This is a genomic window from Amycolatopsis sp. NPDC114505 (genome assembly GCF_055633615.1).
Genome location: NZ_JBVKDV010000006.1, coordinates 57,011 through 111,583, shown reverse-complemented (window position 1 = coordinate 111,583; position 54,573 = coordinate 57,011). Strand labels below are relative to the sequence as shown.

Below are 54,573 nucleotides of genomic sequence, written 5' to 3'. Positions count from 1 at the left end.
GCGGGGTGAAGAACTCCGGCCTAGGACGGGAAAACGGCGTCCACGCGATGGACGAGTACCTGGTCGAGAAGGCCGTCTGGGTCGAGCTGACCGGCGGCACGCGGGATCCGTTCACCTTGGGATGATTCCCTCTCCCCATTCAAAGATATAGCCGACCCCGGGGCTTGTGGCAAGACCCCGGTGCGGGTCCACAATTCGGGCTCACCTTTTCCGGCGAGGGGATTCCTTCATGCGTGTGCTGCTGTCCACGATCGGTTCGCGGGGCGAAGTGCAGCCGGTGCTGGCGCTGGCTTCGGAGCTGAGAGCGCTCGGGCAGGACGTCCGGCTGTGCGTGCCGCCCGACTTCCGGGACCGGCTCGAAGAACTGGGCTTCGACGTCGTGCCGATCGGGCCGGTGCTGCGCGGGACCGCGACGGCGCACCAGGGCAAGCCGACGCCCGAACAGATCCGGAAGTCCACGGAGGACACCGTCACGACGCAGTTCGAGACGATCGCCGTGGCCGCCGAGGGGTGTGACGTCCTGGTCGCCGGCGGTGCCCTGCAGTTCGCCACCCGCTCGATCGCCGAACGTTCGGGCGCCGCCTACGTCTACGCGAGTTTCTGTCCCATCACGTTGCCGTCCGATCTGCACGCGCCGCCGCCGATGCCGTGGCGGACGCCCGGAAAGGCGGAAAACCGCGCCCTTTGGGACGAAGACGCGCAACGCTGGAACGCCTTTTTCGGCGGCAAGGTCAACGAATACCGGGCGGCGGCCGGGCAGGCCCCCGTCGACGACCTGCCGAGCCACGTCTTCAGTGACCGGCCGTGGCTCGCGGCCGACGCCGCGCTGGCGCCGTGGCCCGAGCCGGGCGACCCGCGGATCGTCCAGACGGGGGCCTGGATCTGGCCGGACGAGCGGCCGCTGCCGGCCGACGTGCTCGAATTCCTCGACGCGGGCGAGCCGCCGGTGTACTTCGGGTTCGGCAGCATGCGCGCGCCGGGAGAGGTCGCCGGGGCCGCGCTCGCGGCGGCGCGGGCCCACGGCCGCCGGGCGGTCGTCGCCCGCGGGTGGGCGGACCTCGTCGCCGACACCGCGCCGGACTGCCTCGGCATCGGCGAGGTCAACCAGCAGGCCCTGTTCAGGCGCGTCGCGGCGGTCGTCCACCACGGTGGCGCGGGCACGACGACGACGGCGGCCCGTGCGGGCGCTCCGCAGGTGGTCGTGCCGCAGATGTACGACCAGCACTACTTCGCCGGCCGGGTCCGCGATCTGGGCCTGGGCGCGGCGACCGAGCCGGGCGTGCCGACGGCCGAAGCGCTGACCTCGGCGCTCGAAGCGGCTCTGCGCCCCGAAGTCGCGACACGGGCGCGGGAGTTCTCGGGCAAGGTCCGCGGGGACGGTGCGAGTGTCGCGGCGCACCACCTGCTGGCGACGGTGCCACTCGCCTCCGCCCGGAACTGAGCTACGGCAGGTAAGGCCGGAGCGTCGCCGCGGTCACCCGGTCGAGGAGCCGGTCGGGCAGGACGCGCGTGAGGCGGGTCAGCAGGGCCGCGTCTCGCCCGATCGTGTAGCGCGTACGCGGCCGCGGCGCGGTGGCGGCCGCGGCGATGACGGCTCCGGCCTTGGCCGCGGGCAGCCCCGCCCGGGTGAACCGCTGCGAATGCGCGACGACGGCCTGGACGAGTCCGCCGTACCGCCGCTGGTGGTCGGGGGTCATCTTCTCGGCGAGGCCGGTGGCGGTGGCGGCGCCGCGGTCTCCCATCTCGGTCCGCACGGCGCCGGGCTCGACGACCACGACCTGCACGCCGTGCGGGGCGAGTTCGCGCCGGAGCGAGTCGCTGACCGCTTCGAGCGCGAACTTCGTCCCCGCGTACGGCCCGTACGTGGCCATCGCGACCTTCCCGCCGACCGAGCTGATGTTCACGATCCGGCCGCGGCTGCGGTGCAGGAAGGGCAGCAAAGCCTGCGTGACGGCGATGTGCCCGAACAGGTTGACGTCGAACAGCCGCCGCCACTCGTCGAGGGGAAGCGCTTCCACGGGGGCGTTGACCGAAATGCCCGCGTTGTTGACGAGGGCGCGCAACGGGCGCCGGTCCGGGTCCGCGGCGATGCGGTCGGCGAGGGCCTGGACGTGCTCGGGTCGCGTGATGTCGAGGATCACCGGCTCGACGCCGTCGGCGCGGATCGCGTCGCCGTCGGTTTCGCGCCGGACGCCGGCGAGGACGTGGTAGCCGCGGGCGGCGAGCTCGCGGGCGGTGGCGGCGCCCATGCCGGTCGACGCGCCGGTGACGACCATGATCTCGTTCTGATGTGACACTGTCATATGAACCACTATGCGCAACTCGTGTGACACTGTCAACTATGATCGGCGCCATGGTGACGCGAGCCGAAACCGCCGCCGCGACCCGGGCCGCCCTCGTCCGGGCCGCGTCCGAACTGCTCGACGAGGGCGGGCCCGACGCAGTGACGCTGCGCGCGGTCGGGGCCCGGGCCGGCGTCTCGCGCGGCGCGCCCTACGGGCACTTCGAACACAAGCAGCACCTGCTGACCGCGCTCGCCGTCGACGCCTGGAACTCGGTGGCGGACGGGGTGGAGCGGCTGCGCGCCCTGGACGTCACCCCGAGCGCGCGGCTCGAGCGCGGACTGCTGACGCTCATCGGGGTCGGCCGCCGGCAGCCGCACCTGTACGCGCTGATGTTCAGCACCCCGGTGGGCGACGACCCGGTGGCCGCCGCGGCCGCGACCCGGGTGGAGAACGAGTTCCTGACGCTGGTCGCCGGCGTCGTCGGCGAACCGGACGCCCGGCGGTACGGCGCGCTGCTGATGTCGAGCGCGCACGGGATCGCGGGGCTGGAGCTGAGCGGCCACCTGGCGAAGGAGAAGTGGACGGTCGACGGCGACCAGGTCGTGCGCATGCTGGTCGACGCGATCCGCTCCCGCTGATCATCCGGCCAGCGCGTAGAACTCTTCGAGCACGGCGCGGGCCTCGTCGGTTCCGGGAACCGCCGCGTCCCAGCGGACTTGACCGGCCTCGACGGCGATGTCGAAGCCGAAGAACGGACAGCACGCCTTCTCGCGGGCGGCGAGGTCACGGACCCAGTCCTCGACGCCGGGCTCGGCCCGGAAGCGGAACCGGATGCCGATGTCGGTCCGTTCCCGCTCGACGAGTGCCTGCGCGAACAGCCGGCGGTACTCGGCCAGCCGCTCGCCGGGGGTGTCGCGAGCGGTCGACATGTCGCAGGCGATCGGGGTCGAGGCCGGCGGGATCTCCATTTTCGGGCTCCTTGTCCCTCGGGAAATCCGAGCCTAGAGTCTGGACCTGACTCCAGAGTCAAGGGAGAAGCGGCATGAAGATCGGCGAGGTGGCCCGCGCGGCGGAGGTCAGCGTGGACACGGTCCGCTTCTACGAGCGGCGCGGCGTCCTCCCGGCGGCGGAGCGCCGTCCGTCGGGCTACCGGGTGTTCCCGCCGTCGGCGGCCGACCGGATCCGCTCGGCGAAGGCGTTGCAGGACTTGGGTTTCACCTTGGACGAGGTGGTCGACGCCCTCCACGCCCACGACACGGGCGACGCGACCTGCGCCTCGGAGCGCTGGCGCCTGGAGGCGGTGGTGGCCCGGCTGGACGACCGGATCGCGCGGCTGCAGCGGGTTCGGCAGAACGCAGCGGACTGCCTCGCGGACTGCCGGGCCGGCTGCTGCCGCCTGGTCGGCGAGAACGGGCTCACCTGACCGGCTTGACCCCGGGCCGGCCGCCTTTCCGTGCCTCGATCTGGATTTCCGTCACGACGTGGCCATCGGGGACGGGCTCCCAGCGGGCGCCTGTGTGGTACTCGTCGCGGGCCGCGATGCGGAACGCGATGTGGACGGCCCACCGACGGTCGTCGCTGTGCAGGCTCCAGTTGCCCCAGCCCCGGAAACCGGCTTCGGCGACCTTGGCGCGGAGTACCGCCCGCACCTCCTCTTCGGTTCCCGGCCACAGCGTCGCGACGGACAAGCCGGGGTCGAAGGCGATGACGTTGTACCGTCGGCGCGTTTCCCTGATCACTTCACCGTCGCGGGCGCCGATCCGGTCGGCGAGTTCCGAGAACTCGCGGAACCGGCGGCGAGCCGTCCACTCGCGGCCGTAGCCGGACGTCACCACCAGCCCGGTGGGGACGAGCGCGATCAGGAAGGCCCACAGGAGCCACCACCGGTTCCTGGTCGCGACGCAGAGCCCGGCCGCGAGCGGAGCGTAGAACAGCAGCAACCACCAGCGACCGCGCATGGTTCCCTCCCAAGCCGATGCTAAGGCGGGCGGTCATCGCAAGTCCAGCCACAAAATCCGGAGGCCGACGTCGCCGTGGTCGGGGTGGCGGAACGCGCCCGGCGCCGTGCCGAGCGTGACGAATCCCAGGCTCTCGTACAGCCGGATCGCCGCCGTGTTCACCTCGACGACCGCGTTGAACTGGACCGCCGCGAACCCGCCGCGCCGGGCCCAGTCCACCAGGTCCGTGGCGAGGGCGCGGCCGACCCCCGAGCCGCGGGCCTCCCTCGCGACCATCAGGCTGCCGGAGGCGACGTGGCTGCCGGGCCCGGGCCGGTTGGCGTACATGTTCGCGGTTCCGGTCACCCGCTCCCCGTCGACGGCGACCACCACCCGGGCCGGCGGGGGCAGCAGCCAGCTCCGCCGGGCCTCGGGTTCGGTCATCGCGGGGTCGTACGGGAACGTCCGCCGCTCGGTGACGACGTCGTGGACGATCGGCCAGATCCGCGGCCAGTCGTCGTCGCGGGCCTCCCGGATCACGCGCGCACCGCGGCGCAGAGTTCCGGGACCACCTTCTCGATGTCTTCGCGCAGCACGAAATCGGCTTCCTCGTCGTACGGCGTCGGGTCGCGGTTGACGATCACCAGCGTCGCACGGGCCTGCGCGGCGATCGTGCACAGCGACGCCGCCGGCTCTACCTGCAGCGAGCTGCCGACGGCCAGGAAGACCTCGCTCGACGCGGCGACGTTGCGTGCGCGGGCGAGGACTTCGCCGTCCAGCGTCTGTCCGAAGAGGACGACGTCGAGCTGGAGGATCCCGCCGCACTCCGGGCACCGCGGGTCTTCCTCGCCGCGCTCCAGCACTTCGGTGGTCGGGAGCCGGACCGGGCAGGACGTGCACCGCGTGGTGTGCATGGTGCCGTGCAGTTCGAGGACCTTGCGCGCGGCGAGGCCGGCTTTCTGGTGCAGGCCGTCGACGTTCTGGGTGAGCACGCGGACGGCGGCCCCCGAGCCGTCCAGCTCGGCGAGCGCCCGGTGGGCGGCGTTCGGCTCGGCGCGCCAAGCCGCGTGGCCGGTGTAGCTGCGCCAGAACTCCCGGCGCACCCCGGCGTCGGCCATGAAGTTCTTCAGCGTGAAGGCGTTCACGGCACTCGGCGTGCGCGTCCAGACGCCGTCGGGCCCGCGGTAGTCGGGGATGCCGGAGGCGGTCGAGATGCCCGCGCCGGTCAGCACGCCGATCAGCCGGGCACCGCGGATCCGGTCGTTGAGCTTCATACCCCGGAGGTTAACGACCCGCCCGCGGCGGGACGACCGGATTTCAGTCCTTCCGCAGCCGCAACGCCAACGCCGGGCACGCGGCCGCCGCGCGACGCGCCTCCGGCAGCAGCCCCGGCGGTACCGGACCCGGCTCCACCACGGGATAACCCCACTCGTCCAGCCGCACCCGCTCCGGCAGCAGGTCCGCGCACAACCCGTGCCCCCGGCACCCGATCGGGTCCACCGTCACCTTCACGCCACACTCTCCAGAACCCGGCACCGGCCACCGGCCGAGTGCGCTGCCACGTCGGCACCGAACACCTGCAACGCGCTGGCCGCGAGCCGCGCCGCGCCGTCCGGGTGCGCGCACGCCCCGCGGCCGGTGAGCAGCGGAAGGCGGCGGGCCAGCCGTGCCGTCGACGGGCCACCGCGGAGCAGCTCCGCGAAGTCCGCCGCGATCGCCGGCAGCCCGAACATGCACGGCCCGCACTGCCGGGCCGACTCGGCCGCCAGGAACGCCAGCACCTTCGCGGTGTACTCGAGCCCGCACGCCCGGGCCGGCAACGCGTACACCGCCGGAATCCCGGACACGCCGGCCGCGAGATCCGCGGTCCAGGTCCCGCCGTAGCCGCCGGTCAGCACCGCTTGCACCGGCTCGGTTTCGCCACCCGCCGCGGCCAGCACCGCGGCCAGGGACACGCCCGGCGCCGTCTCCACGACCCCGGGCCGCCGGACCGCACCGGTCACCGTGACCAGCTCGGCGCGCGCCGAGCGGTAGTGCAGCGGGCCGAGGAGGATCACCAAAGCCAGCTGTGCCAGCGTTTCGACGTTGTCCACGAGCGTCGGCCGGCCGCGCACCCCGCGCTCGTCGGGCCGCGGCGACTTGCCGAGCGGCCGCGCGTCCCCCGACGTCAGGTGGTGGACGAGCGCCGTCTCCTCGCTGGCGACGTACCTGCGCGGGATCTCCTCGACGCGCACCGGCACGCGGTCGTCGCGTTCGGCGAGCGCCGCGAAGACGCTCGGCAGCACCGGGCTGCCCGCGTGCACGCAGAGCACGGCTTCGCCGGCGCCGATGGCGTGCGCGGCGAGCTGCAGGCCGTCCAGCACCAGGTGCGGGGACAACGTCAGCAGCGCGGCGTCCTTGTGGCTGAGCGGGTCGCCTTCGCAGCCGTTCGCGACGACGATCGAGCGTGGCGCGCGGGCCGAGCGCAGCTTGACCGCGGTCGGGAAGCCCGCGCCGCCGCGGCCGCGCAGGTCCGCGACGGCGACCGCTTCGATCAGCCGGTCGCCGCCGTCGTCGCCGTGGTAGGCGACCCAGGGCACGACGCCGGTGCGGCGCCGGTGACCGGCCAGGTCGAGGCGGTGGGTCGGCAGGATGGTCATCGGGTGCCTCCGAGCGCCGAGAGCTTGCGGGTCGCGGTGTCGGCGTCCCGGCGGGTCGCCCGGAAGGCGACGCCGCCGAGCACGGCCAGCACGCACAGCACGTCGAGGGCGACGATCCAGCCGTACGCGGCGTCGTCCTCGGCCATGCCGAAGCCGTGCACCAGCGCGACCGGCCAGCAGAGGTAGGCCAGCCAGTGGACGGCGCGCCAGGCGCGCGGCGGGATGCGCGTGCGCAGCAGGCTGGTGACGACGATCGCGAGCAGCAGGTCGATCGCGACGGCGCCGAAGCCGACCCAGAGCGGCTGGTACTCGGAGCCGAACGGGACGACGACGTCGAGCCAGCTCAGCGAGACGTACCCGTCGAGGATCGCCGACGCGATGTGCGCGGCGAGGAACGCGAGGCTGGTCAGCGCGAGGTTCCGGTGCAGGGCGGCGACGGTGAACCGCGGCCACGCCGGAGTCGCGAACCGGCCGGCGCCGAGCGCGCCGAGGACGACGACGCCGGTGAAGAGCACGAGTGAGACGAGGCCGGTCGCGCGGCTGAAGTACCAGACGGCGGAGCTCATGCGGCTCTCCTTTCGGCGGGCCAGCCCGGCGTCGTGACGACGTCGCCGGCGTCGGAGGTGAGCCGCGCGGGCAGGCGTCGTTCCTCGAGCCAGCGCGGTGCTTCGGCGCCGAGGACGATCGCCGCGGTGCTCGCGGTGTTGGCGTCCACAGTGGACTTGGCGGCGACGGTCACGGTGCGCCAGCGCGGGTGTGCGACGTCGCCGGTGCGAGGGTCGACGATGTGGTGCACGGTCCGCCCGGCGTGGTGCCAGCGCCGGCGGGTGGTGCCGGAAGTGGCGAGACCGCCGCTGTTCACGGAGACGCTCGCGTCCGGCCGGGCGACGGCGTCGGCGTGGTCGTCGCCGAGCGCGACCTGCCAGCCGCCGGCGGGTTCCGGACCGGCGACGCGGAGGTCACCGCCGAGGTTGACGAGGACACCGCACCCGAGCGCGCGGTGGATCCGCCGCGCGGCGCGGTCGGCGGCGAGGGCCTTCGCGGTGGCGCCGAGGTCGAGCTGGACCCCGCGAGGGAGGACGACCAGGCGAAGGGCGGGGTCGAAGAGCACCCGGTGCCAGCCGGGCGCGGGAGCCGGGCCCGCCGCAGCCGGTCGTGAGTGAGAAACAGGGTTAGAACACTGTTTCTCACTCACGACCCCCGCACCGCTCGCGGCGGCGACCAGTGCGAAGTCGCGGTCGTACCCGAGCGCCCGTACCGCGGCCCCGACCGTCGGGTCGACCAGCCCGCCGGTCAGCCGGGCCGCCCGCAGCGCGGCGCCCAGCGCCTCGGCCAGCAGCGACCCGACCCGGACCTGCCGGCCGGCCCGCTCGTGCAGCCGCGAGATCTCCGAGTCCGCCCGGAAGCGGCTGCACGCGACGTCGATCGCGTCGACCTCCGCCCGCAGGAGCGAAGCCGCCTCCGAGAGCCGTACGGGGTCGGTGACCAGCACCGACGCCGTCGTGCCCAGGGCGCGGAACGCCCTCGCCGCCGTGGTCACGACGCGCCCGAGCCCGTGTGCGCGCTGCCCGAGCCGGAGCTCACGCCGCTGTCGGAGGACTGGAGCTGGTCCTGGGAGCCGGAGCTGCCGGAGTCGGTCGAGGTCGTGGTCGAGGTGCTGGTGTCGTCGGCCGAAGCCGTCGAAAGGCCGAAGCCGATCGCGCCGGCGGTGGCCGCGCCCAGCACCGCCACCGTCGCGGTGACCAGGGCGGCCTTGCGCCTGCCGTGCTCTCGGCGGGCCGGGCCGCCGGTCGGGGTGGGTTCCATGGGACCGAGTCTCGGCGCCGTTCCTTTGAACGACCTGGGAGCGACCTGTCAAGTCCCTGGCCGTCCACAAAGGACACCTACCTTAGGAGGTTGACACCGGAAAGGCATTAACCCACTCTTTCCGTTGTCCGCCGGAGGTTTCCTGGTGTTCACGAACCGGACCGCGACACGCGCACGTTCCGGCCGCGTGGAGTGGGCATCATGAGGCGCCCTCACCCGCCACCGTTGGAGGACCCATGATCCGCAAGCGGATCTTCGCCGCGTTCGCCGCCGCCACCCTGGTCACAGCCGGTGTCGTCGCGGCGGTCGCCGTCACCGGAACGGACGAGCCGGCGGTGCAGCCCACGGCCTCGACCGTGCCGGCGTTCGACCACATCGTCCTCGTGATGTTCGAGAACAAGAAGTACTCCTCGATCAACGGCAGCTCCAGCGCCCCGTACTTCAACACCCTCGCGTCGCAGAGCGCGAAGTTCACGAACTCCTTCGCGATCACCCACCCGAGCCAGCCCAACTACGTCGCCCTCTTCTCGGGCGCGACGCAGGGCGTGACCAGCGACAGCTGCCCGGCCAACCTCGGCGCCAAGGACAACCTCGGCGCGCAGCTGATCGGCGCCGGCAAGACGTTCAAGGGCTACTCCGAGTCGATGCCCTCCGACGGCTACACCGGTTGCTCCAGCGGCACCTACATGCGCAAGCACAACAGCTGGGTGGACTTCTCGAACGTCCCGGCCGCGAGCAACCTCCGCTACACGAGCTTCCCCACCGACTTCACCCAGCTGCCGACGGTCTCCTTCGTGACGCCGAACATGTGCTCCGACATGCACGACTGCTCGGTCGGCACCGGCGACACCTGGCTCAAGAACCACCTCGACGCCTACGCGCAGTGGGCCAAGACGCACAACAGCCTGCTGATCACCACCTTCGACGAGGACAGCGGCACGTCGGTCAACCAGATCTTCACCAGCTTCACCGGCGCGCACGTCAAGGTCGGCAGCTACAGCGAGTCGATCAACCACTACACCGTGCTGCGCACGATCGAGGCGTCCTACGGCCTGCCGGGCATCGGCGGCGCCGCGAGCAAGTCGCCGATCCTCGACGTCTGGCAGTAGCCCGCGTGTACCTCTCCACCATCGGCCGCCGAGAGCACGCCGCGAAGGGCAAGCTCTCGGCGGTCGGCGCGAACGTCTTCGCGCTCGGCGCCGTCAGCCTGGTCACCGACGTCTCCTCGGAGATGGTCACCGCGGTCCTGCCGGTGTACCTCGTGCTCGGGCTGCACCTCAGCCCGGCCGCGTACGGCCTGGTCGACGGCCTCTACACCGGCGCGACGGCGTTGCTGCGGGTCGTCGGCGGGTACGTCGCGGACCGGGTCCGCCGCCGCAAGGTCGTGGCCGGCGCGGGCTACGCGCTGTCCGCGGTGATGAAGCTCGGCCTGCTCGCCGCCGGGTCGTCGGCGGCCGCGATCGGCGCGGTGATCACCCTCGACCGCACCGGCAAGGGCCTGCGGACGGCGCCGCGGGACGCGCTGATCACCCTGTCGGCGCCGGAACCGCTGCTCGGCCGCGCCTTCGGCGTGCACCGGGCGATGGACAGCATGGGTGCGTTCGCCGGGCCGCTGGTCGCGCTCGCCGTGCTGGCCGCGGTCGGCACGGCGGACCCCGAGGCGTTCGACGCGGTGTTCGTCGTCAGCTTCTGCGTCGCCGCGATCGGGGTGCTCCTGCTGGTCCTGTTCGTCCGCGACCACCGGACGCCGAAAGCGGCCGCCGGGACGGTCTCGCCCCGCGCCGCGGCGGCCCTGCTGCGCGGCAGCGGCGTGCGGCGCCTGCTGGTGGCGGCGTGCGTGCTCGGCCTGGCCACGGTCGGCGACGGCTTCGTCTACCTGCTGCTGCAGCACAAGGAGGACATCGCGACCGGCTGGTTCCCGCTGCTCGCGGTCGGCACCAACCTCAGCTACCTGCTGCTGGCCGCGCCGCTGGGCGTGCTGGCCGACCGGGTCGGGCGGCTGCCGGTGGTGCTCGGCGGCTACGGCGCGCTCGCGGTCGTCTACCTGCTGCTGGCCGGGCCGGTGTCCGGCTGGCCGCTGTTCGCGCTGGCACTGGCGCTCTACGGCGCGTTCTACGCGGCGACCGACGGCGTCCTGATGGCCCTGGCCGGTCCGCTGCTGCCGGAGTCGTTGCGCACCACGGGGATTTCGCTGGTGCAGACGGCGCAGGCGCTGGCGTACTTCGCCTCGTCCGTCCTCTTCGGACTCGCCTGGCAGTTCTGGGGCGCGGAGCTCGCGATCGGCGTCGCGGCGGGTGCGGCGGTGGTCGCGATCGGCGTGACGTTCGTGGTGCTCTCGCCCCGGAAGGCGGTCTCGTGAAGACGCGGATCCTGATCGCGGTCGCCGGCATCCTTGTGCTGGCCGGGGCCGCCGTCGCGTACGTCGGGTTCGCGAGCGCGCGCGGCCACGACGTCACCGCGACCGGCGCGGTGAGCCTGTCCCCCGGCCCGCGGCTGCTGTTCCGCAGCACGGCCGACGCCGACCGCGGGCACGTCGCCACGGTGTCCGCCGCCGACCCCGGCGGAGCGCGGACGGTGTCCCCGCTCTCGTGCGCGCGGGTGTACGCCGCCGGCGGCACCGGGCTCTGCCTGCGCCAGGACGGCGACCTGACCACCTACCAGCTGGCGGTGCTCGACGCGGGCCTCGCGGTGACCCGGGAGATCCCGCTGGTCGGGCTGCCGAACCGGGCCCGGGTGTCGGCGAGCGGCCGGATGCTCGCGTGGACGGTGTTCGTCACCGGCGACTCCTACAACGGCGGCATGTTCTCCACCCGGGCCGGCATCCTCGACACGGCGACCGGCGACCTGGCCGGCACCCTCGAGGACTACGCGGTGACGCTCGACGGGAAGTCGTACCAGGCCGCGGACCTCAACTTCTGGGGCGTCACGTTCACCCGCGACGACCGCCGCTTCTACGCGACGATGGCGACGGCCGGGCACCGCTACCTCGTCGCGGGCGACTTCGCCGCGCACACGGTCCGGACGCTGCGGGAGAACGTCGAGTGCCCGTCCCTTTCCCCGGACGGGACGCGCGTGGCGTTCAAGTCCGCTGTGGACGACGACCCGGCGAAGGGCTGGCGGCTGTCCGTCGTGGACCTGACGACGTCGGAGGTGACGCCGCTGGCCGAGACCCGCAGCGTCGACGACCAGCCGGCGTGGCTCGACGACCACACGATCGGCTACGGCGTGCCCCGCGGGCCGGGCCACGCGGACGTCTGGTCGGTCCCGGCCGACGGCTCGGGCGCGGCCCGGCTGCTGATCCCGGAGGCGGAGTCGCCGGCGGCCCTCAGCGACGCTCGTACCGGGCGATGATCACGCCCTTGGTCGTCGGGACGCTGCTGGTGAGCGTGAACTCGGTGAGCGGCGCCGGCCCCTCGAACAGGCGGAGGCCGCCGCCGAGCGTCAGCGGGTGGATCAGCAGCGTGTAGCGGTCGACCAGGCCCGCGGCGTGCAGGGAGTGCACGAGCGAGGCGCTGCCGATGACGGACAGGTCGTTCCCGGGCCGCGCCTTCAGCTCGGCGACCGTCTTCTCGGCGTCGCCGGCGAGCAGCACGGAGTTCTGCCAGGCCGCGGCGTCGTCGAGGGTGGTCGAGGCGACGTACTTGGTGGCGGCGTCCATGTGGGCGGTGAAGGGGTTGCCGTCCTCGCGCCCGGCCCAGGCGCCGATGAAGTCTTCCCAGGTCCGCCGCCCGAAGAGCATGTCACCGGCGCGGCTCATGCCCTGGCCCATCTCCCGGGCCAGGACGTCGTCCTGGTACCGGTTGCCCCAGCCGCCGTGCGCGAAGCCGCCGCGGGTGTCCTCGTCGGGCCGGCCGAGGCCCTGCACGACGCCGTCGAGGGTGACGCTCATGGTGACGCTGATCGAACGCATCGGGTGATCCTTTTCGTCCAGGTGGCTTTCACCTCCTGTACGAACGGCGGCACCGCGGATCGACAGCGGGTCAGTCCATCTTGCGCAAGCCGTCGAGGATGCGCCGCATCAGCTCGTTGTCCGGGGCCGCGAACGCCAGCCGCGGCAGCAGGAAGCGGCCCGCGGACGAGCGGACCGGCGGGCTCGTGCGCGGCACCCGCCGCGGCAGCTGGTCCGGCGACGCGTCACGGCCGACCTGCTCCGGGATCGGCAGGGTCGGCAGCGCGATCGTGCCCGCTTCGGCCAGCCGTCGCGCCGCCTGCTCGAAGCGGAGGCGGGCCTGGATGCCGGCCACCGTCCAGTCCGGCTCGGGGTCGGGCTCCGCCGCGGCGGTCGCCCCGCGTGGACGGCGTTCGAGCGAGATGGCCCACGCCGCGGCGGCGAGCGCCGGGAGCAGCAGGCCGGCGATGATGGCGAAACCGGACAGGTCCGCGGCCATCAGGAGGCCCCGGCGACGGGTAGCAGCATGGCGTTCACTTCCGGACTTGCGGTTCTTCCGAAGCATGGCCGACACCTGGATATTCGACGTGAACGAATGGTTCGCGGACCCCGGAGCCCCATCATGAACGACGGGCATCGCTCCCGCAAGCGGCCGAACGGGGTGGCCCATCCGGGTGGTGAAACCGCAGGTCGAGACCGGTTTTCGGGTAGCCGCGACGAGCCCCTCATCCAGTAGTACGGCCGCTGGCGGCGTCCGGTTCAGTTTTCTTCTTGTACGCCTCGTGTACGCCGTCGCGGCAAACTCGCCGAATGCGTATTCCGACCCTCCTCGTGGCCGCGGCGCTGGCGCTCACCGGGCTCGCGTCCCCGGCGCTGGCGGCCGACGGCAACCCGCTCGAGAAGACGAACGGCTTCTACGTCGACCCGGACTCGAACCCGGCGGTGTGGGTCCGGGACCACCCCGGCGACAGCCTCGCCGGCCCGATCAGGACGTCCATCGCGACCAAGCCGGGCGCGCGCTGGTTCGGCAGCTGGAGCGGTGACGTCCGCGCGGCGGTCGACGGGTTCACCTACGCCGCCGACGTCGCCGACAAGCTGCCGGTGCTGGTCGCCTACAACATCCCGGGCCGCGACTGCGGCGGCGAGTCGACCGGCGGCGCGGGCAGCCCGCAGGCCTACCGCGACTGGATCACCGCGTTCGCCGACGGCATCGGCGGCAAGCCGGCGGTGGTGATCATCGAGCCGGACGCGCTCGCCCAGCTCGACTGCCTCCCCGGCGACGCCCGCCAGACCCGGCTCGACCTGCTGAACTACGCCGCGACCCAGTTCGCGCAGAAGGCGCCCAACACCTGGGCGTACCTGGACGGCGGCAACGCGACCTGGATCCCGGCGGCGACGATGGCGACGCGCCTGCGGTCGGCGGGCGTGTGGTCGATCCACGGGTTCGTGCTGAACGTGTCGAACTTCTACACCACGGCGGACTCGACGACGTACGGCAAGGCGGTCGACGCGGCCCTGGGCTACGCGGCACCGTTCGTCGTGGACACCAGCCGCAACGGCACCGGCCACGGCACGGACTCCGAGTGGTGCAACCCGCCGAAGCGCAAGCTGGGCTCGCCGTCCCAGCTCGGCGGCGGCCCGGAGATGCAGCTGTGGATCAAGGTCCCGGGCGATTCGGACGGCAGCTGCGGCTACGGCACGGGAATTCCGGCGGGCACGTTCAGCCCGGCACTGGCCACCCACCTCATCAAGGGCGACTGACCGGCGCCGGGCTGTGCACGGCTCAGCCCAGCGAGCAGCTGCGGGCCAGGTCCGCCGGAGTCGCGCCGGCCGGGCGTTCGATGGTCTCCGAAGCCGGCGGGCGCACTCCGCGCAGCCAGCCGCCCAGCGCGTCGAACGCCGTCCGGAAGCACGGGCCCAGCGGCCGCAGCCGGTCCGGGAACTGGTCGACCAGCCCGTCGACGTGGTTGCCGCCCTCGACCCGGTAGTACCGGTGCAGCGACCCGCGTCCCGCCGACGTGATCATCCGGTCGTAGACGTCGGAGTCCTTCGTGATCGGCAGCAGCGTGTCGAGGGTTCCGTGCAGCGTGAGCAGCGGCTTGCCGATCCGCCCGGTCAGCGAGATCCGCTCCACCGCCCGCGTCACCGACGCCGGCCGCGACGAGTACGCGTAGTCCGCGTCACACGACGGCGTTCCCGAGGCACAGAACGGAGTTCCGGCCGACAGCGCGCCGTCGAACGACGGATCCACCTCTTCCCGGTAGATCCGCTGGGTCAGGTCCCAGTAGACGCGGTAGTGGTAGTCCCACAAGAACTCCGACCCCGGCGCGAACCCGGCGTCCAAAATGGACTGATGCGCCGACGCCGACCCCGCCGCGTAGGCGGGATACGCACGCAGCGCCGGCGGCAGGAACGTCAGCAGGTTCGGTCCATCGGCACGCCACAGCGTCCCCTCCCAGTCGACGCCCCCGTCGTAGAGCCACGGCCGGTTCTCCAGCTGCCACCGCACGAGGTACCCGCCGTTGGACAGCCCGGCGGCCAGCGTCCGCGTCACCGGACGGTGGTAGTACCGCGTCGCCGCGGCGCGAGCGGCCAGCGTCAGCTGCGTGACGCGCGTGTTCCACTCGGCCAGCGCGTCGCCGGGCCGGACGCCGTCGTCGTAGAACGCGGCGCCGGTGTTGCCCTTGTCGGTCGCGGCGAACGCGTAGCCCTCGGCCAGTGCCTGGTCGCCGACCGCGCGGTCGTTCGCGTACTGCCGCCGCACGCCCGGCGAACCGGCGACGACCAGGCCGCCGTTCCAGTGCGACGGCAGGCGCAGCACGAACTGCGCGTCGTGGTTCCAGCCGTTGTTGGTGTTGGCCGTCGACGTGTCCGGGAAGTACCCGTCGACCTGGACGCCGGGGACGCGGCCGTAGGTCGGCAGCCCGGCCGACGTCAGCCCGGCCCAGTCGGCCTCGACGGTGTGCCCGGACGCGAGCGTGCCGGCCGTCGTCAGGTCGTCCAGGCACACCGTCACGGACTTCTCGGCGCCGGGCACCTCCACCCGGCAGCCCCCGGCCGACGCCGACGCCGGAGCGGGCAGCGCCGCCGCGAGCGTCCCCGCCAGAACCACAACCAGCCATCTCCGCACGGTCCACCTCCGGTCTCGATGGACAGAACCCAAGCGCGTGCACCGGGCGAGAGCCACCCCGCCGGTCACCATGAATCGCCGCGGGGATGTGGTGGACGGCCACATGGTCCGAACCAGCGGGCCGATTTAGCGTCGCTGGAAACCCTCTCAACGACGAGAAGGACTCCCCATGCGCAAGCTCGCCTTCGCCGGACTCGCCGCGATCACCGCCGCCGTGCTCACCACCGTCGGGGTGGCGAGCGCCGATCCGCCGGCCTCGTCCCTCGTGCAGGTCACCGACTTCGGCGCCAACCCCGGCGCACTGGCCATGTACACCTACACCCCCGCCGGGCTCGAGGCCGGCCGCCCGGTGGTCGTCGCCCTGCACGGCTGCACGCAGAGCGCCGCCGACTACTACGCCCACTCCGGCTGGCCCCAGCTGGCCGACAAGTGGCGCTTCGAGGTGGTGTTCCCGCAGACGTCCACCGCGAACAACTCCCTGAAGTGCTTCACGTGGTTCGACCCCGCCGACGACACGCGCGGCAAGGGCGAGGCCGCGTCGATCAAGGCCATGGTGGACAAGGCGGTCGGCGACCACGGCTCGGACCGCGCCCGGGTGTTCGTCACCGGGCTCTCGGCCGGCGGCGGGATGACCGCGGACCTGCTCGCCGCGTACCCGGACGTCTTCGCCGGCGGTGGCATCGACGCCGGACTGCCCGCGCAGTGCGCCACCAGCATCACGCAGGCGTCGGGCTGCCAGCAGAACAACCAGAACCTGACGCCGGCGCAATGGGCGTCGAAGGTCAAGGCGCAGTACCCCGGCTACGGCGGGCCGTGGCCGCGCGTCGCGATCTGGCAGGGCACCGGCGACTACACGGTCTACCCGGTCAACGGCACCGAGCTGCGTGACCAGTGGACCGCGGTGCACGGGATCTCGCAGACGCCGACGAGCACACAGTCTCTGCCCGGCGGCACGACGTTGACGACGTACGGCGACAAGGTCCAGCTGTACTCGATCGCCGGGATGGGTCACGGCACCGCGGTCGACCCGGGCACCGGCGCGACCCAGTGCGGCAGCACCGGCGCGTACTTCCTCGCCGGCATCTGCTCCAGCTACTACACGGGCGTGTTCTGGGGGCTGGACAAGGGATCCACCGGCGGCACGACGACCACCACCCCACCGCCGCCGACCACGACGACGACGTCCACCCCACCGGCGGGCGCGTGCGTGAACGCCAGCAACTACGCCCACACGCAGGCCGGCCGCGCGCACCAGAGCGCCGGCCAGACGTACGCGAACGGCTCCAACCAGGCGATGGGCCTGTGGAACACGTTCACGAGCCACGCGCTGCGCGAGACGTCCACGGGCTACTGGATCCTCGCCGACGGGCAGTGCTAGCGCCGGTCTGCCGCGGCTGGTCGTGGACTCAGCGCAGCAGGCCGGTGAGCAGCACGGCGGTCAGCCGGCGGGCTTCCGGGCCCGTCCGCGCCGACGTCGTCGCCGTCAGGGCGAGCCGGACGTCGTCGAGGGACACCCGGGGCCGCAGGACGCCGTCGGCGCGGGCCCGCTCGACCAGCCGCGCGAACGCCTCGGCGTGCGACCGGCGCCGGTCGGCGAACTCCGGTCCTTCGAGGACGCCCGTCAGCCCGGGTTCCTCGACGCGCCATTCGCCGAAGCGGTGGAACGTGCGGGTCAGCGCGCGGCGGCTGTCCGGGTCGGCGAGCGCGGCCCGCAGCTGCTCCTCGCACCGGTCGACCTGGCCGGCGAGGACGGCCGCGAGGAGGTCGTCGCGGGACGGGAAGTGCCGGTGGACGGTCGCGGGCGCCAGGCCCGCGCGCCGCGCGATCTCCCGCACCGGCAGGTCCGGGCCGTGCCGCGCGAAGGCCGTGTGCGCGACCGCGACGAGCCGCCGGCGGTTGTCCTCGGCGTCCGCCCTGCGTTTCCGAGTCAGTTCGTCCCGCACGGCTCTCACTTCCCCGCTCGTCGCCGGTGATCACTCCTAGCGTAGGCGCGGTCAGGGAGTCCGCCCGTGGAGGAGTGATCGTGTTCGCAACCCGGTTCGAACGGTTCGGCCCGCCCGAGGTCCTGTCCACGGGAGAGCTCCCGGAGCCGCACGCCGGGCCGGGCGAGGTGCGGATCCGCGTGCGGGCGGCCGGCGTGTCGCCGGTGGACCTGGCGATCCGCGCGGGGAAGTCGCGCTCGCCGATCACCCTGCCGCACATCCCCGGCGTCGACGCCGCGGGCATCGTGGACGAGGCCGGTCCCGGAGCCGCCATCGGCGACGAGGTGTTCGGCGCGGTCGACATCACCCGGCTCGGCGGGGCGACGGCCGAGTTCGCGGTGTTGGCGTTCTGGGCACCCAAGCCGGCGTCGATGCCGTGGGAGCAGGCGGGCGCGGCGGCGTCCGGGATCGAGACGGCCACCCGCGCGCTCGACCTCCTGGGCGTCCGGGAGGGCATGACCCTGCTGGTCGACGGCGCGTCCGGAGGAGTCGGCAGCCTCGCGGTGGGCCTGGCCCTCGCCCGCGGCGCCCGGGTGATCGGAACGGCGGGCGACCCGGAGTTCGTCGAAAGCCTGGGCGCGACGGCGGTTCGGCACGGCCCGGGTCTGGCGACGCGGGTCACCGGCCCGATCGACGCGGCCCTCGACGTCGCGGGCAAGGGCTCGCTGCCGGAGCTGATCGCGCTGACCGGAACGCCCTCGTCGGTGGTGACGCTGGCCGACTTCAGCGGGCCGTCCCACGGGGTCCGCGTGTCGGTCGGCGCGTTCGCGGGCGAGCCGGACGGGCGGCACGGTCTGGCGGCGGCCGCGGCGCTGTTCGAGGAGGGCCGGTTCCGGGTGCCGGTCGAGGAGGTGTTTACGGACGCGGCGGCCGCGCACACCGCCGCCGAGCGCGGGCCGCGACGGGGAAAGCTGGTGATCGCGGTCAGCCAGTAGCCCTCGCCGCCCAGCCGATGCGCCCGCCAGGCCGCTTCCGCGCGACAGTCGAAGAGGTCTTCGCCAACGCCGCCGCCGCGGGCACCGCCGCCGAACGCGGGCCCCGACGAGGAAAGCTGGTGGTCGCGCCCAGCCGCTGCACCGCGGGGCCGCTTCCGACGCGGCCGCCGCACACACCGCCGCCCGACACTGGCCGCGGCGGGGAAAGCCGGCGGCCGCGTCAGCCGGTAACCCTCACCCGCCCAGCCGGTGCACCCGCAGGGCCAGCTGGATCTCCAGCGCCCGGTCCGGCGCCTGCCACTCCTCCCCCAGCAGCGACGCCACCCGCTCCAGCCGCTGCACCACCGTGTTCACGTGGACGTGCAGCACATCCTTCGTCCGCGCCAGCTGCGAACCGCTCGCGAAGTACGCCCGCAGCGTCGCGACCAGCTCCGTCCCCCGGCGCGCGTCGTAGTCCAAGACCGGTCCCAGCGTCTGCCGGACGAACCCGTCCAGGTCCGCGTGATCTCCCAGCAGCTGCCCCAGAAACCCCAGCCCCGCCATCGCCGCGCCCTCGCCGGTGCGGCCCAGTGCCAGCAGCGCGCGGACGCACCGTGCCGCTTCGCCGTGGGCCGCGGCGATCGACGACGGGCCGCTCGCCGGGCCCGCCGCGCCCACCGTCACCGGGCGGCCCGTCGCCGCGCCGAGGTCGGCCGCCACGCGCCTTGCGAGTTCGTCCGGATCGCCCGCGCCGAGCAGCACGACCTCCTCCGCGTGCACCCCGACCAGCGTCGCGTGGCGGGCGGCCGCGCTCGCCACGCGCCGCCGGGAGCCGCCGTCCGCGTGCGCGACCAGCACCGCGTGCGGTGCCGACAGGTCGATCCCCAGCCGGCGGCCGCGGGCCAGCAGCGCCCGCGGGTTGCGGTCGGGCGCGCTCAGCAGGTCGGTCAGCAGCTCGCCGCGGACCTCGTCCTCGGCCCGCACCACCGACCGCCGCAGCATCAGCAGCAACGCCGTCACGACGCCCGCGCGCTCGAACAGCCGCCGGTCCGGGTCGGAGAGCCCCGCGCGGCCGGTCAGCACCAGGCTGCCGAGTGCCTCCGGGCCGGCCTGCACCGCGCACACCCAGGCGTCCTTTGTGGACACCGCCCGGCCGGCGGCGCGGGCCGCGAACAGCGCGTCCGGGTCCAGCGGGGCCGGGGAAGCCGAGCTGGCCAGCACCGTGCGGTCGGCGTCGTAGACCGTGAGGTCGCCGTGCAGGACCCCGGCGACGGCCGCCGCGACGTCCGGCAGGTCGCCGCCGCGCAGCACCAGGTCGGTCAGCCGGTCGTGCGCGTCCTGGGCGCGTTCCATCGCTTCGGTGTGCGCGCGGATCGTCGCGTTGGCCTCGTTGAGCTCGGCGACGGCGCGCCGGGTCTGGTCGAGCAGGTTCGCGCTGTCGAGCGCGATCGCCGCGTGGTCGGCGAGCGACGACAGCAGCGCCACCTCGTCCGCGGAGAACTCCCGCGTGCCGCGATCGGACGCGAAGAGGACGCCGAGCACCTTCGGGCCGATGGCCAGGGGGACGCCGAGGATCGCGGTCAGTCCCTCGTCGTGGACTCCGGAGTCGATGTGGCGGGTGTGCTTGAACCGGTCGTCGTGGAAGTAGTCCGCGGTCGAGTACGGCCGCGCGGTCTGCGCCACCAGCCCGCCGAGGCCCTCCCCCATGCCGAGCACGATCTGCTGGAACTCCGCCGACACCGACCCGTCGCTGACCCGGACGTACGTCTTGTTTTCGGCCTCGTCGTTCAGCGACAGGTAGGAGACGTCGACGTTGAGCAGGGCCCGCGCCCGCCGGACGATCGAGCGCAGCACGGTGTCCGGATCGGACAGTGCGGCGAGCTCGCTCGCGGTGTCGAACAGGGCGCCGAGCTGGGCCTCGCGCCGCCGGTGCTCCGCGAGGGTCTCGCGGATGCGCAGGGCCAGCTCGCCCGCGCTGGCCAGTGCGGTCAGGTCGGCCGGGCCGAGGGCACCTTCGGCGCGGGCGGCCACGACGACGTGCGCCAGCTGCTCGCTGCTCGCCCCGGAGGCGAGCAGGTCGAGCAGCCGGCGCAACGCGTCCGTGGGTGCGGTCACGGCCGTCATGCTAGGGCGAAACGGCCGCCGGTTCCGCCTCGACGCCCTCGTCATGCAGGGACTCGCCGCGTGTCTCGCGGGCCGCGAGCAGGGCGATCACGGTGATCAGGCACATCGCCGCGACGTACAGCGACACCGGCACGGTGCTGCCCCAGGTGGAGAACAGCGCGACGGCGATCAGCGGGGCGACGGCGCCCGCGGCGATCGACGACAGCTGGCCGCCGACGGAAAGCCCGGTGTAGCGCACCCGCGTCGGGAACTGCTCGGCGAAGAACGCGGCCTGCGGGCCGTACATCGCGCCGTGCAGCACCAGCCCGACGGTCGCGGCCAGCACGATCACCGCCGACGACTTCGTGTCCAGCAGCGCGAAGAACGCGAAGCTCCACAGCGCCATCCCGATCGCCCCGAACAGGTACACCGGACGGCGGCCGACGCGGTCGGACAACGCGCCCCACAGCGGGATCGTCACGAAGTGCACGGCCGAGCCGATGAGCACGGCGCTCAGGCCGACGCCCTTGGGCAGGTGCAGCCCGGTCGTGACGTACACGAGGATGAACGCGGTGATCACGTAGTACGAGACGTTCTCGGCCATCCGGGCGCCGATCGTGATCAGCACCTGGCGCCAGCTGTTGCGGAAGACCTCGACGACCGGCACGTGCTTGTCGGTGTGCGCCTCGGCCTGCTTCTGGGCGGCCAGGAACACCGGCGACTCGGCGACGGCCAGCCGGATCCACAGGCCGATGAGCAGCAGCACGCCGGAGAGCAGGAACGGGACGCGCCAGCCCCACGCCATGAACGTCGCGTCGGACTGCGTCGCCGAGAGGATCGCCAGGACGGCGGTCGCCAGGAGGTTGCCGCCGGGCGCGCCGCACTGCGGCCAGCTCGCCCAGAACCCGCGGCGGCGGTCGTCGCCGTGTTCGGAGACGATCAGGACGGCCCCGCCCCACTCACCGCCCAGCGCGAAGCCCTGCACGAGGCGAAGCAGCGTCAGCAGGATCGGCGCCGCGACACCCGCGCTCGCGTACGTCGGCAGCACGCCCATCAGGCAGGTCGAGCCGCCCATCAGCACCAGGCTGACGATCAGGAGCTTCTTGCGGCCGAGCCGGTCGCCGTAGTGGCCGAAGACCAGGCCGCCGATCGGGCGGGCGAGGAACCCGACCGCGTAGGTCAGGAACGCCAGCAGCGTGCCGGTCAAGGGGTTCGCCGTCGGGAAGAACAGCTTGTTGAACACCAGCGCGGCGGCCGAGGTGTAGAGGAAGAAGTCGTACCACTCGATGGTGGTGCCGATCAGGCTCGCGCCGACGATCTTGGCGATCGCCGACCGGTTCGGTTGACTCACTGCGGGCTCCACTTCCTTGTGGTGACGGGGTTTCAGGCGGCGTTACGCGGCTGTCCAGCCACCGTCGAGCGGGATGGACGCCCCGGTGACGTGGCCGGCGTGCGGTGAGCACAGCCACGTCACCAGGGAAGCGACGTCGTCGGCTTCGATGAGCTTCTTGATGGCGGCGCGCCGGAGCAGGACCTCGGCGACGACGTCCTCGCGCGGGATGCCGTGCTCGGCGGCCTGGGCGTCGATCTGCCCGTCGACCAGCGGCGTGCGGACGTAGCCGGGGTTGACGCAGTTGCTCGTGACGCCGTGTTCGGCGCCTTCGAGCGCGGCGACCTTCGAGAGTCCTTCGAGCCCGTGCTTGGCGGCGACGTAGGCGGACTTGAAGGCGGAGGCGCGCAGCCCGTGGACGCTCGACATGTTGACGATCCGCCCCCACCCCCGGGCGTACATGGCCGGGAGCGTGTGGCGGATGAGCAGGAAGGGAGCGGTGACCATCAGCGCCTGGATGCGGGTGAACACGTCCGGTGGGAAGTCTTCGAGGGGCGCGACGTGCTGGATCCCGGCGTTGTTGACCAGGACGTCGACCTCGGCGGGGAGGGCGGTGATCGTGCCGGGATCGGTCAGGTCGGCGACGTGCGCCCAGCCCCCGACCTCGGCGGCGACGGCCTCGGTGCGCCCGGCGTCGATGTCGACGACGTGCACCTTGGCCCCGGCCGCCGCGAGAGCGCGGACGCAGGCCAGGCCGATACCGCCGGCCCCGCCGGTGACGAGGGCGGTGCGCCCGTCCAGATCGCTGGTCATGGACGGGAACGGTAAGCGTGACCCCCCGGCGCGGGCCATGTGCGCGGGAGCCACAACCCGTCAAGATCCTGTGGTCACGACCGACACTCGCCGACCACCGCCAGGTAGTGCGCGTTCGTCATGACGCCGAGGACGTTGCCGAACGGGTCGACGACCGAGGCCGTCACGAACCCCGGCCCGCGCTCGGTGATCGGCTCGTGCTCCTTCGCGCCCAGCTCGTGCAGGCGCGCGACGGTGGCCTCGAGGTCGTCGACGTGCCAGTAGACGATCTCGCCGCTCGCCCCGCCCCTGCTCGCCGGGACGTACTTGCGGTCGATCAGGCCGAGCTCGTGCTGGAAGTCGCCGATCCGGAACTCGGCGTACCCGGGCCGGTGGAAGTACGGCTCGACCCCCAGGAACTCGGTGTACCAGGCCTGCGCGGCCGCGTGGTCGTCGGCGAAGTAGGAGACGGTGGCCATTCCTCGCAGCATGTCTTGCTCCCTTCCGAACGGTGTGGAGCCATCATGCGGAGTGAAAGTGCGCACCGAATGAGCACTTTGTTTGCGAGACTCCTCCCATGCGCGCCGACCGCCTCGTGGCCACCCTCCTGCTGATGCAGACGCGCGGCCGCGTCACGGCCGCCGAACTCGCGGCCGAGCTCGAAATCTCCGTCGCGACGGCTCGCCGTGACCTCGAAGCGCTCTCGACGGCGGGGGTGCCCGTCTACCCGCAGCCGGGCCGCGGCGGTGGCTGGCGGCTCGTCGGGGGTGCGCGCACGGACCTGTCCGGCCTGACCGCGCGCGAGGCGCAGGCCCTGTTCCTCCTGGCCGGCCCGGCCGCGGCGGCCGCCCCCGAGGTCAAGTCGGCCCTGCGGAAGCTGATGGGCGCGCTGCCGGGCACGTTCCGCGCGGAGGCGTCGGCGGCCGCCGACGCCGTCCTCGTCGACCAGGCGGGCTGGGGCGAGCGCGTGAAGGAACGACCGCCGATGGTCTCGCTGCTGCGGGACGCCGTCATCGCCCGCCGCCGCGTGCGGCTCACCTACGCCGGACGGGAGAAGACGGAACGCCTCGTGGATCCCTGGGGCCTCGTCGACAAGGACGACGTCTGGTACCTGGTCGCGGGGACGGACAAGGGCCGCCGGACGTTCCGGGTCGACCGGATCGTCGAGGCGGGCGCCACCGAAGAGACCGCGGACCGCCCGGCCGACCTCGAGCTGGCGAAGGTCTGGGAAGAGGTCGTCGAGGAGATCGAGAAGCGGCGGTCGCTCCTCACCGCGGACGTGGTGCTCGGCCGCCGCCACTTCGGCGTGCTGCGCGACCGGTTCGGCCGGCACTGCGAACTGGTCGCGGAGCTGCCGGACGACCGGGTGCGGGCGCGGGTCGCGGCACCCGCGCCGATCATGATCGCGCAGGAGCTGGCGGGCTGGGGCGCGCTCGTCGAGGTCGAAGGCCCGGAGTCCGTGCGGGCCGAGCTGGCGCGCCTGGGATCCGAGCTGGTTGCCCGCTATGAAGTCGAATGTCTCGAATGACTCATTCCGGCTTTCTCCGGTCTCGACTGAGTCGGTCAAGACACCCTCGGAGGGCCGCGGACACGCCCCGTGGCCGGTATCCTCGGTGAACGGCGTTAATCACTCCACAGTGGACATTAGGAGGACCCACTGCGAGTGTCCGTTACCCTCCGGTATCTGGCCGTTCGGAGTATCCGGGATCACCCGTTTGCTGTTACTGTGACGCCTCCGTGACCTGAACGTGTGTTCGGTGACACTGCTTTAACAACCGGAGCTTCGCTCCGGGCCGGGGGCTCTGCCACCGGTCCCCCGAAAGCCTGCGGTGAGGGCAGAGATGCGTGACGATGTGGTCGAGGCGAGTGCAGTGGTCGGGCACACGCCGGACGTGGTGTGGCAGATCGTCGGATCGCCGGAATGGTATTCGCGGTTCGTGCCCGAGATCGCCGGGTGCGAGGTGCAGGAGCACGCCGCGCGCGGCCGGGGACCCAAGGCCGTGATCCGGATCGTGCCCGAGCGCGGGCGGATGATGGAGGCACAGGTCCAGGCCGTCGTGTACCGGCCGGGCGAGCACGTGGTGTGGTGCGGCGTCCCGGACGAGGGCACGTGGGTCTCCCTCGAGCTGAGACCGCTGGCCGGCGGCAAGACGGAACTGTTCGTCCGGATGATGCTGCCGCCGTCGCACCTGGATCTGGTGTCGTCGGTGAAGAAGGACGTCCGCACCCTCGCCCGGCGCCTCGACCTGCACCTGGCCGGGCAGTCCGACCCCGAGGGCGACCGCGACGGCAACAAGGCCACCAAGCTGCGCACCACGAGCATCCTGCTGCGCGCCGGGGTCCTCAGCGCGGGCCGGCCGGACAAGATCGCCCGCCAGCTCAGCTCCCTCGCGCAGTGGGGCGCCACCATCGCCGGCGGCTACCAGGCCGCCGCGGCCCGCGTCCCCGACGAGCCCGCGCTGCACGACGAGCGCAGCCTCCGCACCTTCAAGCAGGTCCAGGAGCGCAGCGACCGGCTCGCGAACGGGCTGAGCGAGCTCGGCGTCGGCGAACGCGACCGGATCGCGCTGATGTGCCGCAACCACTCCGCGATGGTCGAGTCGTTCGTCGCCGCCAGCAAGCTCGGCGCCGACCTGATCCTGCTCAACACCGGCCTCTCCGCGGCCTCGGTCAAGGACGTCCTCGCCGAGCACCAGCCGGCCGCCGTGCTGGCCGACGACGAGTTCGCGCAGACCATCGCGAACGTGCCGGGCGAGTTCGCCCGGATCAGCACGTGGCCGGACGCCGAAACCGGCTACCCGACCGTCGACGAGCTCATCCACGCCGCGCCCGCCGACCCGCCGAAGCCGGTCGACCGGCCGGGCCGCGTGGTCGTGCTGACGTCCGGGACCTCCGGGACGCCGAAGGGCGCGCGGCGTCCCACGCCCAAGGGCATGGGGACGGCCGCGGCGATCCTCGACCGGATCCCGCTGCGCGCCGGCGACCGGATCCTCGTCGCCGCACCGCTGTTCCACAGCTGGGGCCTGGCCGCGATGCAGCTCGGCATGGCGCTGCGCGCGTCGCTCGCGCTGATCCGCAAGTTCGACGCCGAGGAGACGCTGCGGGCGATCGCGGAGCAGAAGTGCGACGCGGTGTTCGCCGTGCCGATCATGCTGCAGCGGATCATGGACCTGCCCGAGCGGGTGCGGGCGCGCTACGACCTGTCGTCGCTGCGGATCGTCGCGAGCAGCGGGTCGGCCATGTCCGGCACGTTCGTCACGCAGTTCATGGACACGTTCGGCGACGTCCTCTACAACTTCTACGGCTCGACCGAGGTGTCCTGGGCGAGCATCGCCGACCCGGGCGACCTGCGCGCGGCGCCGGGCACGGCCGGGCGCTGCCCGCTCGGCACGCGCGTCGCGATCCTCGACGAGGAGCGCAAGCCCGTCCCGCCGGGCGGCGAAGGCCAGATCTTCGTCGGCAACGACATGCTGTTCGACGGCTACACGAACGGCAAGGACCCGGCGCGGGCGGCGGACCTGATGGCCACCGGCGACGTCGGCTACCTCGACGCGGCGGGCCGCCTGTTCGTCACCGGCCGCGCCGACGAGATGATCGTGTCCGGCGGCGAGAACGTGTTCCCCCGCCCGGTCGAAGAAGCGCTGGTGGCGCTGCCCGGCGTGCACGACGCGGCGGTGGTCGGCGTGGCGGACGCGGAGTACGGTCAGCGGCTCGCGGCGTACGTCGTGCCGCGGCGCGGCGCCTCGCTGCACGCCGAGGACATCCGGGCCTACATCCACCAGCGGCTGGCCCGGTTCGCCGTCCCGCGCGACGTGTACTTCGTGCCGGACCTGCCCCGCAACGCGACGGGCAAGATCCTCAAGCGCCTGCTGCACGACGACACCTGGCCGGTCAGCAGCGACTACTGATGCCCGAGCACACGCCCGACGGCCGCCACATCGTCGTGAACGGCCGTCGTTGGCGGGCCACCGATCCGGAGATCCCGGACGACGTCCGCGACCGCCTGCAGAAACACCTGATGGCGGCGCGGCGGGTCCAGGATCGCGCGCGCACGCAGCTGGCGAAGGTGGCTTTGGGCGAACGCGGCGAGCCGTGGTGGGAGCAGACGTCCGCGCAACGGCGTGAGCGCTGGGAAAGCGGCCTCGCCGAGCTCGATCAGCCCACCGGCTGACGCAGCACGGTCCTGAGTCTCGCGGGCTCGGTCTTCCGCGGGTCGCCGAGGTAGACCTCGTGGTGCAGACCGGTTTCCTTGAGCCCTTCCCGCGCGAGGAACTCGCCGTGCAATCGGGCGAGCAGCGGGCCTTCGTCGTCGTAGGAGCCGACGTGGAGCACCTGCGCGCACCGGCCCTCGCGCAGCTTCTCGAGCCGGACCGGCGGGTCGATCTTCTTCTTGCGCCGCACGGATTCCCGGGCCGTCTCGACGGCGTCCTCGCCGATCGTTCCCGGCAGCGAGATCAGCATGGTCCACTGCCAGGAGTCCTTGGCGCGCACGGTGAACGCGGCGTAGTCCTCGGCCCACCACAGGCCTTCCAGCGGGCCGACGACGAAGTCCTCGCCGGTGCGTTTGGCCGTCATCTTGATCGTGTAGGCGAAGGCGTAGAGGGCTTCGACGGCCTTCTTGTAGCTGTCCGCGGTGTTCGGGTTGCCGCGGCCGTCGATCGCGAGGAACTGCTGCTCGGGGACGTCGAGCAGGGCCCAGTCGGTGTTCTTGGGCGCGTAGAGCTGCTTCAGGTCTTTCTTGACGTCGTAGGGCATCAGGTAAGTCCTTCCAGCCACTCGGCTTCCGCTTCGAGCTGCTTGATCGAGTAGTCGAAAATCGCCCGGACGAACGGCGGTGCGTCGACCTCCGCCGCGCGGCGGACCTCGGCCAGCCGCTCCTGCACCGCCTCGGCGCGGCCGGCCAACGCCGCTTTGAGCCGTTCGGGCGGGATCGCCGGGCTGTTCGCCAGCCCGGCCAGCACCGGCGGGTGCACGGGACGCAGCTCGGCGATGGCCGCCTCCGCCGCCGTCGCGCAGGCCCGGCGGCCGGCTTCGGTGGCCGTGAACGTCCGGCGGGCCTTCGCGTGCGCCCGCTCCCCCGCAACCTCGGCGACCAGGCCCCGGTCGCGGAGTTTGCCGAGCACGTAATAGATCGAACTGAAGCCGAGGGCGGTCCAGTCGCGCATGCCGCGCTCCGCGATCACCTCGTCCAGTTCGTAGCCGTGCCTCGGCCGCTCCACCACCAGGCCGAGCACGGTCAGCTCCGCGTCGGTCAGCACGGGACTATTCTAGCACTGGAATAGTCGAGGTTCCGGAAATTGTCGGTGGGTGCTGGCATGCTTCACCGGGTAAGCCTCCCCGGGCCACTAGCCTGGGGAATCCGACCGGACGGCAAGGGAAACCAGTGGGGGGACAGGTGGTGACGGCGGTGCCGTGGACCGCGGAACGCGTGGCCGGGCTCGCGCCGGATCCCGCTTCGGAGAAGGCGGGCCGGGCGCTGGCCGCGCCGGCGAAGTGGTCGGGCGCGGGTGCGTCCGAAGACGCCGTGTGGGGCTTCTGCCAGGGCAGCGGCAAGAAGCCGTACCAGACGTGCGTCGAGCTCGCCGAGCCCGCGTTCCGGTGTTCCTGTCCCAGCCGGAAGTTCCCGTGCAAGCACGCGCTCGGCTTGCTGATGTTGTGGGCCGCGAAGCAGCTCGACACGGCCGAGCCACCCGAGTGGGTGCACACGTGGCTCGCCGAACGCGCCGATCGCGCCCAGCGGGCGGAGAAACGCGCGGAGGCGGCCGGGCCGAAGGACGAGGAGGCGGCCGCCCGCCGGGCCGGTGAACGCGCCGCGCGGGTCGAAGGCGGCGTCGCGGAGCTGAAAGTCTGGCTGACCGACCGGATCGGCGCGGGCTTCGCCGGTTTCGAGCGCAGCGGCGGTGAAGAGCTGCGCACCGTGGCCGCGCGGATGGTCGACGCCCAGGCGGGCGGCCTGGCGGGCGGCCTCCGGCGGGCGGCGGGGATCGTCGGCCGTCGCGACTGGCCGGAGGCGCTGCTCGGCGAGCTGTCGCTGCTGTTCCTGCTGGCGGACGCGGCGACCCGGCTGGATTCGCTGCCGGCCCCGCTGGCGGAGACCGTCCGCACGCGGCTCGGTTTTTCGGTGGAGACGGCCCGGGTCCTGGAGCAGGGCGAGCGCGTGTCGGACGAGTGGCTGATCACGGGCGCGGCCGACGAGGAGAACGACCGGCTGCTCACGCGGCGCACGTGGCTGCGCGGGAGGCTCACCGGCCGGGACGCGCTGGTGCTGTCGTTCGCGCCACCGGGCCGTCCGCTGGACGCGTCGTTGCCACCCGGGCACATCCTGACCGCGGAGCTTGCGTTCTACCCCGGCGCGGCGCCGGTGCGGGCCCTGGTGGTCGAGCGCGGCATCCCGCTGCCGGCCCCGGCCGCCGAGGGCGGCTCGATCTCGGACGCGCTGGCGGCGTACGCGCGGGCGATGGCGGCCGACCCGTGGCTGGAACGGTGGCCGGTCCTGCTTTCCGGCGTGACCCCGGCCGAACACGCCGGCGGGTGGTGTCTGTCCGAAAAGGACGGGACGGCGCTGCCGCTGGTGCCGTACGCGTTCCCGTGGTCGTTGCTGGCGATGTCCGCGGGCAAGCCGCTGACGGTCGCGGGCGAGTGGAGCCGGTCGGGGCTGCGGCCGTTGCTGTGCTGGCAGGAGGACCGGGCGGTGCGGCTGTGAGCTTTTCCGTGAACCTGGACCACGAACCGGAGGTGCGACCGTGAAAGCCTGGGAAGACCTCGTCGGCACCGCGCTCCTCGGCACCCGCCGGCGCACCCTCGACCCCGCCACCCAGCCGCCCGCGGTCCGGGACCTCGTCGCGGACCGCGCCGACCCCGCCGAGCAACTCCTGTCCGCGGCGGCCGTCCTCACCACCTACCGGCGCGCCGGGCGGCAACCGCTGCACGACGTCCGGCCCCTGCCCGTCGCCGCGCCCGACGAGCGGCCCTTCGTCCCACCCCTCGCGCGGGAACGGCTGGCCCGGCTGCTCGCCGCCAGCCATCCCGACCTCCTCCTGGAGTGGCTCGGCGTCGTCGCCGGCACGGACTACCGCGTCCCGCCCGAAACCCTCCCCCTGCTCGCCGAAGCCGCGCGCAGCAAGGCCGCCCTGCGCGGGCCGCTCGTCGCGGTCGCCGGGCCGGTCGGGGCGTGGCTGGGGCAGCGGAACCCCGACTGGGCGTTCCTCGCCGCGCCACCCGAGGAGTCCGGCGACGTCTGGCAGTACGGCAGCCTCGCCCAGCGCCGCCGCTGGCTCGCGGCCAAGCTGGCCGACGATCCCGGCGCCGCCCGCGAAGCCCTCGCGGGATCCTGGAAGAGCGAGCCCGCCGACATCCGGTCGGACTTCCTCGGCGTGCTCGCCGGCCACGTGAGCGCCGAGGACGAAGGCTTCCTCGAAGCCGCCCTCACCGATCGCGCGGCCGCCGTCCGCGAACGGGCCGCCGAACTGCTCGGCCGGCTGCCGGGCACGCGGTACGGCGAGACCATGGCCGACCGGCTGCGGCCGCTCGTCCGCCGGACCGGCCGGGTGCTCGAAGTCTCCGTGCCGCAAGGCGAACGGGGCGAAGGCACCGTCCGGCTGCGCACCCTCGCCGCCGCCGCTCCGCTGGCCTTCTGGACCGAGTTCGGCCCACCCGCCGAGGTCGTCCGGATGACCGTCGAGGGCTGTCCGGCCGGCGTGCTGCGCGACTCCTGGGCCACCGCGGCCCTGCGCCAGCGCGACGAGACCTGGGCGCAGGCGCTGATCGGCGCCGACCCCGGCGGCCGCACCACACCGCCGCTGCTCGGCGTGCTGAGCCCGGCGAGCCAGGCCGCCACCGTGGGGCACCTGGTGAGCAGGCTGCCCGTCGAGTCGTTCGCGCGGCTGGTGCACGAGCTGCCCCGGCCGTGGACCAAGGAGCTCGGCATCGCCCTGCTCGACTGGATCGCCCGCCAGGACGACCACCGCCTGGTCTCGCACGCCGCCGTCGTGATCGCCCGCGCGGTCCCCGCGGCGTGCCTGCGGCACCCGCTGGCCACCACCCGCCTGACCATGGACGCCGGGCCGTGGCGCCGGGCGCTCACCGAAACGCTGAACTTCCGCCGCGAAATGTACGAGGAGCTCGCATGACCGCCCCCACCGTCCTCCGGCCGCACGCCGAACAGGACCACGCCGCCGAGCTGGCCGCGCTGGCCGCCGCCGACGAGCGGGCCAAGCCGCCCAACTGGAACCTGTCCCCGTGGGCCGTCGTCGAGTACCTGCTCGGCGGCACCCTGCCCGACGGCACCGTGATCACGCCGAAGTACGTCGGCCCGCGGCGGCTGATCGAGGTCGCCGTCGCGACGCTGGCCACCGACCGCGCGCTGTTGCTGCTCGGCGTGCCCGGCACGGCGAAGACGTGGGTGTCGGAGCACCTCTCCGCCGCGATCAGCGGGGACTCGACCCTGCTGGTGCAGGGCACCGCGGGCACGTCGGAGGAGTCCATCCGCTACGGCTGGAACTACGCCCGGCTGATCGCCGAGGGCCCGAGCCCCGCCGCACTGGTCGAAAGCCCGCTGCTGCACGCGATGCGGGACGGCAAGCTGGCCCGGCTCGAGGAGCTGACGCGCATCCCGGCCGACGTCCAGGACTCGCTGATCACGATCCTGTCCGAGAAGACCCTGCCCATCCCGGAGCTGGGCACCGAGATCCAGGCGCGGCCGGGCTTCAACCTGATCGCGACGGCGAACAACCGCGACAAGGGCGTCAACGAGCTGTCGAGCGCGCTGCGGCGGCGGTTCAACACCGTCGTGCTGCCGCTGCCGGACAGCGCCGACGCGGAGGTCGAGATCGTCAGCAGGCGGGTCGCCGAGCTGGGCACTTCGCTGCAGCTGCCCACGGAAGCCGCCGAGCTGTCGGAGATCCGCCGGGTGGTCACGGTGTTCCGCGAGCTGCGCTCGGGCCGCACCGAAGACGGCCGCACGGCGGTGAAGTCGCCGTCCGGCACGCTTTCGACAGCCGAGGCGATCAGTGTGCTGACCGGCGGGCTCGCGCTGGCCACGCACTTCGGCGACGGCGTGCTGCGCCCGCACGACGTCGCGGCCGGCATCCACGGCGCGGTGGTCAAGGACCCGGTGGCCGACCGCGCGATCTGGATCGAGTACCTCGAGACGGTCGTCCGCGAGCGCGACGGCTGGGCCGACTTCTACCGGGCGGGCCAGGAACTTTCGTGACGACGCACCTGCTCGGCATCCGCCACCACGGCCCGGGGTCGGCCCGGGCCGTGGCGACACGGCTCGCGCAGCTCGGACCCGACGTCGTGCTCATCGAAGGCCCGCCCGAGGCCGACGTCCTGGTCGAGCTGACCGAAGAACCGGCGATGGCGCCGCCGGTCGCGCTGCTGGCGTACGCGACCGACGACGTCTCGCGCGCCGCGTTCTGGCCGTTCGCCGTCTTCAGCCCGGAGTGGCAGGCGCTCGCCTACGCGCGCGAAGCCGGGATCCCGGTGCGGTTCTGCGACCTCCCGGCCGCGAACACGTTCGCCGCAGGGCCGGACGAGCACGCCGGCCCGCCGGTCGACCCGCTGGCGCTGCTGGCCTCGGCCGGCGGCTACGACGACCCGGAACGCTGGTGGGACGACGTCGTCGAGTCGCGGCGGGACAACGAGAACCCGTTCGACGTGATCGCGGACGCGATGACCGCGGTGCGCGAGGACGAAGAACCGCCGCAAGGCAACGAAGCCCGGCGCGAGGCGTACATGCGCTCGGTGCTGCGTCGCACCCGCAAGGACGGCTTCGAGAACATCGCCGTCGTCTGCGGGGCCTGGCACGTGCCCGCGCTGGCCGACCCGCTGCCGCCGGCGTCGCACGACCAGACCGTCCTCAAAGGACTGCCGAAGCGGAAGGTCGCGTGCACCTGGGTGCCGTGGACGCACGGCAGGCTCGCGACGGCCAGTGGCTACGGCGCGGGCGTGCGGTCGCCGGGCTGGTACCACCACCTGTTCACCACGGCCGAGGACGTCACGGCGCGCTGGCTGACCGGCGTCGCGGCGGTGCTGCGGGAGGAGGACCTGCCCGTCTCGACCGCGCACGTCATCGAAGCGGTCCGGCTGTCGGAAACCCTCGCCACGCTGCGCGGGCGGTCGTCGGCCGGGCTGGCCGAGGTCACCGAAGCCACGCGGTCGGTGCTCTGCGGTGGCGACGAGGTGCAGGTCGAGCTCGTCACGCGGCGGCTGGTGGTCGGCGAACGGCTCGGCGAGGTCCCCGACCGGGTGCCGCAGCCGCCGCTGGCCGCGGACCTGACCGCGACGGCGAAACGCCTGCGGCTCAAGAAGGACCCGATCGTCAAGGAGCTCGACCTCGACCTGCGCACCCCCGGCGGGCTCGACCGCTCGAAGCTGCTGCACCGGCTGCGGATCCTCGGCATCGAGTGGGGCAGCCGGGAGGCGTCGGCGCGGCGGAACAAGGGCACGTTCCGGGAGACCTGGGCGCTGTGCTGGGAACCGGCGTTCGAGGTCGACCTGGTCGCGGCCGCGGTGCACGGCACCACCGTGCCGTCGGCGGCGACGGCCGCGGTCCGCGACACGGTCGAGGGCACGCCCCCGCTGGACGAGGTGACCACGGCCGTCGAGAACTGCCTGCTCGCCGACCTGCCGGAGGCGTTGCCCGACGCGCTGGCGGCGCTGGACGCGCGGGCGGCGGCGGACGCGGACGTCGCCCGGCTCATGTCGGCGCTGCCCGCGCTGGCCCGGGCGACCCGGTACGGGAACGTGCGCGGCACCGACACCGGTGCGCTGCGCGCGGTCGCCGACCGCATGCTCGACCGGATCTGCGCCGGGCTGCCACCGGCGACGCACGGGATCGACGACGACGCCGCGGCCCGGATGGCCCAGCTCGTCGACGGGGTGCACGACGCGACGTCGCTGCTCGGCGACGACTCGAAGGAGCGGTGGCTCGCGGCGCTGGCGCGGCTGGCCGAACGGCCGTCGCTGCCGCCGCTGCTGGCCGGGCGGCTCACCCGGATCCTGCACGACGCCGGGCTGCTCGACGCCCTCGACATCGAACTGCGGCTGGGCCGGGCGCTCACGCCGGGTATCGCGCCGTCGGCTGGCGCGGCGTACGTCGAGGGCTTCTTCGATGGCGGCGCGCTCCTGCTGGTGCACGACGAAGGCCTGCTGCGGGTGATCGACGCGTGGCTCGCGGCGATCCACGACGACGTCTTCACCGAGGTGCTTCCGTTGCTGCGCCGCACTTTCGGCGCGTTCAGCGGGCCCGAGAAGCGGGCGATCGGGCAGCGTGCGGCCGGGCTCGCCGGCACCGCGGCGGCCGTGGCGCTGACGGCCGAGGAACTGGACGAGGACCGGGCGGAGGGCGTGCTGCCCGTCCTGGCGACTTTGCTGGGGGTGGGGGTGTGAGCGTGGACGTCGAGCGGGCGCGGCGCTGGCGGCTGGTGCTGGGTGCCGAGGGCGCGGGTCCCGGGTCGGGGCTGGCCGACGCCGAACTGTCCGATGAGGACAGTGGGGTCGACGCGGTGCTGGCCGCCCTCTACGACAAGCCGGACGAAGAGGCGGCGGGCGGTCCGCGCAGCGCGAACCTGGGCGCGTCGGCGCCGCGGGTCGCGCGCTGGCTGGGCGACATCCGCCGCTACTTCCCCAGCACCGTCGTGCAGGTCATGCAGCGCGACGCCGTCGACCGCCTGGGCCTGACCCGGATGCTGCTGGAGAAGGAGCTGCTCTCGGCCGTCGAGCCGGACGTGCACCTGGTCGGGACGCTGCTGTCGCTGAACGGCGTGCTGCCGGAGGAGACCAAGGAGACCGCGCGCGAGGTCGTCCGCAAGGTGGTCGAGGAGCTGGAGGAGCGGCTGGCCGAGCGCACGCGCGCGGCGATCAAGGGGGCGCTGGACAAGGCGTCGCGCACGCACCGGCCGCGGCCGGGCGACATCGACTGGGCACGCACGATCCACCGGAACCTCAAGCACTACTCCCCCGAGCTGGGCACGATCGTGCCGGAGCAGCTGATCGGCTTCGGCCGGCGCCAGCAGGCGGTGCAGCGCGACGTCATCCTGGCGGTGGACCAGTCGGGCTCGATGGCGGAGTCGGTGGTGTACTCGGGGCTGTTCGGCGCGGTGCTGGCGTCGATGCGGGCGTTGCGGACGTCGTTCGTCGCGTTCGACACGGAGGTCGCGGACCTGACCGAGCACCTCGCCGACCCGGTCGACGTGCTGTTCGGCACCCAGCTGGGCGGCGGCACGGACATCAACCGGGCGATCGCGTACTGCCAGGGCCTGGTCGGCCGCCCCGAGCAGACGCTGCTGGTGCTGATCAGCGACCTGTACGAGGGCGGCGACGAGGACGAGCTCCTGCACCGGATCGCCGAGCTGGTCGGCGCGGGCGTCCAGGTGGTGACGCTGCTGGCCCTGTCGGATTCGGGCGCGCCATCGTACGACCACGAGAACGCGGCGGCGCTGGCGGAGCTGGGCGTCCCGGCGTTCGCGTGCACCCCGGACCAGTTCCCGGAGCTGATGGCGGCGGCCATCCGAGGCGACGACCTGCAGGCCTGGGTGGCGCGGGAGACCAGCTGAGTTGCGGAATGAAACTCTTCATCGAGCGGTTGAAGGGGGTGTGGGACAGCAGCTCCCGCAGGAAGGACGGCTCGCCATGAAGGTCCGCAGCTCGATCCGCTCGATGGCTCGTCAGCCGGGCGCCCAGGTCATTCGTCGCGGCACGCGCGTGTTCGTGATCAACAAGGACAACCCGCGTTCCAAGGCTCGTCAGGGCTGACTCGCGGCGGCCGCCCGGTCCTCGGCGCGGCCGAAGCGCATCACCCCGTCGTCCACGCGGTTGAACCGCATGTCCGCCAGATCCAGCAAGTAGTTCTGGCGCATCATCCAGGGCCGCCTCTCCCCCTGCTTCGGCAGGCCGGAGGCGGCCCGTTTGATGTACCCGGACGCCAGGTCCACGATCGGCCGCGGCCGGCCCGCCGAAGCAGCCGATGCCGCGTCCGGGGCGCAGTACGCGTACCCGCGCCGATCCAGGTACGCCAGCAGCCGGCACACGTACTGCGACGTCAGATCGGCCCGCAGCGTCCACGAGTTGTTCGTGTAGCCCACGCACCACGCCAGGTTCGGGATGCCGCCGAACATCATGCCCTTGTACGCGCGCTGGTCGCCGGGAGAAATCGGCTGCCCGTCGACCGTCAGCGCGATCCCGCCGAACGCCACCAGGCGCAGGCCCGTCGCCGTCACGATGACGTCGGCGTCGAGTGAGCGCCCCGACTCCAGCTGGACGCCGGACTCGGTGAACCGCGCGATCTCGTCCGTCACGACGTCCGCCTTGCCCGAGCGCAGCGCCCGGAACAGGTCCGCGTCCGGCACCAGGCACAGCCGCTGGTCCCATGGGTCGTACGACGGCACGAAGTGCGGGTCCACCGGGATCGACGCCGGCAGCTGCGCCGCCACCCCGTCCCGCAGCACCTGGGCCGCCCGGCGGGGCAGTCGACGCATCAGCTGGAAGAACAGCGTCCCCATGACCACGTTCTTGCCCCGCACCACCCGGTGCGCGAGCTTCTCCGGCAGCAGCGCGCGGATCCGGTCGGCGAGCGCGTCGCGCCCCGGCCGCGCCACGATGTACGACGGCGACCGCTGCAGCATCGTCACGCTCGCGGCGGCCGGCGCCATCGCCGGGACCAGCGTCACCGCCGTCGCGCCGCTGCCGATCACCACGACCCGCTTGCCGGTGTAGTCGAGCGACGCGGGCCACTGCTGCGGGTGCACGATCTCGCCCGCGAACTCCGCGCGGCCCGGGAAGTCGACGACGTGCCCGTTCTCGTACGAGTAGTAGCCGCTGCACAGGTACAGGAACCCGCAGGTGAACGTCGCCCCGTGCTCGGTCGAGACCGTCCACAGCGCGTCGGACGACGACCACGACGCCCGCACCACCCGGTGGCCGAAACGGATCCGGGCGGTCACCCCGAACGCCTCGGCGGTCGAGCGGATGTACGCCAGGATCGACGGGCCGTCGGCGATCGCCTTCGGGTCCTTCCACGGCCGGAACGGGTAGCCGAGGGTGAACATGTCCGAATCGGACCGGATGCCCGGATAGCGGAACAGGTCCCACGTGCCGCCGATGGTGTCCCGCGCCTCGAGCACGGCGTACGTCTTGCCCGGCAGCCGCTCCTGGAGCCGGCAGGCCGCGCCGACGCCGGACAGGCCGGCGCCCACGATCAGGACGTCCACGTGCTCGGCGGTGGTCATGAAATCCAGCCTAACCGAGGTGGGGACCCCGCCGAACCGGGTCGGGGCACCGATCCGGCGGGGAAGACCACTACAGGCGCACGACCTTCGTCGCGCCGAAGCTGCCCTTCAACGGGACCACCACGGCCTTGCCGTGCACGGTCACCGTGACGCTGTCCTGCGTCTGCGTCGGATCCGACACCGCCAGCTGACGCCGCCCGAACGCGACCGACGCGGGCCCGGAGACGCGTACGTCCCCGACCGAACCGGCCGCGAAGAAGTTCGCCAGCAGCGTGTCCCCGGCCTGGACGGCCTGGACCGTCGCGGTGTTGGCCCGCACCCGCCACGCCCAGGACGCGGTGAGCGTCCCGACCACCGACGCGCCCGGCAGCACCGCGTACGCATAGCTCGCGTCGACCGGCTTCGCACCGTGCTCCAGCACCAGCTTCTGGTACCGGCGCGTGTTCGGCGTCGTCGTGCCCTTGGTGTTGGCGCCGGTGTCGATGTCGCGCCACGCACCGGTCCGGTCCTCGCGCAACGCCGTCACCGACGCGTCGTCCAGGAGCACGTACCCGCCGACGTTCTCGAGGTGCGCCCAGTGCGGCCGCCTCAGTGCGACCGCCTTGCCGAGATCGGTGGGGACGCGCCGGCCGTCGACCAGCAGCGCACCGCGGCCGCCCTCGCCGAGGTTGCGGTTCTCGATCGTCGTCCGCACCGCGTGGTCCGAGGTGGAGGTGATCCCGGCGCCGAGGCAGACGACCCCGTTCGGGGTGAAGAACCACGACTTCTTGGCGACCAGCGAACCGTCCCAGGACTTGAAGTCCATCGCGAAGGCGCCGTGCCTGTCGTCCCAGCGGACGCCACCCGTGTGGGTGTTGGGGCCGACCGGCACGTTGCCGAACTTGGGGTCGGCCGGGCCGTCGTTCTCGGTCGTGCCCGGCAGCAGCAGCGGGTCGACCGTCGGCCAGTAGGCGTCGGTGTAGTGGCCCTTGGCGTTCGGCAGGAACGTGTAGAGCACGCCGTCGCCGACGTAGTAGCCCTTGAGGTTCTGGCCGTTGATGGACTCGTAGCGCGAGATCCGCGTCGAGCTGACACCGAGGGACGCCGACCAGTCGTCGGTGACGTGCACGAGCCGGTCCTGCTGGCCGAAGTCCCGGTGCGTCGCGACCACCCGCGCCGGGCGCGCGCCCGAGGCGAGCATGTCCTGCGCGAACTCGATGCCCGGCGTCGCCACCAGGTCCGGGCCGGGCGCGAACCGCTCCGGGTCGGGGATCTTCAGGAACGGCGCGTAGGTGCCTTCCTTGAGCCACTTCGCGGCGAGGGCGTTGAGGTCGGTCTTCGTCTTGCCGGACGCCGTGCGGGCCAGGACGAGCGTCGCGACCGTCAGCTGGTGGCCGATGTCGTGCCCGGTCTCGCCTTGGCGTGAGAGCATCCGGCCGCGCACCGGTTCCATCAGCGCGCCCGCGTAGACGAACGGCGCGAAGCTGTCCGCGACGAGCGCGTAGATCTTGTCCTTGAGCGGCTGCGGGAGCGCGTACTCGGTGCCCGCGGTGACGTGGATGGCGCCGGCGAGCGCGGTGAGCAGGACGATGCCGTAGTGCCCGGGGTACGGGATGGTGTCGTGCTGGATGAACGAGCCGTCGACGTGGAAGCCGTCGCCCGCCGCGCGGTCCAGCTTGGCGACGACGCTCGCCGCGCCGCCGCCGGCGACGTCGGTGAGCGCGTCGATGCCGGTCTTGATCCACGCCGCGTCGCCGATCAGCGCGCCGGCGACGATCGAGATCAGGCCCTTGTCCGCGCGGTTGGCGCCGGTCTCGACGAGCGCCGTGTTGTTCGCGCGGACGTTCGGGTTGCCGACGAACCGCTTGATCGGGCTGACGTACCGGGCCAGCTCGTCGGCGGTCAGGTGGTCGGCGACCACCGAAAGCGTGTGCAGCACGTAGTACGGGACGCCGATCTCGTAGGTGTACCAGTTGCCGATCTCGCCGACCTGCGGGTTGTACTGGCTCGCGTAGATCAGCTCGAGCGCGGCCTTGATCCGGTCGAGCACCACCGGGTCACCGGCCAGCGCACCCCCCGGCGTGCCCCAGTCGACGGCGATCGCGCGCAGCCGGGCGTACATCGACGTCGTGTAGTCGCTGCCCGGGCCGAGCGGCAGGTCCGTCCACAGTGGAGCCCCACCGCCGGCGACGGACAGGCTCGCGTTGTAGGCCTTGGCGACGCGGCCCAGGTTGGCCAGCGCTTCGGTGCGTTCCGGCGACGGCCGGTTGATGCCGGTCTGCAGCTGCCGATAGGCGGCGACGATCGGCGCGGTCGCGGCGGGCGCGCCGGTGGCCGCGGCCACCGGCGCGCTGGCCGCCGACGCGAAGGCCGGACGGGTGAGCAACACGGTCGAAGCGGCCGCCAGCGCGCCGCCGCGCAGAGCGTTTCTCCGGTTCACGGGCATGGCAATGCCTCCCAGGAAGACATCCTCGGCTTGCGGGGAATGGGGAACGGATTCGGTTGTGCGGCGGCGGATTCAGTTGTCGGCACCGAAAACTGTCGGTGCCGGTCGATAGACTGGAAACGGGGGGCGCCCCCGCGGGTTCAGGGGCTCCGGTTCAGGATTCCGGTTCAGCGGCACCGAAAACTGTCGGTGCCAAGCGGTAAAGTGGAACCGGGGGGCGCCCCCGCGGGAGGCGCCCCGCCGGGGTCAGCGGGAGCCGTCGGTGCGGCGGGGCAGCTGCCAGGGGTTGGCCTCCTGGAGGGGTTCGGGCAGCAGGGCGTCGGGGAAGCCCTGCCACGCGATCGGGCGCAGGAAGCGCTCGATCGCGGCGGTGCCGACCGATGTCGTGGTCGGGGCCGTCGTGGCCGGGTACGGGCCGCCGTGTTGCTGGGCCCAGCTCACCGTCACGCCGGTGGGCCAGTCGTTCCACAGCAGCCGGCCGGCGATGCGGCCCAGCGCCGGCAGCACCGGCCGGATCCAGTCCACATCGGACTCTTCGCCGTGGATCGTGGCGGTGAGCCCCGGTTCGATGATGTCGAGCAGGCTCAGCAGCTCGGCCTGGTCGGCGTAGGTGACGATCAGCGACGCCGGCCCGAAGCACTCTTCGTGCACCGCGTCGCCGCCTTCGAGGAACTGCTTGCCGGTGGTGGCCAGCAGCGTCGGGGTGAACGCGGGCGCGGAAGAAGCCGACGAAGACACCACCTCGACGCCCGGCACCTCTCGCAGCTGCGCCAGCTTGTCGGCGTACCCGGCGGCGATGCGGTCGTTGAGCATCGGCTGGGCCGCGGCACCGTCCAGCGCGTCCTTCAACGTCGAGGTCAGGTTGTGGTCCTCGGGCAGGAACAGCAGGCCCGGCTTGGTGCAGAACTGCCCGGCGCCGAGGGTGAACGAACCGGCGTAGCCCTTCGCGACGGCTTCCCCGCGCGCGGCGATGGCGGCCTCGGTGACGACGACCGGGTTGACGCTGCCGAGCTCGCCGTAGAACGGGATCGGCCGCGGCCGCGCGTTGGCGATGTCGAACAGCGCCCGCCCGCCGGGGATGGACCCGGTGAACGACGCCGCCGCGATCCGCGGGTCCTTCAGCGCGGTGACGCCCTCGTCCTGGCCGAAGATCACGTCGAAGATGCCGTCGGGCGCGCCCGCGCCGATCAGTGCCTCGCGCACGATCCGGCCGGTCAGCGCGGACAGCTCCGGGTGGCCGGGGTGGGCCTTGAGGATCACCGGGCAGCCCGCGGCGAGCGCGGACGCCGTGTCGCCGCCGGCGACGCTGAACGCGAACGGGAAGTTGCTGGCCGCGAACACCAGCACCGGGCCGATCGCGGTCTTGACGCGGCGGATGTCCGGCCGCGGGCCCATCGGCCAGTCCGGGTCGGCGTGGTCGACGGTGGCGCCGAGGTACTCGCCGTCGGTGAGCACCTCGCCGAACAGGCGGAGCTGGAACGTCGTGCGCTTCAGCTCGCCGGCCAGCCGCGGGGTGGCGGGCAGGTGGGTCTCGGCGTGGGCGAGCGGGACGAGCTCGTCCGCGGCGGCGTCGAGGGCGTCGGCGGCCGCGACCAGCCAGCGGGCGCGCTCGGCCGGGGTGGCCGCGGCGGCGGGACGGGCGGCTTCGGCGGCGGCCGTCAGGATCTTCTCGAGCGTGGCGGCGTCGGTGGCCTGGCTCATGGGTGGAACAGCTCCTCAGTTCTCATGGGCGGCGGCGGTGGCCGTGCCGAGGTCGCCCCAGCGACCCGGTCCGGCCAGTCCGAGGTGGTACAGGTGCAGCTCCGCGGCGCCCGCCTTGGCCAGCTCGCCCACGTACGCGGCGATGTCCGGCACCGGCGCGGCGGCGACCGCGGTGATGTAGCTGCCGATCGCGACCCGCTCGGGCAGGGCCTCCCGGATCGCGGCGACGGCGTCGGCGCCGGTGGCGGGCGCCCACCCGAAGACTACGACCGCGTCGGCGTCGTCCGCAGCGGACGGCGTCAGCCCGGGCAGCGCGCCGGTCACCCACGGGTCGAGTGCGCCGTGCAGCACGACTCGGACGCCCTCGGGCACCGTCGCCAGCACCGCGGCCCGCAACGCGTCGGTCGCTTCCTGCCGGACTCGCAGCAGCATCGAGGTCAGCGACGGCGGCAAGCCATCGGCCGTGACCCCGAGGTCGCCGGACGCGATCAGCCGCCGGACCTCCTCGACGAGCTGCGCCCGGACAGTGTCCGCATCGACGTCCCACGCGGAAGCGCACGCGTCGCAGCAGCAGATCGACAGCAGCCGGGCCACCGCGGGCGCCCAGACTCCGTCGGTCTTCTCGTGCTGGTGCTGGTGCACCGCGCCGAGCGGACCGCAGGCCTCGAGGATCACCGACGACAGCTCCAGCCCGGCGACGGCCTCGCCGGTCAGCGTCGCGGCGTACTCGCGCACCGCGGGCTGCGACGGGCACAGCGCCCACGGGTAGGACTCGCCGAAGCAGTTGCGGACCACGACGTCCGGGTGCTCGTAGCCGAGCTGCGAACTGTGCGTCAGCACGATCCAGGCAGCCGCCGGAATCCCGGCGTCGCCGAGCAGCTTGACGGCGTCCCGACCGCTGTCCTGAGCAGCTACCCAGTCCGGAGTGGACGGACGCAAGCGTTTGCCTTCCCAGGCTTCCGCCCGCACGGGCCGGTAGAACGCCGCGTGCCGCGCGACGACAGCGGTGTGCGAAGCCGACCACGGGGTCGCCGCGCGGGCGCTGTGGTACGACAGCGCCACGGCCACCTCGTCGACGCCCAGGTCCCGGGCGCGCGCGGCGAACCCGGGCTCCAGGACGTCCCAGGGGTAGGCGTATCCCGTCACCTTCACCGGGTCACCACCTCGCCGTGTTGGGTTCGAACCCGGGCACGTACTTGCGCATGTAGGTCACGTCGTCCCGTTTGGTCAGTCCACATCGGACGTAGTTCTCGTGCAGGCGGGCCAGCGCGTCCTCGTCCAGTTGCACGCCGAGGCCCGGCGCCGAAGGCACCGCCACGGCGCCTTCGCGGAACTCCAGCACGCCCGGCTCGATGACGTCCTCGACCTTCCACGGCCAGTGCGTGTCGCACGCGTAGGTCAGGTGCGGAGTCGCCGCGGCGACCTGCACCATCGCGGCCAGGCTGATCCCGAGGTGGCTGTTGGAGTGCATCGACAGGCCGACGCCGAAGCTCTCGCAGGTCGTCGACAGCGACTGCGTCGCGCGCAGGCCGCCCCAGAAGTGGTGGTCCGAGAGCAGGACGCCGATCGCGCGCGCCCGGAAGCCCGGGTCGATGTCGCCGAAGTTCACCACGCACATGTTGGTGGCCAGCGGCATCGACGCTTCGGCAGCGACCCTCGCCATCCCCTCGATGCCCGGCGTCGGGTCTTCGAGGTACTCCAGGACGCCGTCGAGCTCGGACGCCACCCGGATGCCGGTCTCGACCGTCCACGCGCCGTTCGGGTCGATCCGCAGCGGGTGCCCGGGGAACGCCTCGGCCAGCGCACGGATCCCGTCGACCTCCTGGCCGGGCTCGAAGACCCCGCCCTTGAGCTTGATCGAGCGGAAGCCGTACTCGTCGATCATCCGCTTCGCCGACCCGACCAGCGTCTCGGGCGTGGTGATCTCGCCCCAGGAGTCCTCGCGGCCGTCGACGTGCTTGCCGTACTTGTAGAACAGGTACGCGGAGAACTCGACGGCGTCGCGCGCCTTGCCGCCGAGCAGGTCGGTGATCGGGCGGCCGAGGTACTGCCCCTGCGCGTCCATGCAGGCGACCTCGAACAGCGAGTAGACGCTGGCGATGGTCTTGCGGATCGAGAATCCGCCGATCAGCCCGTGGGCGTCGGTCAGCACGGTGCCCGAAAGCGCCTGCGCGACCAGCCGCTGCAGGCCGGGCAGGTCGAAGACGTCGTGGCCGCGCAGCTGCGGCATTACCTTGCGCACCTCGCCGAGGAACGCGTTGTCGCCGTAGGACTCGCCGAGCCCGACGATGCCGTCTTCGCACTTGACCTGCACGATGCTGCGCAGCGCGAACGGCTCGTGCACGCCCATGACGTTGAGCAGCGGCGGGTCGGCGAACGCGACCGGCGTCAGCACCACATCGAGGATTTTCATCAGCCCAGCGCCTTCAGCGTGCCGAAACCGTCCTCCACGATCTTCTCCAGCCGGCGGATCTGCTCCGGCGTCGGCTCGACCAGCGGCGGCCGGACCGGGCCGACCTTGTCGCCGCGCAACCGGGCGGCGGCCTTGACCAGGGAGACGGCGAAGCCGGGCGTCTCGTCCCGCAACGCCACCAGCGGCAGGTAGAAGCCGGTCAGCAGGGCGTCCATGACGCGGGTGTCGCCCTCGCCGAGCGCGCGGTGGAAGCGGTGCGCGATCTCCGGCGCGAAGCAGTGCACGGCCGAGGAGTAGCGGGCGACGCCGATCGAGGCGTACGCCTTGGCGGAGACCTCCGCGGTCGGCAACCCGTTGAAGAACAGGAAGTTCCGCGACCGCTCGGTGTCCAGCGACCGGATCGTGGTGACGATCCGGGTCATCACCTCGACGTCGCCGTAGCCGTCCTTGAGGCCCACGATCGAGGGAATGTCGAGCAGCGAGGCCGCAGCCGGCGCGCCGAACACGCCGGTGCCGCGGTGGTAGACGATCACCGGCACCGAAGAGTCGCCGACGGCGTAGCGGACGAAGTCGACCAGACCCGCCTGCGGCCCGGAGACGAGGTACGGCGGCAGCAGCAGGACGCCGTCCGCACCCCCGGCCTGGGCCGCCGCGACCCCGGCCCGGGCCGACGCCGCGCCGCCACCGGCGCCCACCCAGACCGGGACGCGGCCGGCGGCCACCTCACGCGACCGGGTGAGCACCGAGGCGTGCTCGGCGGGCGAGAGCGAGCTGAACTCGCCGGTGCCGCACGCGACGAACAGCGCACCGGCGCCCGCCGCGATGTGGCTCTCCACGTTCTCCGCGAGCGCGTCGAGGTTGACCTCGAGGTTCTCGGTGAACGGGGTGAGGGGGAACGCCAGCAGGCCGTCCAGCTCGATCTCGTTCTGTGCCATCAGTCTTCTGCTCTCTCGTCCTTTATCGGGTTCGGCCGGGTGTGGCCAACGTCAGGCAGGCACTGTTGTGCCTGCCTTCTTGCGATCGACGTCGTCGTCGGTGTTCACGGTGTCGACGATCTCATCGGCCGCCGCGCTCCGCTCGGGCGCGATCAGGCCGAGGCCGACGTAGAGGGCGAGCGAGACCAGGATCGGGGTCGCGACGAGCACCGTCTGGTTCGCGTTGAAGACGTAGTAGACGAGCGCGTAGTCGATCAGGCCGCCCGCCCAGGAGATCAGCGCCGCGCGCGGGCCGCACTTGCGGAACCACGGCAGCATGCCCAGCAGCAGCGGGATCGAGATCGGGCCCATCAGCGCCGCGACCCAGTTGACGACGATCTGCAGCACGCCGCCGAGGTTCTGCGCCTGGGTGGCGACGAGCATCGTCAGCGCGACGAAGATCACCGTGGTGATCCGGGCCGCCTTGAGGCCCTGGTTGTCGGTCCACTGCCGGGTGCGGCGGAACATCGCCGGGATCATGTCGCGGGTGATCACCGCGGAGATCGCGTTGGCGTCGGAGGAGACCATCGCCATGGTGTGCGAGAAGATCCCGGCCAACACCAGGCCGACCAGGCCCGGCGGCAGGAACGTGGTCGTCATGATCGCGTACGACTGCGTGGGGTCCTTGACGCCCGGGATGAGCAGCGGCGCCGCGAACATCGGGAACATCAGCACCAGTGGCCACAAGAGGTACAGCGCGGACGAAAGCCGCGCGCCGCGCCGGGCTTCGTGGGTGTTCGGCGCCGCCATGTAGCGCTGCGCCAGGTTCCACATGCCTCCGTTGTACTCCAGCGTCTTCACGAGCACGTAAACGAGCAAGAAGATGGTGGTGTACTTGGACGTCACCGGGTCGAGGTGGTTCTCGGGCAGCTTGTCCCACATCGTCCAGAGCGCGGAGATCCCGCCGAGCTTGCCCAGCACGACCACGATCATCACGATCGCGGCGATGCCCTGGATGACGAACTGGCCGAAGTCGGTGAGCGCGTCGGCCCACAGCCCGCCGATGGTGCAGTAGACGAGGGTGACGGCGCCGGTGATGAGGATGCCGAGGTTGTAGTCCAGGCCGGCGAAGACGTGCAGCAGGGTCGCGACGGCGAACCACTTGGCCGCGATGTCGAAGATCTTCAGCAGGCTGCCGCTCCAGGCGAGCGCCTGCTGCGTCGGCACGTTGTACCGCTTGGCCAGGTACTCCAGCGGCGAGGCGACGCCGAGCTTCGAGCGCAACCGGTTCCAGCGGGCGGCGAACAGCCAGCTGCCGATCCCGACGCCGATGCCGATGCTGGCGAAGCCCCAGAAGTACACGGTGACGCCGCTGGTGTACGCGACCCCCGCGTACGCGACGAAGAGCACCGCGCTGTAGCCGGACATGTGGTGCGAGATGCCGGCCAGCCACCACGGCATCTTGCCGCCGGCCGTGAAGAAGTCCTTCACGTCGCTGACCCGTTTGTGCGACCACCAGCCGATGACGATCATCAGCGCGAAGTACGCGCAGACCATCGTCCAGTCGAGTGCGTGCACCGCAGGCTCCTTTCCGCGTCCACGTTGATGCGGTCTCGAAGGAGATGTTCACATCCATGAACGGAGTCTGTTATAGTGATTATGTTCATCCATAAGAACGTTGTTCGGGACGCTAATATGGCCGGAGTCACAAGTCAACGGCCGGACGGAGGCACACAAATGCCGCAGAAGGTGGACAATCCGGACGCCCGAGCGGACGGTGCCCCCGCCGAATCCTCGGGAGTGAAGTCCGCGCGGCGCGCGGTCGACCTCATCGAGACCTTCGCGGCGAACGACGTCTGGCTGTCCCTTTCGGACCTGCACGCGCGCACGGGCTTCCCGCGCTCGTCGCTGCACGGCCTGCTGCGGACGCTGCTGGAGGCCGGCTGGCTGGAGGCGGACGCCAACACCGCCCGCTACCGCCTCGGCGTCCGCGCGCTGATCTGCGGCACGGCGTACCTGGACCGCGACGCCGTCGTACCGTTCGCCACCGAAGCGCTGGAGCGCATCCGCGAGAAGACCGGCTTCACCGCGCACTTCGCGCGCCGCAACGGCACCGAGGTCGTCTACCTGGAGACGCGCGAGTCGCAGCGCTCCACGCACCTCGTCTCCCGCGTCGGGCGCACGCTGCCCACGCACGCGACGGCGCTGGGCAAGGCGCTGCTGGCCGAGCTGACGCACGACGAGATCGAAGCGCTGATGCCCGCGACGCTGCCGCCGCTGACTCCCAACACCATCACTTCGCTCGAAGCCCTGCACGCCGAGTGCGCCGCGACCCGCGAGCGCGGGTACGCCGCCGAGATCGAGGAAGGCACCCTCGGCGTCCGCTGCGTCGCCGCGGTGATCCCCTACCGGATCCCGGGCACCGACGCGATCAGCTGCTCGATGCCGATCTCCCAGGTGACCGACGCCGACGCGCAGCGCGTCGGCGAGCTGCTCGCCGAAACCACCGCCGAGCTCGGGCAGCAGCTGCGCCGGGCCGGTATCCGCTAGCCGCCGCCATTACCGGAAGGAACACCATGACGGACCAGCGTGTGCTCATCACCGGGTCGGCGGGTGTCGTCGGCACCCTGATGCGGCCCCGCTTGAAGCGCGACGGCCGCGTGCTGCGCCTGCTCGACCTGGCGCCGCAGACGGCGTCGGACGCGTCCGAAGAGGTCGTGACGGCTTCGGTCACCGACGCCGAGGCGATGGCGTCGGCGTGCGAAGGCGTCGACGCGCTGATCCACCTCGGCGGGCACAGCCGCGAGAACACGTGGGAAGCAACGCTCGACGTCAACATCAACGGCACGCAGACGGTCCTGGAGGCGGCCCACGCGGCGGGGATTTCGCGCGTCATCCTGGCGTCCAGCAACCACGCGGTCGGCTTCCGCCGCAACGACTCCGACCTCCCGGCGGACTCGTCGCCGCGCCCGGACACGTACTACGGCGTCTCCAAGGCGGCGATCGAGGCCCTGGGCAGCCTGTACCACTCGCGCTTCGGCATGGACGTCATCGTCATCCGGATCGGCTCGTGCTTCGAGACGCCGTTGCCGCTGGGCCCGCGCGGCCTGACGACGTGGCTGTCGCCGGACGACGGCGCGCGGCTGTTCGAGGCCTGCCTGTCCGCGCCGTCGCCGGGGTACCGGCTGATCTGGGGCGTCTCGGACAACACGCGCCGGATCTACTCCCTGGAAGAGGCGGAGGCGCTGGGCTACAAGTCCCTCGACGACGCCGAGGTGTACGCGGAGCAGCTGGCTTCCCGCCCCGCACCGACCGGGGCCGCGGCCGAGTACGTCGGCGGCCCGTTCTGCACCGCTCCCCTGGGCGTCTTCAACCCGCTGTGACGGTCTTACGGAAGCCGCGGAGGTACTAGTACCTTCGCGGCTTCCTCGTCTCATCGGGTGAAGCCAGGGTGACGCCATGATCGTGAAATCCCGCCGCGCGCGGAAGTGGGCCCTCGTCGTGGCGTGCGTGCTGGTCGTCGTCATCGCCGCCGCGTTCACGCTGTTCGAGGTGTCGAAGTCGCGGACCTTCCAGTTCTTCGGCACCCTCGTGAACCGCGTCGACACCACCGAGAAGGTCGTCGCCCTCACCTTCGACGACGGTCCCGATCCCGCCGGGACCCAGGCGATCCTGGACACGCTTCGCGAGCGCGAGGTGCCCGCGACCTTCTTCCTCATCGGGCGGGACATCGCCGCGCACCCGGACCTCGCGCGCGACATCGCCGCGGCGGGGCACGAACTCGGCAACCACAGCTTCAGCCACGAGCGGATGATCGGCGTGACGCCGGCGTGGGTCGCCGACGAGGTCGAGGCCACCGACGCGCTCATCCGCACCGCCGGCTACCCCGGCGAGATCCTCTTCCGGCCGCCGAACGGCAAGAAACTCTTCGCGCTGCCGCACTACCTCGCGTCGCACAACCGGACGACGATCACCTGGGACGTCGAACCCGACTCCGAAGGCACCCCGGACGCCGCGACCGTGGAGAAGACCACGCTCGACCAGGTCCGTCCCGGCTCGATCGTGCTGCTGCACGCCATGTATGCCTCGCGCGCGCAGACGCGGCAGGCGATCGGGCCGGTCGTCGACCGGCTCAAGCAGCGCGGCTACCGGTTCGTGACCGTGTCGCAGCTGCTGGCAATGCGACACTGACGACCCACTCGGCGTCCCGCGGCCCGTGCGTCAGCGTTCCCCCGGCCGCCGCGGCCTGCTCCGCGAGCCCGGCCAGGCCGTACCCCCCGCCCGCGCGCGGACTTCCCTTGAGCGGGTTGCGCGCGGTGATCGTGACGCCGTCCCCCACCTCGACGTCCAGCCGCAACCGGACGCCAGGACCGTTGTGCCGCAACGCGTTCACGGCCGTCTCCGCGACGAACCGCTCGGCCAGCTCCCGCACCGGACGCGGCAACGCGGGCAGCACCGGGTCGCGGTCGAGGACCAGGCCCGCGGTGCGCAGCCGGGCCAGCACCTCGGCGAGGTCGGGCGGACGTTCGGCGTCGTCGTGCAGGTCGTCGAGCGTGCGGCGGACGAGCGTGAGCGCACCACGGCCGGCGGCCAGGAGGGTGTCGAGGCGGTCGCGGTCGGCGTCGGTCAGGTCCCCGACCGCGCGCAGCGTCTCGGCCTGCACGAGCATCACGGCCGTGGTCTGGGCGAGGGTGTCGTGCAGCCGCCGGGCCGCGCGCTCGGCCCGGTCGGCCAGCGCGCGCCGGCGTTCGGCGCCGAGCAGCCAGGCGACCGCGCAGATCGTGATGGCCAGGAGCGTGCCGTCGAGCGGGCCCTTCGCCGGGAACACCGCCGCTCCCACGGCGAGGGCCGCCGCGGCCGCGAGCCAGCGCCGCGGCGTGCTGTAGAGCGCGAGCAGCACGGGCACGTACATCGTGTTGCGCGGGTGGTCGAGCAGCAGGTGCCCGGCCGTCGCGAGGGTGACGACCACCAGCACGACGGCGGGCGCGCGCCGCGACCACAGCAGCGGGACCAGCTGGGCCGCGCTGAGCAGCGCCGCGAACCAGCCCTGGTGCGGGGTCCAGGCGCCGCTGGCGAAGAACACCGCCGCGGTCGCGGCCGTCGTGACGAGAGACTGGCGCATGCGCGCGACAGTAGAGTGAACCTTATTCCGGTCGGGTCGGCGCTACGAACTGTAGGTCGCGGCCTGCGGTGACTCTCGCGCCGACCGACGGCTGAATAAGGTTCAATGTCGGCATGATCCGGGTCCAGGTCGTCGACGACCACGCGCTCGTGCGCGAGGGCATCGCCCTGATCCTGGGGGCGCGGCCGGACCTCGACGTCGTCGCGCGGTACGCGAGCGGCCCGGAGCTGCTCGCCTCGGCCGTCGAAGCGGACGTCGTCCTGCTCGACCTCTACCTGCCCGGCATGGACGGCCTCGAAGTCCTGCGCCGGCTGCGGTCGCCGGCGCCCCGGGTGCTGATGCTGACGACGGTCGGCCGTCCCCGCGAGATCCGCGAGGCACTCACCGCGGGCGCGGCCGGGTTCGTGCTGAAGGACTCGTCCGGCGACGAGCTGGCGGCCGCCGTCCGCGCGGCGCACCAGGGCTTGACCGCGCTGAGTCCGGCGGTGGCGTCGGCGTTGAGCGGCGGCGGCACGCTGACCCCGCGCGAACGGGACGTGCTGGAGCTGCTCGGCGAAGGACTGTCCAATCGGGACATCGCCGCGCGGCTGCGGCTGGCCGAGCGGACGGTGAAGGCCCACGTCGGGAACGTGCTGGCCAAGCTGGGCGTGACGAGCCGGACGCAGGCCGCGCTCGTGGCCCGGGACCGCTGACTGGCTCGGCCCCGCGGACTTCGAAGCGGCAGAACCTCCGCCGGCACAGGCGGCCATGACCATGTCCGGCAGCGCGTCGACCTCCTGGGCCCGGGCGAGGTGCTTTCCCCGACGGCCGGCGCCCCGAGCTTATACGACCCGTGTACGAGCCCGGCTTACCGTCGCGCGCCATGTCGAAGAACCTGCTCACGCTGGGCGTGTTCGCCGCTCTCGCGGCCAGTGCCCTCACCGCGACCGGCGCCGCCGCGGCCACCAAGACCTACTACGTCGACCAGACCCTCGGCAGCGACGCCGCGGCCGGGACGCAGGCCGCGGCGTGGAAGTCGCTCGCCAAGGTCGCCGCGACGACGCTGAACCCGGGTGACACCGTGCTGCTGCGCCGCGGCCGGACCTGGAGCGGCGGGCTGGCCGTGCGCGGCTCCGGCAGCGCGTCGGCCCCGGTGACCATCGGCGCGTACGGCGACGGCGCGCGCCCGATCGTCCAGGGCAACGAGGAAGCCTGCGTGAACCTGCCCGGCGACTACCTCACCGTCCAGGACCTGCAGGTGGGCGTCGCGGCCGACGCGGGCCGCTGCTCCTGGGCCGGGGTCGAGGTCGGCGGGGACCACGACAAAGTGCTGTCGAACCTCGTCACCGGCGCCGGCGCGGGCGTCTACATCGCGCCGTCCGCCGACGGCACCGAGGTCACGCAGAACGACCTCGTCGACAACAACCACATGACCGTCGTGACGCCGGGCGGCAACGACGACTCCGGCGCGTTCGCGATCCTGGTGCAGGGCAACGGGTCCGACATCGGCTGGAACCGGATCAGCGGCTCGATCGCGGTGAGCGACGACTTCGGCGGCCTCGACGGCGCCGCCGTGGAGATCTTCTACGGCTCGGGCAACGTCATCCACCACAACATCGCCGAGGACAACGAGTCCTTCACCGAGCTCGGCACCGACGCCGACGACCCGGACGGCGTGTCCCGCGACAACGTCTACGAGTACAACGCGGTCTTCGGCGCCAAGACCCGCGGCGGCATCGTGACGCGCGGCGCCGAGGACGGCAACGGCCCGGTGACCGGCACCGTCTTCCGCAACAACTCGGTGCGGCTGGGCAACGCCGAGTCCGAGGGCTTCGTCTGCTACGGCGGCTGCACGAACCAGACCTTGACGCTGACCCAGAACGTCATCCAGTCCGCCCTGAAGGTCGGGTACGCCGACGACGGCTGGACCGCCACCGACCACAACGTCTTCTTCGGCGGTCAGCGCCAGTTCACGCCGGGTGCCACGGACAGGGTCGCCGACCCGAAGTTCACCTCGGCCACGAACCTGGTCCTCACCGCGGGCAGCCCGGCCATCGGCCTCGGCACGGTGCGGTATTCCGGCATCGACGTCGACGGCAACCCGGTCGGCGCCCGGGTCGACGCCGGCGCCTACCAGCTCACCCCGTGACGTAGCGCGTCAGCATCGCGACCAGCTCGTTCTCCAGCTTCCCGGTGTCCACCGGCTCGTGGTCGGCCACGAGCTGGTGGATCACCAGCTCGACCGTCGTGACGATCAGCCGGGCCGCCGTCTCCGTGTCGGCGACCCGGACCTCGGGGTGACCCTCCAGCAGCTCCCGCACGTAGGCGGTCAGGGACCGCTTCATCCGTTCGGCCTTCTCCAGCAGCTCGTTCGTCTGCGGCGCCTGTTCCCGCAGCATCCGCAGCAGGCGGGGCTCGCCGAGGTGCGATTCGATCGCCCCGCGGACGAAGACGCGGAAGACCTCGTCGATCGGGCCCGGCAGCTGCTCCCGCCGGACCCGCTCGACGATGGCCATGCCGTCGTCGAGGTGGCGGACCAGCAGCTCGGCGAGGATCGCGTCCTTGTTCGGGAAGTACTGGTACAGCGAACCGATGGAGATCCCGGCCCGCTCGGCGATGCGGTTGGTGGTGCCCGCGGCGTAGCCGTGCTCGCCGAAAACGTGAGCAGCGGCGCTCAGGATCCGCTGCCGGGTCAGCTCGGCGCGGACCTGCCTGGGCTGTTTACGTGGCTGGATGCGGCGCTGGCCCGGCGACACGGCGCTCCCTTCCGCGCGGCTCCGAAAGCGAGTAGCGCAAGACCTGAATGTTTGCTCATAATTGTGCCATGACCAGCACAAATATGCTGAGCACCCGCTACCGGCAGGTCTCCATGGCCGAAGTGAGGAGCCGGCTGGGCGCCCCCGAGGAGATGATCGAGGGCAAGAAGCTCGACCACGTCGACAAGCACGCCCGCCGGTTCATCGCGCACGCGCCGTTCCTCGCGCTCGCGACCTCCGACGCCGCGGGCCGCGGGGACTGCTCGCCCCGCGGCGACTACCCCGGCTTCGTGAAGGTCCTCGACGAGCACACGCTCGCGCTCCCCGACCGGCCCGGCAACAAGATCGCCGACTCGTTCCGCAACATCGCCGAGAACGGCGGTGTCGGCCTGCTGTTCCTCATCCCCGGTATGCGGGAAGTCCTGCGCGTCAACGGGAACGCGTACATCACCGACGACCCGGACGTGCTCGCCCGGATGCGCACCGAAGCCAAGGCACCGATGCTCGCCATCATCGTCGACGTCGCCGAGGCGTTCTTCCACTGCGGCCGGGCGCTGCTGCGGTCGCGGCTGTGGGACCCGGCCAGCCAGGCGCTCGCGGCGGAGATGCCGTCGGCCGGGGAGATCGTCACCGACCAGCTCGGCGTGGCCGTCGACCCGGCGGTGTTCGAGCAGGTCCTCGAAGACAGCTACCGGAAGTTGTACTGACCATGCAGAAAACCATTCTCGACCGCGTCGAGCGCGTCGCCGACGACGTCGTCTCCCTCGTGCTGCGCGGGGACGAAGGCCCGCTGGCGCCGTGGGAGCCGGGCGCGCACATCGACCTCGCGCTGCCGAACTGGCTGACCCGGCAGTACTCGCTGTGCGGTGATCCCGGCGACCTCTCGGCGTACCGGATCGCGGTCCGCCACGACCGGTTGAGCCGCGGCGGCTCGGAGTACGTGCACCTGTACCTGAGTCCCGGCCGGACGCTCGAAGTCTCCCTGCCGCGCAACCACTTCCCGCTCGTTCCCGCCCCGGAGTACCTGTTCCTGGCGGGCGGCATCGGGATCACGCCGATCGTGCCGATGCTGCGGGCGGCCGTCTCGTCCGGGGCTGTCGCATCGCTGGTGTACGTCGGGCGGTCGGCTTCGAGCATGCCGTTCGCGTCGGAACTGGTTGACACGTACGGCGACCGCGTGCGGCTGTTCGCCCACGGACGGCCGGATCTCGCTTCCTTCGGGGACTTCGCGGGCGAGGTCTACTGCTGCGGGCCGGCGTCGATGCTCGCCGCGGCCGAAGCGGTGTTCCCGCGGCTGCACGCGGAACGCTTCGAGCCGACCCGGCGCGTCTTCGGGCCGGACGAGCCGTTCGAGGTGGTGTGCGCGCGGTCCGGGACGACGATCCAGGTCCCGGCCGACGAGTCCCTGCTCGACGCCTTGAACCACGCCGGACGGCACGTGCCCTCCGGGTGCCGCGAAGGCGTCTGCGGGAGCTGCGAGCTGACGGTCCTCGAGGGCGAACCCGAGCACCGCGACGACATCGGTGCGCCGTCGGGGCGGATGTACGCGTGCGTGTCGCGGGCGTCGTCGCGGCTCGTGCTGGACATCCGATGATCCCGAAAGTGCGTCGCCCCGGTACCCGGCGGATGATCACCCTCGAAGTACTGGCGAACACCGCGCCCAGCCCGGCGTTCCGGACGATCACCCTCGGCGGCCCGGCGGTGGCGGACCTCGAGGTGGCGGGCGACGACCAGGCCGTGCGCCTGTTCTTCCCGCGTGCCGGCCAGGAGGGGCTGCGGATGCCGACCCTGGACAACGAGGGCTGGATGGCCGAGGTGCTGGTCATGCCGAAGAGCCGCCGCCCGTGGGTGCGCAACTACACGATCCGGCGAGCGCGTCCCGGCGAGATCGACATCGAGTTCGCCCTGCACGACGGCGACGCCCCGGCGGCCTCGTGGGCCCGGCGGGCGCGCCCCGGCGATCCGGCGGGCGTGTTCGACATGGGTGTCAGCTACCTGCCACCGTCCGGGGTGTCGTGGCAGCTGCTGGCCGGCGACGAGAGCGCGGTGCCGGCGATCCTGTCGATCCTCGAGAACGCGCCGGCCGACCTGGTGGCCGAGGCGTTCCTGGAGGTGCCGTCGGCCGAGGACGTCCGGCCGGTTTCGGCACCGGCCGGGGTGCGGGTGCACTGGCTGCCGCGGTCCGGGCCCGGCCGGCCCGGCACGCTGGCCCTGGCGACGGTCCTCGC

General features: G+C 72.6%; 56 protein-coding genes (2 of these 56 only partly in view). 27 read left to right on the top strand and 29 right to left on the bottom strand.

Going from position 1 to position 54,573, the window contains the following annotated elements; genetic code table 11:
* Positions 1-125, top strand: the end of a protein-coding gene (locus ACZ7OU_RS46990) for an aldehyde dehydrogenase (protein ID WP_470260252.1). 1,348 nt of this gene lie to the left of the window's left edge; only the last 125 of its 1,473 coding nucleotides appear in the window; its start codon lies beyond the left edge, outside the window; its stop codon occupies positions 123-125.
* Between the two features lie 104 nt (positions 126-229).
* Complete coding sequence (locus ACZ7OU_RS46985) at positions 230-1,441, top strand: glycosyltransferase (RefSeq protein ID WP_470260251.1); 1,212 nt, start codon at positions 230-232, stop codon at positions 1,439-1,441.
* A 1-nt stretch (position 1,442) separates the two neighbouring features.
* Here ACZ7OU_RS46985 and ACZ7OU_RS46980 read toward each other — a convergent pair whose 3' ends face one another.
* Positions 1,443-2,303 (bottom strand): SDR family NAD(P)-dependent oxidoreductase, encoded by an 861-nt coding sequence (locus ACZ7OU_RS46980; protein WP_470260250.1) that lies wholly within the window; start codon positions 2,301-2,303, stop codon positions 1,443-1,445.
* A gap of 50 nt (positions 2,304-2,353) precedes the next feature.
* Between ACZ7OU_RS46980 and ACZ7OU_RS46975 the strand changes: the two genes are divergently transcribed.
* Positions 2,354-2,923 carry a TetR/AcrR family transcriptional regulator gene (locus tag ACZ7OU_RS46975; protein ID WP_470260249.1) on the top strand — a complete coding sequence of 190 codons (570 nt, stop codon included), beginning with the start codon at positions 2,354-2,356 and terminating at the stop codon, positions 2,921-2,923.
* On the opposite strand, the gene ACZ7OU_RS46970 is transcribed toward ACZ7OU_RS46975, so the two are convergent.
* On the bottom strand, positions 2,924-3,253 hold the full coding sequence (locus tag ACZ7OU_RS46970) for a hypothetical protein (RefSeq protein ID WP_470260248.1): 330 nt from the start codon (positions 3,251-3,253) through the stop codon (positions 2,924-2,926). It abuts the gene before it with no gap.
* A 74-nt stretch (positions 3,254-3,327) separates the two neighbouring features.
* Here ACZ7OU_RS46970 and ACZ7OU_RS46965 point away from each other — a divergent pair, with 74 nt between their 5' ends.
* Positions 3,328-3,708, top strand: a complete 381-nt coding sequence (locus ACZ7OU_RS46965; protein ID WP_470260247.1) for a MerR family transcriptional regulator — start codon at positions 3,328-3,330, stop codon at positions 3,706-3,708.
* Here the strand turns inward: ACZ7OU_RS46965 and ACZ7OU_RS46960 are convergent.
* From ACZ7OU_RS46960 to ACZ7OU_RS46925, 8 genes are read right to left on the bottom strand one after another with little or no spacing between them, the layout of a single operon-like run.
* Positions 3,701-4,243 carry a hypothetical protein gene (locus ACZ7OU_RS46960; RefSeq protein WP_470260246.1) on the bottom strand — a complete coding sequence of 181 codons (543 nt, stop codon included), beginning with the start codon at positions 4,241-4,243 and terminating at the stop codon, positions 3,701-3,703. The genes ACZ7OU_RS46965 and ACZ7OU_RS46960 overlap by 8 nt on opposite strands.
* A gap of 33 nt (positions 4,244-4,276) precedes the next feature.
* The gene (locus ACZ7OU_RS46955) at positions 4,277-4,762 is read right to left on the bottom strand and encodes a GNAT family N-acetyltransferase (protein WP_470260245.1); all 486 of its coding nucleotides are present in this window, start codon (positions 4,760-4,762) and stop codon (positions 4,277-4,279) included.
* On the bottom strand, positions 4,759-5,496 hold the full coding sequence (locus ACZ7OU_RS46950; protein ID WP_470260244.1) for an SIR2 family NAD-dependent protein deacylase: 738 nt from the start codon (positions 5,494-5,496) through the stop codon (positions 4,759-4,761). The genes ACZ7OU_RS46955 and ACZ7OU_RS46950 overlap by 4 nt, the downstream gene beginning before the upstream one ends.
* A 43-nt stretch (positions 5,497-5,539) precedes the next feature.
* On the bottom strand, positions 5,540-5,734 hold the full coding sequence (locus ACZ7OU_RS46945; protein ID WP_470243560.1) for a ferredoxin: 195 nt from the start codon (positions 5,732-5,734) through the stop codon (positions 5,540-5,542).
* Positions 5,731-6,861, bottom strand: coding sequence for an NADH-ubiquinone oxidoreductase-F iron-sulfur binding region domain-containing protein (locus ACZ7OU_RS46940; RefSeq protein WP_470260243.1), 1,131 nt, complete (start codon positions 6,859-6,861; stop codon positions 5,731-5,733). Before ACZ7OU_RS46940 ends, ACZ7OU_RS46945 begins: the two co-directional genes overlap by 4 nt.
* Positions 6,858-7,427: a ferric reductase-like transmembrane domain-containing protein gene (locus ACZ7OU_RS46935; RefSeq protein WP_470260242.1), complete on the bottom strand. Its 570-nt coding sequence runs from the start codon at positions 7,425-7,427 to the stop codon at positions 6,858-6,860. The genes ACZ7OU_RS46940 and ACZ7OU_RS46935 overlap by 4 nt, the downstream gene beginning before the upstream one ends.
* On the bottom strand, positions 7,424-8,401 hold the full coding sequence (locus ACZ7OU_RS46930) for an FAD:protein FMN transferase (RefSeq protein ID WP_470260241.1): 978 nt from the start codon (positions 8,399-8,401) through the stop codon (positions 7,424-7,426). The genes ACZ7OU_RS46935 and ACZ7OU_RS46930 overlap by 4 nt, the downstream gene beginning before the upstream one ends.
* Positions 8,398-8,667: a hypothetical protein gene (locus tag ACZ7OU_RS46925; protein ID WP_470260240.1), complete on the bottom strand. Its 270-nt coding sequence runs from the start codon at positions 8,665-8,667 to the stop codon at positions 8,398-8,400. Before ACZ7OU_RS46925 ends, ACZ7OU_RS46930 begins: the two co-directional genes overlap by 4 nt.
* Positions 8,668-8,903: 236 nt before the next feature.
* Between ACZ7OU_RS46925 and ACZ7OU_RS46920 the strand changes: the two genes are divergently transcribed.
* The 3 genes from ACZ7OU_RS46920 to ACZ7OU_RS46910 are packed head-to-tail and all read left to right on the top strand — an operon-like array spanning position 8,904 to position 12,018.
* Positions 8,904-9,776 carry an alkaline phosphatase family protein gene (locus tag ACZ7OU_RS46920; protein ID WP_470260239.1) on the top strand — a complete coding sequence of 291 codons (873 nt, stop codon included), beginning with the start codon at positions 8,904-8,906 and terminating at the stop codon, positions 9,774-9,776.
* A 5-nt stretch (positions 9,777-9,781) separates the two neighbouring features.
* Positions 9,782-11,026 (top strand): MFS transporter, encoded by a 1,245-nt coding sequence (locus ACZ7OU_RS46915; protein WP_470243566.1) that lies wholly within the window; start codon positions 9,782-9,784, stop codon positions 11,024-11,026.
* On the top strand, positions 11,023-12,018 hold the full coding sequence (locus ACZ7OU_RS46910; protein WP_470260238.1) for a hypothetical protein: 996 nt from the start codon (positions 11,023-11,025) through the stop codon (positions 12,016-12,018). Before ACZ7OU_RS46915 ends, ACZ7OU_RS46910 begins: the two co-directional genes overlap by 4 nt.
* Here the strand turns inward: ACZ7OU_RS46910 and ACZ7OU_RS46905 are convergent.
* Both ACZ7OU_RS46905 and ACZ7OU_RS46900 read right to left on the bottom strand, forming a co-directional pair.
* On the bottom strand, positions 11,993-12,577 hold the full coding sequence (locus tag ACZ7OU_RS46905) for a dihydrofolate reductase family protein (RefSeq protein ID WP_470243568.1): 585 nt from the start codon (positions 12,575-12,577) through the stop codon (positions 11,993-11,995). The genes ACZ7OU_RS46910 and ACZ7OU_RS46905 overlap by 26 nt on opposite strands.
* Positions 12,578-12,647: 70 nt before the next feature.
* Complete coding sequence (locus ACZ7OU_RS46900) at positions 12,648-13,121, bottom strand: hypothetical protein (RefSeq protein ID WP_470243569.1); 474 nt, start codon at positions 13,119-13,121, stop codon at positions 12,648-12,650.
* A 245-nt stretch (positions 13,122-13,366) separates the two neighbouring features.
* On the opposite strand from ACZ7OU_RS46900, the gene ACZ7OU_RS46895 reads away from it, so the two are divergent.
* Entirely contained in the window at positions 13,367-14,317 is a 951-nt protein-coding gene (locus ACZ7OU_RS46895) for a glycoside hydrolase family 6 protein (RefSeq protein WP_470260237.1), read from the top strand.
* 22 nt (positions 14,318-14,339) lie between these two features.
* On the opposite strand, the gene ACZ7OU_RS46890 is transcribed toward ACZ7OU_RS46895, so the two are convergent.
* On the bottom strand, positions 14,340-15,668 hold the full coding sequence (locus ACZ7OU_RS46890) for a 3-hydroxybutyrate oligomer hydrolase family protein (protein WP_470260578.1): 1,329 nt from the start codon (positions 15,666-15,668) through the stop codon (positions 14,340-14,342).
* 187 nt (positions 15,669-15,855) lie between these two features.
* On the opposite strand from ACZ7OU_RS46890, the gene ACZ7OU_RS46885 reads away from it, so the two are divergent.
* A complete protein-coding gene (locus tag ACZ7OU_RS46885; protein ID WP_470260236.1) occupies positions 15,856-17,064 on the top strand; it encodes an extracellular catalytic domain type 1 short-chain-length polyhydroxyalkanoate depolymerase in 1,209 nt (402 codons plus the stop codon).
* A gap of 28 nt (positions 17,065-17,092) precedes the next feature.
* On the opposite strand, the gene ACZ7OU_RS46880 is transcribed toward ACZ7OU_RS46885, so the two are convergent.
* Complete coding sequence (locus ACZ7OU_RS46880) at positions 17,093-17,629, bottom strand: TetR/AcrR family transcriptional regulator (RefSeq protein WP_470260235.1); 537 nt, start codon at positions 17,627-17,629, stop codon at positions 17,093-17,095.
* Between the two features lie 80 nt (positions 17,630-17,709).
* On the opposite strand from ACZ7OU_RS46880, the gene ACZ7OU_RS46875 reads away from it, so the two are divergent.
* A complete protein-coding gene (locus ACZ7OU_RS46875) occupies positions 17,710-18,603 on the top strand; it encodes an NADP-dependent oxidoreductase (protein WP_470260234.1) in 894 nt (297 codons plus the stop codon).
* A gap of 234 nt (positions 18,604-18,837) precedes the next feature.
* Here the strand turns inward: ACZ7OU_RS46875 and ACZ7OU_RS46870 are convergent, their stop codons facing one another.
* The 4 genes from ACZ7OU_RS46870 to ACZ7OU_RS46855 all read right to left on the bottom strand — a co-directional run bounded on the left by ACZ7OU_RS46870 (position 18,838) and on the right by ACZ7OU_RS46855 (position 23,298).
* Complete coding sequence (locus tag ACZ7OU_RS46870) at positions 18,838-20,706, bottom strand: helix-turn-helix domain-containing protein (protein ID WP_470260233.1); 1,869 nt, start codon at positions 20,704-20,706, stop codon at positions 18,838-18,840.
* A gap of 1 nt (position 20,707) precedes the next feature.
* The gene (locus ACZ7OU_RS46865) at positions 20,708-22,036 is read right to left on the bottom strand and encodes an MFS transporter (RefSeq protein ID WP_470260232.1); all 1,329 of its coding nucleotides are present in this window, start codon (positions 22,034-22,036) and stop codon (positions 20,708-20,710) included.
* Between the two features lie 42 nt (positions 22,037-22,078).
* The gene (locus tag ACZ7OU_RS46860; protein ID WP_470243576.1) at positions 22,079-22,828 is read right to left on the bottom strand and encodes a 3-hydroxybutyrate dehydrogenase; all 750 of its coding nucleotides are present in this window, start codon (positions 22,826-22,828) and stop codon (positions 22,079-22,081) included.
* Positions 22,829-22,902: 74 nt separating this feature from the next.
* Positions 22,903-23,298 (bottom strand): VOC family protein, encoded by a 396-nt coding sequence (locus ACZ7OU_RS46855; RefSeq protein ID WP_470260231.1) that lies wholly within the window; start codon positions 23,296-23,298, stop codon positions 22,903-22,905.
* An 86-nt stretch (positions 23,299-23,384) separates the two neighbouring features.
* On the opposite strand from ACZ7OU_RS46855, the gene ACZ7OU_RS46850 reads away from it, so the two are divergent.
* The 3 genes from ACZ7OU_RS46850 (at position 23,385) to ACZ7OU_RS46840 (ending at position 26,978) form a co-directional block, all read left to right on the top strand.
* A complete protein-coding gene (locus ACZ7OU_RS46850) occupies positions 23,385-24,335 on the top strand; it encodes a helix-turn-helix transcriptional regulator (protein WP_470260230.1) in 951 nt (316 codons plus the stop codon).
* Between the two features lie 313 nt (positions 24,336-24,648).
* The gene (locus ACZ7OU_RS46845; protein WP_470243579.1) at positions 24,649-26,715 is read left to right on the top strand and encodes an AMP-binding protein; all 2,067 of its coding nucleotides are present in this window, start codon (positions 24,649-24,651) and stop codon (positions 26,713-26,715) included.
* Positions 26,715-26,978: a hypothetical protein gene (locus tag ACZ7OU_RS46840; protein WP_470260229.1), complete on the top strand. Its 264-nt coding sequence runs from the start codon at positions 26,715-26,717 to the stop codon at positions 26,976-26,978. Before ACZ7OU_RS46845 ends, ACZ7OU_RS46840 begins: the two co-directional genes overlap by 1 nt.
* Here the strand turns inward: ACZ7OU_RS46840 and ACZ7OU_RS46835 are convergent.
* Both ACZ7OU_RS46835 and ACZ7OU_RS46830 read right to left on the bottom strand, forming a co-directional pair.
* On the bottom strand, positions 26,963-27,562 hold the full coding sequence (locus ACZ7OU_RS46835; protein WP_470260228.1) for a GyrI-like domain-containing protein: 600 nt from the start codon (positions 27,560-27,562) through the stop codon (positions 26,963-26,965). The genes ACZ7OU_RS46840 and ACZ7OU_RS46835 overlap by 16 nt on opposite strands.
* Complete coding sequence (locus ACZ7OU_RS46830; protein WP_470260227.1) at positions 27,562-28,065, bottom strand: PadR family transcriptional regulator; 504 nt, start codon at positions 28,063-28,065, stop codon at positions 27,562-27,564. Before ACZ7OU_RS46830 ends, ACZ7OU_RS46835 begins: the two co-directional genes overlap by 1 nt.
* Positions 28,066-28,190: 125 nt before the next feature.
* On the opposite strand from ACZ7OU_RS46830, the gene ACZ7OU_RS46825 reads away from it, so the two are divergent.
* From ACZ7OU_RS46825 to rpmJ, 6 genes are all read left to right on the top strand, one after another.
* A complete protein-coding gene (locus ACZ7OU_RS46825) occupies positions 28,191-29,510 on the top strand; it encodes an SWIM zinc finger family protein (RefSeq protein WP_470260226.1) in 1,320 nt (439 codons plus the stop codon).
* Positions 29,511-29,550: 40 nt separating this feature from the next.
* The gene (locus ACZ7OU_RS46820) at positions 29,551-30,936 is read left to right on the top strand and encodes a DUF5691 domain-containing protein (protein ID WP_470260225.1); all 1,386 of its coding nucleotides are present in this window, start codon (positions 29,551-29,553) and stop codon (positions 30,934-30,936) included.
* The gene (locus tag ACZ7OU_RS46815; protein WP_470243585.1) at positions 30,933-32,018 is read left to right on the top strand and encodes an ATP-binding protein; all 1,086 of its coding nucleotides are present in this window, start codon (positions 30,933-30,935) and stop codon (positions 32,016-32,018) included. Before ACZ7OU_RS46820 ends, ACZ7OU_RS46815 begins: the two co-directional genes overlap by 4 nt.
* Positions 32,015-34,198 (top strand): DUF5682 family protein, encoded by a 2,184-nt coding sequence (locus tag ACZ7OU_RS46810; RefSeq protein WP_470260224.1) that lies wholly within the window; start codon positions 32,015-32,017, stop codon positions 34,196-34,198. Before ACZ7OU_RS46815 ends, ACZ7OU_RS46810 begins: the two co-directional genes overlap by 4 nt.
* Positions 34,195-35,364 carry a VWA domain-containing protein gene (locus ACZ7OU_RS46805; protein ID WP_470243587.1) on the top strand — a complete coding sequence of 390 codons (1,170 nt, stop codon included), beginning with the start codon at positions 34,195-34,197 and terminating at the stop codon, positions 35,362-35,364. Before ACZ7OU_RS46810 ends, ACZ7OU_RS46805 begins: the two co-directional genes overlap by 4 nt.
* A 76-nt stretch (positions 35,365-35,440) precedes the next feature.
* A complete protein-coding gene (gene rpmJ / locus ACZ7OU_RS46800; RefSeq protein WP_470243666.1) occupies positions 35,441-35,563 on the top strand; it encodes a 50S ribosomal protein L36 in 123 nt (40 codons plus the stop codon).
* On the opposite strand, the gene ACZ7OU_RS46795 is transcribed toward rpmJ, so the two are convergent.
* The 7 genes from ACZ7OU_RS46795 to ACZ7OU_RS46765 all read right to left on the bottom strand — a co-directional run bounded on the left by ACZ7OU_RS46795 (position 35,554) and on the right by ACZ7OU_RS46765 (position 46,066).
* On the bottom strand, positions 35,554-37,035 hold the full coding sequence (locus tag ACZ7OU_RS46795; protein ID WP_470260223.1) for a flavin-containing monooxygenase: 1,482 nt from the start codon (positions 37,033-37,035) through the stop codon (positions 35,554-35,556). The two genes, rpmJ and ACZ7OU_RS46795, sit on opposite strands and share 10 nt — an antisense overlap.
* A gap of 70 nt (positions 37,036-37,105) precedes the next feature.
* The gene (locus ACZ7OU_RS46790; protein ID WP_470260222.1) at positions 37,106-39,460 is read right to left on the bottom strand and encodes a polysaccharide lyase 8 family protein; all 2,355 of its coding nucleotides are present in this window, start codon (positions 39,458-39,460) and stop codon (positions 37,106-37,108) included.
* 246 nt (positions 39,461-39,706) lie between these two features.
* Positions 39,707-41,161, bottom strand: coding sequence for an aldehyde dehydrogenase (NADP(+)) (locus ACZ7OU_RS46785; RefSeq protein ID WP_470260221.1), 1,455 nt, complete (start codon positions 41,159-41,161; stop codon positions 39,707-39,709).
* A gap of 15 nt (positions 41,162-41,176) precedes the next feature.
* Positions 41,177-42,313, bottom strand: coding sequence for a hypothetical protein (locus tag ACZ7OU_RS46780; RefSeq protein WP_470260220.1), 1,137 nt, complete (start codon positions 42,311-42,313; stop codon positions 41,177-41,179).
* Positions 42,314-42,317: 4 nt separating this feature from the next.
* Complete coding sequence (locus ACZ7OU_RS46775) at positions 42,318-43,574, bottom strand: glucarate dehydratase family protein (RefSeq protein WP_470260219.1); 1,257 nt, start codon at positions 43,572-43,574, stop codon at positions 42,318-42,320.
* Positions 43,574-44,509 carry a 5-dehydro-4-deoxyglucarate dehydratase gene (locus ACZ7OU_RS46770; RefSeq protein WP_470260218.1) on the bottom strand — a complete coding sequence of 312 codons (936 nt, stop codon included), beginning with the start codon at positions 44,507-44,509 and terminating at the stop codon, positions 43,574-43,576. The genes ACZ7OU_RS46775 and ACZ7OU_RS46770 overlap by 1 nt, the downstream gene beginning before the upstream one ends.
* A gap of 51 nt (positions 44,510-44,560) precedes the next feature.
* Entirely contained in the window at positions 44,561-46,066 is a 1,506-nt protein-coding gene (locus tag ACZ7OU_RS46765) for a sodium:solute symporter family protein (RefSeq protein WP_470260217.1), read from the bottom strand.
* A 159-nt stretch (positions 46,067-46,225) separates the two neighbouring features.
* On the opposite strand from ACZ7OU_RS46765, the gene ACZ7OU_RS46760 reads away from it, so the two are divergent.
* From ACZ7OU_RS46760 to ACZ7OU_RS46750, 3 genes are all read left to right on the top strand, one after another.
* Entirely contained in the window at positions 46,226-47,038 is an 813-nt protein-coding gene (locus ACZ7OU_RS46760) for an IclR family transcriptional regulator (RefSeq protein WP_470243595.1), read from the top strand.
* Positions 47,039-47,064: 26 nt separating this feature from the next.
* Positions 47,065-47,871, top strand: coding sequence for an NAD-dependent epimerase/dehydratase family protein (locus ACZ7OU_RS46755; protein ID WP_470260216.1), 807 nt, complete (start codon positions 47,065-47,067; stop codon positions 47,869-47,871).
* Positions 47,872-47,947: 76 nt separating this feature from the next.
* Positions 47,948-48,679 (top strand): polysaccharide deacetylase family protein, encoded by a 732-nt coding sequence (locus ACZ7OU_RS46750; protein ID WP_470260215.1) that lies wholly within the window; start codon positions 47,948-47,950, stop codon positions 48,677-48,679.
* Here ACZ7OU_RS46750 and ACZ7OU_RS46745 read toward each other — a convergent pair.
* Positions 48,621-49,610, bottom strand: a complete 990-nt coding sequence (locus ACZ7OU_RS46745) for a histidine kinase (protein WP_470260214.1) — start codon at positions 49,608-49,610, stop codon at positions 48,621-48,623. The genes ACZ7OU_RS46750 and ACZ7OU_RS46745 overlap by 59 nt on opposite strands.
* 113 nt (positions 49,611-49,723) lie before the next feature.
* On the opposite strand from ACZ7OU_RS46745, the gene ACZ7OU_RS46740 reads away from it, so the two are divergent.
* Both ACZ7OU_RS46740 and ACZ7OU_RS46735 read left to right on the top strand, forming a co-directional pair.
* On the top strand, positions 49,724-50,302 hold the full coding sequence (locus ACZ7OU_RS46740) for a LuxR C-terminal-related transcriptional regulator (protein ID WP_470260213.1): 579 nt from the start codon (positions 49,724-49,726) through the stop codon (positions 50,300-50,302).
* A 170-nt stretch (positions 50,303-50,472) separates the two neighbouring features.
* A complete protein-coding gene (locus ACZ7OU_RS46735; RefSeq protein ID WP_470260212.1) occupies positions 50,473-51,738 on the top strand; it encodes a right-handed parallel beta-helix repeat-containing protein in 1,266 nt (421 codons plus the stop codon).
* Here ACZ7OU_RS46735 and ACZ7OU_RS46730 read toward each other — a convergent pair.
* Positions 51,728-52,345, bottom strand: coding sequence for a TetR/AcrR family transcriptional regulator (locus tag ACZ7OU_RS46730; protein ID WP_470243601.1), 618 nt, complete (start codon positions 52,343-52,345; stop codon positions 51,728-51,730). The genes ACZ7OU_RS46735 and ACZ7OU_RS46730 overlap by 11 nt on opposite strands.
* A 68-nt stretch (positions 52,346-52,413) precedes the next feature.
* On the opposite strand from ACZ7OU_RS46730, the gene ACZ7OU_RS46725 reads away from it, so the two are divergent.
* The 3 genes in view from ACZ7OU_RS46725 to ACZ7OU_RS46715 are tightly spaced (at most 8 nt apart) and all read left to right on the top strand, a layout consistent with a single transcriptional unit that may run on beyond the window.
* The gene (locus ACZ7OU_RS46725) at positions 52,414-53,052 is read left to right on the top strand and encodes an MSMEG_1061 family FMN-dependent PPOX-type flavoprotein (protein ID WP_470260211.1); all 639 of its coding nucleotides are present in this window, start codon (positions 52,414-52,416) and stop codon (positions 53,050-53,052) included.
* Between the two features lie 2 nt (positions 53,053-53,054).
* Positions 53,055-53,939 (top strand): PDR/VanB family oxidoreductase, encoded by an 885-nt coding sequence (locus ACZ7OU_RS46720; protein ID WP_470260210.1) that lies wholly within the window; start codon positions 53,055-53,057, stop codon positions 53,937-53,939.
* Positions 53,940-53,947: 8 nt separating this feature from the next.
* Positions 53,948-54,573, top strand: the 5' portion of a protein-coding gene (locus tag ACZ7OU_RS46715; RefSeq protein ID WP_470260209.1) for a siderophore-interacting protein. The gene runs 157 nt beyond the window's last position; 626 of the gene's 783 nt are visible here — the first part of the coding sequence; it begins with the start codon at positions 53,948-53,950; its stop codon lies off the right edge, out of view.

Excerpts from the sequence above, each read along its gene's own strand:
- ACZ7OU_RS46985 (WP_470260251.1), top strand. The coding sequence starts at position 230 with ATGCGTGTGCTGCTGTCCACGATCGGTTCGCGGGGCGAAGTGCAGCCG.
- ACZ7OU_RS46980 (WP_470260250.1), bottom strand. The coding sequence starts at position 2,303 with ATGACAGTGTCACATCAGAACGAGATCATGGTCGTCACCGGCGCGTCG.
- ACZ7OU_RS46975 (WP_470260249.1), top strand. The coding sequence starts at position 2,354 with ATGGTGACGCGAGCCGAAACCGCCGCCGCGACCCGGGCCGCCCTCGTC.
- ACZ7OU_RS46970 (WP_470260248.1), bottom strand. The coding sequence starts at position 3,253 with ATGGAGATCCCGCCGGCCTCGACCCCGATCGCCTGCGACATGTCGACC.
- ACZ7OU_RS46965 (WP_470260247.1), top strand. The coding sequence starts at position 3,328 with ATGAAGATCGGCGAGGTGGCCCGCGCGGCGGAGGTCAGCGTGGACACG.
- ACZ7OU_RS46960 (WP_470260246.1), bottom strand. The coding sequence starts at position 4,243 with ATGCGCGGTCGCTGGTGGTTGCTGCTGTTCTACGCTCCGCTCGCGGCC.
- ACZ7OU_RS46950 (WP_470260244.1), bottom strand. The coding sequence starts at position 5,496 with ATGAAGCTCAACGACCGGATCCGCGGTGCCCGGCTGATCGGCGTGCTG.
- ACZ7OU_RS46940 (WP_470260243.1), bottom strand. The coding sequence starts at position 6,861 with ATGACCATCCTGCCGACCCACCGCCTCGACCTGGCCGGTCACCGGCGC.
- ACZ7OU_RS46935 (WP_470260242.1), bottom strand. The coding sequence starts at position 7,427 with ATGAGCTCCGCCGTCTGGTACTTCAGCCGCGCGACCGGCCTCGTCTCA.
- ACZ7OU_RS46925 (WP_470260240.1), bottom strand. The coding sequence starts at position 8,667 with ATGGAACCCACCCCGACCGGCGGCCCGGCCCGCCGAGAGCACGGCAGG.
- ACZ7OU_RS46920 (WP_470260239.1), top strand. The coding sequence starts at position 8,904 with ATGATCCGCAAGCGGATCTTCGCCGCGTTCGCCGCCGCCACCCTGGTC.
- ACZ7OU_RS46905 (WP_470243568.1), bottom strand. The coding sequence starts at position 12,577 with ATGCGTTCGATCAGCGTCACCATGAGCGTCACCCTCGACGGCGTCGTG.
- ACZ7OU_RS46900 (WP_470243569.1), bottom strand. The coding sequence starts at position 13,121 with ATGCTTCGGAAGAACCGCAAGTCCGGAAGTGAACGCCATGCTGCTACC.
- ACZ7OU_RS46895 (WP_470260237.1), top strand. The coding sequence starts at position 13,367 with ATGCGTATTCCGACCCTCCTCGTGGCCGCGGCGCTGGCGCTCACCGGG.
- ACZ7OU_RS46885 (WP_470260236.1), top strand. The coding sequence starts at position 15,856 with ATGCGCAAGCTCGCCTTCGCCGGACTCGCCGCGATCACCGCCGCCGTG.
- ACZ7OU_RS46870 (WP_470260233.1), bottom strand. The coding sequence starts at position 20,706 with ATGACGGCCGTGACCGCACCCACGGACGCGTTGCGCCGGCTGCTCGAC.
- ACZ7OU_RS46860 (WP_470243576.1), bottom strand. The coding sequence starts at position 22,828 with ATGACCAGCGATCTGGACGGGCGCACCGCCCTCGTCACCGGCGGGGCC.
- ACZ7OU_RS46855 (WP_470260231.1), bottom strand. The coding sequence starts at position 23,298 with ATGCTGCGAGGAATGGCCACCGTCTCCTACTTCGCCGACGACCACGCG.
- ACZ7OU_RS46850 (WP_470260230.1), top strand. The coding sequence starts at position 23,385 with ATGCGCGCCGACCGCCTCGTGGCCACCCTCCTGCTGATGCAGACGCGC.
- ACZ7OU_RS46845 (WP_470243579.1), top strand. The coding sequence starts at position 24,649 with ATGCGTGACGATGTGGTCGAGGCGAGTGCAGTGGTCGGGCACACGCCG.
- ACZ7OU_RS46840 (WP_470260229.1), top strand. The coding sequence starts at position 26,715 with ATGCCCGAGCACACGCCCGACGGCCGCCACATCGTCGTGAACGGCCGT.
- ACZ7OU_RS46835 (WP_470260228.1), bottom strand. The coding sequence starts at position 27,562 with ATGCCCTACGACGTCAAGAAAGACCTGAAGCAGCTCTACGCGCCCAAG.
- ACZ7OU_RS46815 (WP_470243585.1), top strand. The coding sequence starts at position 30,933 with ATGACCGCCCCCACCGTCCTCCGGCCGCACGCCGAACAGGACCACGCC.
- rpmJ (WP_470243666.1), top strand. The coding sequence starts at position 35,441 with ATGAAGGTCCGCAGCTCGATCCGCTCGATGGCTCGTCAGCCGGGCGCC.
- ACZ7OU_RS46795 (WP_470260223.1), bottom strand. The coding sequence starts at position 37,035 with ATGACCACCGCCGAGCACGTGGACGTCCTGATCGTGGGCGCCGGCCTG.
- ACZ7OU_RS46790 (WP_470260222.1), bottom strand. The coding sequence starts at position 39,460 with ATGCCCGTGAACCGGAGAAACGCTCTGCGCGGCGGCGCGCTGGCGGCC.
- ACZ7OU_RS46785 (WP_470260221.1), bottom strand. The coding sequence starts at position 41,161 with ATGAGCCAGGCCACCGACGCCGCCACGCTCGAGAAGATCCTGACGGCC.
- ACZ7OU_RS46775 (WP_470260219.1), bottom strand. The coding sequence starts at position 43,574 with ATGAAAATCCTCGATGTGGTGCTGACGCCGGTCGCGTTCGCCGACCCG.
- ACZ7OU_RS46770 (WP_470260218.1), bottom strand. The coding sequence starts at position 44,509 with ATGGCACAGAACGAGATCGAGCTGGACGGCCTGCTGGCGTTCCCCCTC.
- ACZ7OU_RS46760 (WP_470243595.1), top strand. The coding sequence starts at position 46,226 with ATGCCGCAGAAGGTGGACAATCCGGACGCCCGAGCGGACGGTGCCCCC.
- ACZ7OU_RS46755 (WP_470260216.1), top strand. The coding sequence starts at position 47,065 with ATGACGGACCAGCGTGTGCTCATCACCGGGTCGGCGGGTGTCGTCGGC.
- ACZ7OU_RS46750 (WP_470260215.1), top strand. The coding sequence starts at position 47,948 with ATGATCGTGAAATCCCGCCGCGCGCGGAAGTGGGCCCTCGTCGTGGCG.
- ACZ7OU_RS46745 (WP_470260214.1), bottom strand. The coding sequence starts at position 49,610 with ATGCGCCAGTCTCTCGTCACGACGGCCGCGACCGCGGCGGTGTTCTTC.
- ACZ7OU_RS46740 (WP_470260213.1), top strand. The coding sequence starts at position 49,724 with ATGATCCGGGTCCAGGTCGTCGACGACCACGCGCTCGTGCGCGAGGGC.
- ACZ7OU_RS46735 (WP_470260212.1), top strand. The coding sequence starts at position 50,473 with ATGTCGAAGAACCTGCTCACGCTGGGCGTGTTCGCCGCTCTCGCGGCC.
- ACZ7OU_RS46725 (WP_470260211.1), top strand. The coding sequence starts at position 52,414 with ATGACCAGCACAAATATGCTGAGCACCCGCTACCGGCAGGTCTCCATG.
- ACZ7OU_RS46720 (WP_470260210.1), top strand. The coding sequence starts at position 53,055 with ATGCAGAAAACCATTCTCGACCGCGTCGAGCGCGTCGCCGACGACGTC.